At 58.3% G+C, this 57671-nt stretch carries 48 protein-coding genes and 2 tRNA genes (1 of these 50 running past the window's edge); 28 read left to right on the forward strand and 22 right to left on the reverse strand.

The window, feature by feature from the left end:
* Window positions 1-90 precede the first annotated feature (90 nt).
* From CRD20_RS05020 to CRD20_RS05030, 3 genes are read right to left on the reverse strand one after another with little or no spacing between them, the layout of a single operon-like run.
* On the reverse strand, window positions 91-282 hold the full coding sequence (locus tag CRD20_RS05020; protein WP_187404972.1) for a hypothetical protein: 192 nt from the start codon (window positions 280-282) through the stop codon (window positions 91-93).
* The gene (locus tag CRD20_RS05025) at window positions 283-2760 is read right to left on the reverse strand and encodes a transglycosylase domain-containing protein (RefSeq protein WP_016421705.1); all 2478 of its coding nucleotides are present in this window, start codon (window positions 2758-2760) and stop codon (window positions 283-285) included.
* An 11-nt stretch (window positions 2761-2771) separates the two neighbouring features.
* Window positions 2772-3143, reverse strand: coding sequence for a DUF5318 family protein (locus CRD20_RS05030; RefSeq protein ID WP_232250866.1), 372 nt, complete (start codon window positions 3141-3143; stop codon window positions 2772-2774).
* A gap of 271 nt (window positions 3144-3414) precedes the next feature.
* Here CRD20_RS05030 and CRD20_RS05035 point away from each other — a divergent pair, with 271 nt between their 5' ends.
* The 4 genes from CRD20_RS05035 to CRD20_RS05050 all read left to right on the forward strand — a co-directional run bounded on the left by CRD20_RS05035 (window position 3415) and on the right by CRD20_RS05050 (window position 7066).
* Window positions 3415-4500, forward strand: coding sequence for an inositol-3-phosphate synthase (locus CRD20_RS05035; RefSeq protein ID WP_016421706.1), 1086 nt, complete (start codon window positions 3415-3417; stop codon window positions 4498-4500).
* 523 nt (window positions 4501-5023) lie between these two features.
* On the forward strand, window positions 5024-5515 hold the full coding sequence (locus CRD20_RS05040; protein ID WP_016421708.1) for a MarR family winged helix-turn-helix transcriptional regulator: 492 nt from the start codon (window positions 5024-5026) through the stop codon (window positions 5513-5515).
* Between the two features lie 158 nt (window positions 5516-5673).
* Complete coding sequence (locus CRD20_RS05045; protein ID WP_016421709.1) at window positions 5674-6606, forward strand: universal stress protein; 933 nt, start codon at window positions 5674-5676, stop codon at window positions 6604-6606.
* Window positions 6607-6649: 43 nt separating this feature from the next.
* Window positions 6650-7066 carry a hypothetical protein gene (locus CRD20_RS05050; protein WP_048733161.1) on the forward strand — a complete coding sequence of 139 codons (417 nt, stop codon included), beginning with the start codon at window positions 6650-6652 and terminating at the stop codon, window positions 7064-7066.
* A 156-nt stretch (window positions 7067-7222) separates the two neighbouring features.
* Here CRD20_RS05050 and leuS read toward each other — a convergent pair whose 3' ends face one another.
* Window positions 7223-10141 (reverse strand): leucine--tRNA ligase, encoded by a 2919-nt coding sequence (leuS, locus tag CRD20_RS05055; protein ID WP_187404973.1) that lies wholly within the window; start codon window positions 10139-10141, stop codon window positions 7223-7225.
* A 60-nt stretch (window positions 10142-10201) separates the two neighbouring features.
* Between leuS and CRD20_RS05060 the strand changes: the two genes are divergently transcribed.
* From CRD20_RS05060 to CRD20_RS11030, 4 genes are all read left to right on the forward strand, one after another.
* The gene (locus tag CRD20_RS05060) at window positions 10202-10813 is read left to right on the forward strand and encodes an SdpI family protein (RefSeq protein ID WP_070549574.1); all 612 of its coding nucleotides are present in this window, start codon (window positions 10202-10204) and stop codon (window positions 10811-10813) included.
* A gap of 72 nt (window positions 10814-10885) precedes the next feature.
* A complete protein-coding gene (locus tag CRD20_RS05065) occupies window positions 10886-11869 on the forward strand; it encodes a bile acid:sodium symporter family protein (protein ID WP_049170088.1) in 984 nt (327 codons plus the stop codon).
* A 108-nt stretch (window positions 11870-11977) separates the two neighbouring features.
* Complete coding sequence (locus CRD20_RS05070) at window positions 11978-13108, forward strand: DUF695 domain-containing protein (protein WP_187404974.1); 1131 nt, start codon at window positions 11978-11980, stop codon at window positions 13106-13108.
* A 14-nt stretch (window positions 13109-13122) separates the two neighbouring features.
* On the forward strand, window positions 13123-14037 hold the full coding sequence (locus CRD20_RS11030; RefSeq protein WP_370545943.1) for a hypothetical protein: 915 nt from the start codon (window positions 13123-13125) through the stop codon (window positions 14035-14037).
* A gap of 60 nt (window positions 14038-14097) precedes the next feature.
* Here CRD20_RS11030 and CRD20_RS05080 read toward each other — a convergent pair whose 3' ends face one another.
* The 4 genes from CRD20_RS05080 to CRD20_RS05095 form a co-directional block, all read right to left on the reverse strand.
* The gene (locus CRD20_RS05080; RefSeq protein WP_016421723.1) at window positions 14098-14448 is read right to left on the reverse strand and encodes a branched-chain amino acid transporter permease; all 351 of its coding nucleotides are present in this window, start codon (window positions 14446-14448) and stop codon (window positions 14098-14100) included.
* Window positions 14445-15128 (reverse strand): AzlC family ABC transporter permease, encoded by a 684-nt coding sequence (locus CRD20_RS05085; RefSeq protein WP_049193116.1) that lies wholly within the window; start codon window positions 15126-15128, stop codon window positions 14445-14447. Before CRD20_RS05085 ends, CRD20_RS05080 begins: the two co-directional genes overlap by 4 nt.
* A gap of 111 nt (window positions 15129-15239) precedes the next feature.
* On the reverse strand, window positions 15240-15881 hold the full coding sequence (locus tag CRD20_RS05090) for a YqgE/AlgH family protein (protein ID WP_048733149.1): 642 nt from the start codon (window positions 15879-15881) through the stop codon (window positions 15240-15242).
* Window positions 15881-17323, reverse strand: a complete 1443-nt coding sequence (locus CRD20_RS05095) for a CCA tRNA nucleotidyltransferase (protein WP_048733146.1) — start codon at window positions 17321-17323, stop codon at window positions 15881-15883. The genes CRD20_RS05090 and CRD20_RS05095 overlap by 1 nt, the downstream gene beginning before the upstream one ends.
* Window positions 17324-17483: 160 nt before the next feature.
* Here CRD20_RS05095 and CRD20_RS05100 point away from each other — a divergent pair, with 160 nt between their 5' ends.
* From CRD20_RS05100 to CRD20_RS05130, 7 genes are all read left to right on the forward strand, one after another.
* A complete protein-coding gene (locus tag CRD20_RS05100; RefSeq protein ID WP_172620226.1) occupies window positions 17484-18341 on the forward strand; it encodes an NUDIX hydrolase in 858 nt (285 codons plus the stop codon).
* Window positions 18342-18347: 6 nt separating this feature from the next.
* Window positions 18348-20885, forward strand: coding sequence for a hypothetical protein (locus CRD20_RS05105; RefSeq protein WP_187404975.1), 2538 nt, complete (start codon window positions 18348-18350; stop codon window positions 20883-20885).
* A gap of 27 nt (window positions 20886-20912) precedes the next feature.
* Window positions 20913-24509, forward strand: a complete 3597-nt coding sequence (locus CRD20_RS05110) for a murein biosynthesis integral membrane protein MurJ (protein WP_187404976.1) — start codon at window positions 20913-20915, stop codon at window positions 24507-24509.
* 235 nt (window positions 24510-24744) lie between these two features.
* Complete coding sequence (locus CRD20_RS05115; RefSeq protein WP_042389015.1) at window positions 24745-25308, forward strand: sigma-70 family RNA polymerase sigma factor; 564 nt, start codon at window positions 24745-24747, stop codon at window positions 25306-25308.
* Window positions 25309-25472: 164 nt separating this feature from the next.
* A complete protein-coding gene (trxB, locus tag CRD20_RS05120) occupies window positions 25473-26411 on the forward strand; it encodes a thioredoxin-disulfide reductase (RefSeq protein ID WP_005511625.1) in 939 nt (312 codons plus the stop codon).
* 393 nt (window positions 26412-26804) lie between these two features.
* A complete protein-coding gene (trxA, locus tag CRD20_RS05125) occupies window positions 26805-27125 on the forward strand; it encodes a thioredoxin (protein WP_049193104.1) in 321 nt (106 codons plus the stop codon).
* A 410-nt stretch (window positions 27126-27535) separates the two neighbouring features.
* Window positions 27536-28720, forward strand: a complete 1185-nt coding sequence (locus tag CRD20_RS05130) for an N-acetylmuramoyl-L-alanine amidase (RefSeq protein WP_048733139.1) — start codon at window positions 27536-27538, stop codon at window positions 28718-28720.
* Between the two features lie 26 nt (window positions 28721-28746).
* On the opposite strand, the gene CRD20_RS05135 is transcribed toward CRD20_RS05130, so the two are convergent.
* From CRD20_RS05135 to rpmH, 8 genes are all read right to left on the reverse strand, one after another.
* Window positions 28747-29700, reverse strand: a complete 954-nt coding sequence (locus CRD20_RS05135; protein WP_070643179.1) for a hypothetical protein — start codon at window positions 29698-29700, stop codon at window positions 28747-28749.
* An 11-nt stretch (window positions 29701-29711) separates the two neighbouring features.
* On the reverse strand, window positions 29712-30989 hold the full coding sequence (locus tag CRD20_RS05140) for a ParB/RepB/Spo0J family partition protein (RefSeq protein WP_187404977.1): 1278 nt from the start codon (window positions 30987-30989) through the stop codon (window positions 29712-29714).
* Window positions 30990-31010: 21 nt separating this feature from the next.
* Window positions 31011-31967, reverse strand: a complete 957-nt coding sequence (locus CRD20_RS05145; protein WP_187404978.1) for a ParA family protein — start codon at window positions 31965-31967, stop codon at window positions 31011-31013.
* 278 nt (window positions 31968-32245) lie between these two features.
* The gene (gene rsmG, locus CRD20_RS05150; protein ID WP_187404986.1) at window positions 32246-32881 is read right to left on the reverse strand and encodes a 16S rRNA (guanine(527)-N(7))-methyltransferase RsmG; all 636 of its coding nucleotides are present in this window, start codon (window positions 32879-32881) and stop codon (window positions 32246-32248) included.
* Between the two features lie 325 nt (window positions 32882-33206).
* Window positions 33207-34355, reverse strand: a complete 1149-nt coding sequence (gene yidC / locus CRD20_RS05155) for a membrane protein insertase YidC (RefSeq protein ID WP_070604836.1) — start codon at window positions 34353-34355, stop codon at window positions 33207-33209.
* 86 nt (window positions 34356-34441) lie between these two features.
* A complete protein-coding gene (gene yidD / locus CRD20_RS05160; RefSeq protein ID WP_187404979.1) occupies window positions 34442-34774 on the reverse strand; it encodes a membrane protein insertion efficiency factor YidD in 333 nt (110 codons plus the stop codon).
* Entirely contained in the window at window positions 34734-35114 is a 381-nt protein-coding gene (gene rnpA, locus CRD20_RS05165) for a ribonuclease P protein component (protein ID WP_048731381.1), read from the reverse strand. Before rnpA ends, yidD begins: the two co-directional genes overlap by 41 nt.
* Window positions 35115-35134: 20 nt before the next feature.
* Entirely contained in the window at window positions 35135-35272 is a 138-nt protein-coding gene (gene rpmH, locus CRD20_RS05170; protein WP_005511646.1) for a 50S ribosomal protein L34, read from the reverse strand.
* A 694-nt stretch (window positions 35273-35966) separates the two neighbouring features.
* On the opposite strand from rpmH, the gene dnaA reads away from it, so the two are divergent.
* From dnaA to CRD20_RS05205, 7 genes are all read left to right on the forward strand, one after another.
* On the forward strand, window positions 35967-37715 hold the full coding sequence (gene dnaA, locus CRD20_RS05175; protein WP_187404980.1) for a chromosomal replication initiator protein DnaA: 1749 nt from the start codon (window positions 35967-35969) through the stop codon (window positions 37713-37715).
* Window positions 37716-38217: 502 nt separating this feature from the next.
* On the forward strand, window positions 38218-39408 hold the full coding sequence (gene dnaN, locus CRD20_RS05180; RefSeq protein WP_187404981.1) for a DNA polymerase III subunit beta: 1191 nt from the start codon (window positions 38218-38220) through the stop codon (window positions 39406-39408).
* A 9-nt stretch (window positions 39409-39417) separates the two neighbouring features.
* Window positions 39418-40617 carry a DNA replication/repair protein RecF gene (recF, locus tag CRD20_RS05185; RefSeq protein ID WP_048731375.1) on the forward strand — a complete coding sequence of 400 codons (1200 nt, stop codon included), beginning with the start codon at window positions 39418-39420 and terminating at the stop codon, window positions 40615-40617.
* Window positions 40618-40622: 5 nt separating this feature from the next.
* Window positions 40623-41285 carry a DUF721 domain-containing protein gene (locus tag CRD20_RS05190; RefSeq protein ID WP_049170117.1) on the forward strand — a complete coding sequence of 221 codons (663 nt, stop codon included), beginning with the start codon at window positions 40623-40625 and terminating at the stop codon, window positions 41283-41285.
* Between the two features lie 289 nt (window positions 41286-41574).
* Entirely contained in the window at window positions 41575-43614 is a 2040-nt protein-coding gene (gene gyrB, locus CRD20_RS05195; RefSeq protein ID WP_016421743.1) for a DNA topoisomerase (ATP-hydrolyzing) subunit B, read from the forward strand.
* A gap of 95 nt (window positions 43615-43709) precedes the next feature.
* The gene (locus tag CRD20_RS05200; protein WP_187404987.1) at window positions 43710-44597 is read left to right on the forward strand and encodes an alpha/beta fold hydrolase; all 888 of its coding nucleotides are present in this window, start codon (window positions 43710-43712) and stop codon (window positions 44595-44597) included.
* A gap of 47 nt (window positions 44598-44644) precedes the next feature.
* Complete coding sequence (locus CRD20_RS05205) at window positions 44645-46597, forward strand: alkaline phosphatase family protein (protein ID WP_187404982.1); 1953 nt, start codon at window positions 44645-44647, stop codon at window positions 46595-46597.
* Window positions 46598-46610: 13 nt separating this feature from the next.
* Here CRD20_RS05205 and CRD20_RS05210 read toward each other — a convergent pair whose 3' ends face one another.
* Together CRD20_RS05210 and CRD20_RS05215 are read right to left on the reverse strand one after the other, a co-directional pair.
* Window positions 46611-46949 (reverse strand): hypothetical protein, encoded by a 339-nt coding sequence (locus tag CRD20_RS05210; protein WP_049170123.1) that lies wholly within the window; start codon window positions 46947-46949, stop codon window positions 46611-46613.
* Window positions 46946-47173, reverse strand: a complete 228-nt coding sequence (locus tag CRD20_RS05215) for a hypothetical protein (protein ID WP_049170125.1) — start codon at window positions 47171-47173, stop codon at window positions 46946-46948. Before CRD20_RS05215 ends, CRD20_RS05210 begins: the two co-directional genes overlap by 4 nt.
* Before the next feature lie 269 nt (window positions 47174-47442).
* Between CRD20_RS05215 and gyrA the strand changes: the two genes are divergently transcribed.
* From gyrA to CRD20_RS05235, 4 genes are all read left to right on the forward strand, one after another.
* Window positions 47443-49959 carry a DNA gyrase subunit A gene (gyrA, locus tag CRD20_RS05220; protein ID WP_239659997.1) on the forward strand — a complete coding sequence of 839 codons (2517 nt, stop codon included), beginning with the start codon at window positions 47443-47445 and terminating at the stop codon, window positions 49957-49959.
* 4 nt (window positions 49960-49963) lie between these two features.
* Window positions 49964-50296, forward strand: coding sequence for a DUF3566 domain-containing protein (locus CRD20_RS05225; protein WP_187404983.1), 333 nt, complete (start codon window positions 49964-49966; stop codon window positions 50294-50296).
* Window positions 50297-50499: 203 nt separating this feature from the next.
* Window positions 50500-50573: transfer RNA gene (locus tag CRD20_RS05230), tRNA-Ile, on the forward strand.
* Between the two features lie 31 nt (window positions 50574-50604).
* Window positions 50605-50677 (forward strand) — tRNA-Ala (locus CRD20_RS05235).
* 278 nt (window positions 50678-50955) lie between these two features.
* Here CRD20_RS05235 and CRD20_RS05240 read toward each other — a convergent pair.
* Window positions 50956-51849 (reverse strand): hypothetical protein, encoded by an 894-nt coding sequence (locus CRD20_RS05240; protein WP_070602171.1) that lies wholly within the window; start codon window positions 51847-51849, stop codon window positions 50956-50958.
* 304 nt (window positions 51850-52153) lie between these two features.
* Between CRD20_RS05240 and CRD20_RS05245 the strand changes: the two genes are divergently transcribed.
* Window positions 52154-52690: a peptidylprolyl isomerase gene (locus tag CRD20_RS05245; protein WP_369707163.1), complete on the forward strand. Its 537-nt coding sequence runs from the start codon at window positions 52154-52156 to the stop codon at window positions 52688-52690.
* Between the two features lie 695 nt (window positions 52691-53385).
* On the opposite strand, the gene crgA is transcribed toward CRD20_RS05245, so the two are convergent.
* Window positions 53386-53655: a cell division protein CrgA gene (gene crgA / locus CRD20_RS05250; RefSeq protein ID WP_005511903.1), complete on the reverse strand. Its 270-nt coding sequence runs from the start codon at window positions 53653-53655 to the stop codon at window positions 53386-53388.
* Window positions 53656-53790: 135 nt separating this feature from the next.
* On the opposite strand from crgA, the gene CRD20_RS05255 reads away from it, so the two are divergent.
* Entirely contained in the window at window positions 53791-54462 is a 672-nt protein-coding gene (locus tag CRD20_RS05255) for an aminodeoxychorismate/anthranilate synthase component II (RefSeq protein ID WP_048731900.1), read from the forward strand.
* Window positions 54463-54465: 3 nt separating this feature from the next.
* On the opposite strand, the gene pknB is transcribed toward CRD20_RS05255, so the two are convergent.
* Together pknB and CRD20_RS05265 are read right to left on the reverse strand one after the other, a co-directional pair.
* Window positions 54466-56529: a Stk1 family PASTA domain-containing Ser/Thr kinase gene (gene pknB, locus CRD20_RS05260; RefSeq protein ID WP_187404984.1), complete on the reverse strand. Its 2064-nt coding sequence runs from the start codon at window positions 56527-56529 to the stop codon at window positions 54466-54468.
* A gap of 53 nt (window positions 56530-56582) precedes the next feature.
* On the reverse strand, window positions 56583-57671 hold the 3' portion of the coding sequence (locus tag CRD20_RS05265; RefSeq protein WP_187404985.1) for a serine/threonine-protein kinase. It continues 396 nt past the right edge of the window; only the last 1089 of its 1485 coding nucleotides appear in the window; the start codon falls outside the window, past its right edge — the gene reads right to left on this strand; it ends in the stop codon at window positions 56583-56585.

Consider the following 57671-nt stretch of genomic DNA (forward strand, 5'->3'; position numbering starts at 1 on the left):
GAGCTACTGCGTGCGCCTCTTTGAATTGTGAAGTTGTCGCGTGCTTGGTGGGCAGTTAACGCTCTAGCAACTGACTACCTGGCCTGCGTCCTACATTGATGTCGAGGAAGCATGTGCCAACGCAATAATCACCGGAATGACTGTCGCGAATAGGAAAGCTGCCAGGCACAGAGCCCAAATGATTGCCGGTTTCCACTTCTGCATGAAGCCCCAAAAGGCCGTGCCGAACATCAGGAAGCCAATCGCGACGCAGACGATGGTGAAAATCACCCACGCGTCCACTTACTGTCCACCTCCAGGGTTACCGGGGTCTCCGCCGCCTTCATTGCCACCGCCGAAACCACCGCCTCCCGGAATCGGGATGGGCAGTAGGTCAGCGATTCCGCCGCCACCGCCTCCGCCATCGCCACCCGGAACCGGAAGCGGTGCAGGCTGCTCCTCGGAGGACTCAGAGGTCGACTCCTCGGCCGACTCCTCTTCTGTGGTCTCCGGGGCATAGCCCTGGTCATAGCCAGAGTCAGAGGTCGACGGCGCCTGGTACTGCGGCGCACCTGCGACACCACCGATTGGCTCCGGCTTGGTGAAGTACTCAAAGTCCTCGTTAGACAGTGCGTTATCCATGGTGTACTTCCACAGATCGCCCGGGGTTTGCGAGCCGTACATGATGCCACCATAGGAGTTGTAGAGCGCCGAACCATCGACGTTGCCAACCCACACTGCAGTCGACAGCTGCGGTGTCGAACCGATCATCCACGCATCCTTGTTCTGGCCGGTGTCACCCAACTGCGTAGTACCGGTCTTGGCGGCCGACGGGCGACCACCACTCAAGGGCTTGTTGCTGTAACCGGCAATAGGCTCCATGGCCGATATCATATTGGTGGCCACTGCCTTGGAAACTCGACGGTCGCCCTTGTCAGCGTTGGACTCGTAAACAATCTCGCCCTTGGAGTTTTCGACCTTCTCTACGAAGTGAGTCTGCTGATAGACGCCATCGTTAGTCAGGGTAGCCAGACCAACGGCCATATCCAGCGGACGTGAGAGGTACTGACCCAGGGCGATACCGTCCTGCGAGTGACCGTTGTCGTCCATCAGAGTCTTTTCAATACCCGGGATGGACTCAGCCACGCCCAGACGATGAGCCATTTTGGCGGTGTCATCCGGACCATTCTTCAGGTCGCGCTGCAGGCGAATAAACGGGGTGTTCAGCGACTGCTTCAGGGACTCATAAAGCGGAAGCACGCCACCGCCGGCACCGCCGTCGTTGTGCAGAGTGACGTTACCGGACTGCACAGGTGCCGAAGAGTACTGCGCGGTCAGTGGAATGCCCTGATCGAGCGCTGCTGCCAGCGCAAAAATCTTGAAAGTAGAGCCGGTCTGCAGACCGCTGTTCGCGTAGTCCCAACCAGTCGGATCGTCGCCACCGTAGTAAGCGCGGACAGCACCTGTCTTCGGCTCCACCGAAACGATGGCGGCACGCAAACCCGTTGACTGATCGACGTAGTTTTCCATCGCATCCAGGGCAGCCTGCTGCACCGTCGGGTCAATGGTCGTCGTAATGCGTAGACCGCCAGTGTTGACCTCCTGCTCGGAGATACCTTCGCGCTCCAACTCAGCCAGAACCTGATTCTTAATCATGGCAGCCGGGCCGGGCTCCGGAGCCTGCTTCGGCGCCAACGCCGGATCGATGGTCTCCGGGTACTGCATTCCCGCGCGGTCCTGCGGCGAGACGATGTTCATCTCCACCAGGCCATCGAGGACGTAGTTCCAACGCTGCTCAGCCTCCGGGCGGTTAGTCCACGGATCCAGTGCGGATGGACGCTGAATCGAGGCTGCCAGCACGGCACCCTCTTCGGCATTCAGCTCACCGACTTCCTTACCGAAGTAGGCCTTCGACGCTGCCGCGATACCGTATGCGTTACGACCAAAGTAAATCGTGTTGAGGTAGGCCTCAAGGATTTCGTCCTTAGTCCACTCCCGCGCCATCTTCGCCGACATGACCAGTTCCTTGGCCTTACGGGTCAGCGTGCGCTCATTGCCCACCACAGCATTCTTGACGTACTGCTGCGTAATGGTCGAGCCGCCACCGGCACTGGAATTACCAGTCACGACTCCCAGAGCCGCACGGGCATAACCAGTCAAGGAAAAACCCGGGTTGGTATAGAAATCACGATCCTCAGCTGCCAGCACTGCATTGCGTACAGCATCCGGCACCTTGTCGATAGTGATGTTGCTTCGGTTACCGCCCTCGGGGACGATGCGCGTGATTTCCTTTTCACCAGAACGGTCATAAATCACCGCAATCTGGCTATTGGCCAACTCCTCTGGCTCCGGCACGTCCGTTGTCGCATAAGCAACACCGAACACAACTACCGGCAACAGCACGACCAGCGCCACGGCTAGACCGAGCCACGCTAAAATTCGCCGCTTATTATCAGTCGGCTGTTCTTCTTGCGCCATCGAGCTTTCCTCTTCATGGTCATCTGGTTCATGGTCATCTGGGGCGTACTGCCCCTTCTCCGGGTCCGGCTCGCTTGCCGACGTCATCTCTGAATCGGTAGCCAGACCCTCGTCACTGCCACCGACCGAAACAGCATCAATGCTGTCGCTGGAATCGTCGTCAAGCGATGCGTCATCGGAGCGTGCGTGCGTATTGAAGGAATCAGCATCCGGCTGATCCCACCACTCGCCTGATGAATTAGAACCCTGGCCCTCGTGAGGGCTGTTAGGACCGCCTGGGCTATCGGGTCGATCATTGCTCACGGGTGCTCTCCCTAGTTTTCTGACTCTTCTCGAGCTGCCTGAAGTGTCCGGGTCAGGAAACTCCACTTGCAGTCGGGGCACACCTCAACTTCTTTGACGGTGCACGAACCATATTCATTAACTATTGCGGATAATTCGTTTTCAGTACAAGCAGAGCCGGAACGACGGCCCAAGTTTTCTCCGAACACCCAGAATACGAGTCGGAGGTCGAATTTGCGACATACTGGGCACTCTTCCTGGGACTTTCTGCCGTGAAAACGCGCGGCAGCGACCAGCCGAGCATCGGCATCACAGAGTGATCTTCGTGAAATCTCCCCTGCACGCCACTGCTCCAATAACTGCTTCTTGAGCAAGGAGTGATCGATCTCGCCCTGCCATGTCATCACGAAGACAGATTAGCAGGCGCGTGCGGGCTGATTTCACCCCCGCTTTATCGGTACACACATGCCCCCTCACGGTTCGGGCATCGGCAAAAAACGCATAAAGGTATAACGTCACGCTCGTTACCTCAATGCGTGCACCCACTCACGGCCGCACCGCTGGCGTAAGGCCCTGGTGCGGGTTCTGATGCTAGGTTCTGATGCGAGTTCCCGGTGTGAGTTCCCGGCGCGAGGTCAAAGCCTCCGAGCACATAGTTTCAAGGAGAATTACCAAATGAGTTCAATTCGCGTCGCTATCGTCGGCGTCGGCAACTGCGCCTCCTCCCTGGTGCAGGGTGTCGAGTTCTACCGCGATGCAAAGCCCGATGAGACCATTCCTGGCCTCATGCACGTCGTCTTCGGCGACTACCACGTCTCCGATGTCGAGTTCGTCGCAGCTTTCGATGTTGACGACAAGAAGGTCGGCAAGGACCTCTCCGAGGCCATTGTTTCCTCCGAGAACTGCACCATCAAGATTGCCGATGTCCCGACTCTCGGCGTTGAGGTTCAGCGCGGCCCGACCCTGGATGGCGTTGGCAAGTACTACGCGGACACCATCGACGAATCCCCGGCTGAACCGGTCGACGTTGTTCAGGCGCTGAAGGATGCCAAGGTCGATGTCCTGGTCTCCTACCTGCCGGTCGGTTCAGAACAGGCTGACAAGTTCTACGCACAGTGCGCCATTGACGCTGGTGTAGCTTTCGTCAATGCCCTGCCGGTCTTCATCGCTTCCGACCCGGAGTGGGCCAAGAAGTTCGAAGACGCAGGGGTTCCGATTGTCGGCGACGACATCAAGAGCCAGGTCGGCGCAACCATCACCCACCGCGTCATGGCCAAGCTATTTGAGGACCGCGGTGTTCGCCTCGAGCGCACCCTGCAGCTCAACGTCGGCGGCAACATGGACTTCAAGAACATGCTCGAGCGCGACCGCCTCGAGTCCAAGAAGATCTCCAAGACCCAGGCTGTCACCTCCAATCTCACCGGTCCGCTGGCCGGCAAGATCGATGACCGCAACGTCCACATCGGCCCGTCCGACTGGGTGGACTGGCTGGATGACCGCAAGTGGGCCTACGTCCGACTCGAGGGCAAGGCCTTCGGCGAGGTGCCGCTGAACCTTGAGTACAAGCTCGAGGTCTGGGACTCCCCGAACTCCGCTGGCATCATCATCGATGCTGTTCGCGCTGCCAAGATCGCCAAGGATCGCGGTATCGGCGGCCCGGTTTACGCCGCTTCTTCCTACCTGATGAAGTCCCCGCCGAAGCAGCTTGCCGACGATGTTGCGCGAGCACAGCTCGAAGCATTCATCAAGGGCGAAGACTAAAAGGTACAAGCACTCAAAAGTACAAGCGAGCAGCTCCGAGAGCATGTTCCTTGAAAAGCGTCAGCCGGTTACCCATGCGGTAGCCGCTGGCGCTTTTGTGCTTCTCTAGCCTCCCCGCGCCCTCCCACGCTCTTCTCTTCCTCCTCGCCCTACTCGCTGCTGCGCCCATCTCGTCCCCGCCATGGATGCGTGCGCTGCAGTCGTCGTAAAGCAGACAGCAATACACCCGCGAGGATGAATCTGCGAGACATATCACAAGCCAAAAGCATTCTCGAAAGTAGCCGTATGGCTACCTCCAACCCAACGTTCTAAGTACAGAAGAAGTGACACTTTAGGGGGTTTCTGCCAGCACCGAAAAACCTTATACGCAGATAGGTTTAATGTTTTGTACTGGGGTTTTAGATGTTTGGTGGAAAATTCCTGGTGATTTCATCGCCGAAATCACCAGTTGTAGAAAAATAAATAGCACCCCAAATAAATTTCGTATTGGCAACTAGCACTGTTCGCATATAACATCGTCGCTATGACATTATCTTCGGGCTCGATTGGCAATCCTGATGCCGTTACTCCTCTGTCGCTCGCTAAGCGCATTCGCCCTCTCCTGACTCGCGCTGAGCTGCTCTACAGCCGCCGCTCCTCGGAGTCCCAGCTCAGCCGCGCGCAGCTGTCCATCATGATGACCCTGGAGGCACTGGGCGCCTGCCGTATCAGCCAGTTGGCTGAGGCCGAGGCCATCCGCATGCCCACCGCCTCCAACGCCGTGCACCACTTGGAGGTCGCCGGCATGGTGGAGCGCGTCCGCGACAGCAAAGACCGCCGTGGCGTCCGCGTTGAACTGACCGACCGTGGCCGTGAAGAGCTGCACCGCGTTTCTGAAGAGCGCAATCAGCAGATGGCTGAGATGTTCAGCACGCTGACCCAGGAAGAGCTGGAGTTTGGCGCTGGTCTTGAGACGATTCTGTCCAAGATCCTCGAAAACTACCCGGAGCACCCAAAGACAAACCCAAGCGTCTAGTCTCTTTTCCAGCTAGCCCTGCCACCTTTAAGCCCACAGGCAGGATACATAGCTTTTACACTTCCTCGGTGCCGTTTTAAATATGCCCGCCTATCCACGTAGGCTATTACCCAGAAGCACCACTTGGATATTTCTGAGTAATCACAGGAGGATTAGCGATGGCTTCCCGCCCGCTTCGTATCATGATTGCGTGGCGTCCAGGCGAGTACGGCACCGAAACGCTTGCTTACGCCGCTTGGTTAGCTCGCACCACGAAGGTGCAGATTCGCGTTGTCAGCGCACTGTCGCGTGGCTGGCCGCTGACCTCACTGGCTCGGTTGAGCACCAATGACTCCTGGGTTTCCCACGAAACCGAGTCTCTTGAAAAAATCATCAAGGATGAGCTAAAGCTCGCTGGCCTGCGCAAGGGCATGCTTGACGACGATGCCGTACGAATCATCGAATCCTCCAGCGAATCCACAACTATCTGCAACGAAGCCGAAGAATTCGAAGCCGATGTGGTTTTGCTTGGCACCCGCCGAAGCAATACCAAGGACTGGACCGCCAAGAACCGCAGTCGCTTTACTGCGGGATCAACCTCGGATGCGCTGCTGCATTACTCGCCAATCCCGCTGGGATTGGCGATCCCCGGCGCGAAGCTTTCTAAGCACGGTGTGACCCGTGTCAGCATTTGCTACATTGACACCCCGCAGTCCCACCATGCATTGAATAAGGCTGCTGACCTGGCATATCGCTGGGAAGTTCCCCTGCGCCTGGTCTCGTTTACGCCTCGTGGTGCGACCATGTACCCAACGGAGAACGGCTACGGCCCCTCCTCTGACCTGATGATTGAGTGGCGCGAGCAGGCTATGGGGCTGCTCGACCGCGGTATCGACCGCGCACATACCCGTTACCCAGACCTTTCCGTTGATGCGGAAGTGGCGTCCGGCAACGGTTGGGAAGAGGCCATTCAGTCCATCAAGTGGAAAAAGGGAGACTTGCTCGTTTTGGGTTCGTCTACCCTTGGCCCATTCGGACGAATTTTCATCGGCTCGTCGACTAACCACATCGTTCGCCACAGCCCGGTGCCAATGCTGATTACTCCGGCCTAGTATGGCAGGCACATCAGACGGCATTTAGAGGCGAGGGGAGCAGATGGTGGATAATTCACCGAAGCGCAGTACACCAGAGCGCAATGAGGATGAAATCTTCGACGAGCTTGAGCGCAAAATGTATTCCGGCAAGCGTGCCTACATCTACACCGCGGGTGTGATTCTTACGACGCTGCTCGCGGGCCTCATTATCGGCATCGCCGGCGCCATTGTCGGTGGCCCCACCTGTGATGCGGGTAAGTCCAGCTTCCTCTGCTCCCGCACTTGGGAGATCCTTTTCCCCGTTGTCCCGGGCGTAATCTCCCTGGTCGGCTGCCTTTTGGGCTTCTGGCAGACCTACGTGGAGTGGAAAAACTTCCGCAACTGGCGCGCGTGGCTCGCTATGTGCTGGGTGCTCATGCCCTTCACTTTGATGTGGATGCTCTCCACATTCGGTGTCCTGATTCTGGGCGTTAAGTAGGGGTAAGAGGCGGCCAGCCTCGGAGCCACCCTCTTGAGGTTTTTGCGAGAAAGCCTCAAGCGAGAAAGTGTCTGGGTTTATGACAAATTTGAGTCGATTTTAGGCCTCAAACTGTCATAAACCCAGACACTTTCTTGTACGCATTAGCCTCCCTGGTTACTTCTTCACAACCAGGTTGACCATCTTGCCCGGAACGACAATGACCTTCACGATATTGCCACCGGCGTTTTCCACAGCTGCGACAACCTTTTCGTCGGCACGCGCGGCGGCCTCGATGTCCTCGCGGGAAGCATCGGTAGCCACGTCAATGCGAGCGCGAACCTTGCCGTTAATCTGAACTGGCAGCTCAACGGTGTCGTCGACCAGCCACTTCTCGTCAACTGCCGGCCAGGGGCCGTGTGCCAGGGACTCGGTGTGGCCGAGACGGCTCCACAGTTCCTCCGCAATATGCGGTGCCACCGGACCAAGCATGAGAGCCAGCGGCTCCACGGCGGCGCGCGGTGCACCGGCCGAACCGTAGGTCTTAGTCAGGTAGTTGACGTACTCAATGAGCTTTGCGACGGCCGTGTTGTCACGCAGCTCTGCGTAATCGGAGGTAACCCCTTCCACGGTGCGGTTGAGGGCCTTGAGGTCGTCGTCGGAAAGCGCTGCGTCCGTGACGGCGAGCTCACCGGAGTCCTCATTGACCACCAGGCGCCAAGCGCGCTGGAGGAAGCGCTGCGAGCCGACCAGATCCTTCGTCGCCCACGGGCGGGAGGTGTCCAGCGGACCCATGGCCATCTCGTAGACGCGCAGGGTGTCAGCGCCGTAGTTGTCGCAGACCTCGTCGGGGGAGACGGCGTTCTTCAGGGACTTGCCCATCTTGCCGTACTCCTGGAAAACTTCCAGGTCAGAGCCGTCTTCGGCGCCGCCTGGGATGAGGAACTTACCATCGCGCTCAACAACCTGATCCGCCGGCTGGTAGACACCACGGGCATCGGTGTAGGCGTAGGCCTGGATGTAGCCCTGGTTGAACAGACGGCGGTACGGCTCCTTGGAGGTCACGTAGCCGAGGTCGAAGAGGACCTTGTGCCAGAAGCGGGAGTAGAGCAGGTGCAGCACTGCGTGCTCGACGCCACCGACGTAGAGGTCGACGCCGCCTGGATCGTCCTTACCGTGAGTCTCTGGGCGGGGGCCGGTCCAGTAGCGCTCGTTTTCCAGGTCAACGAACTCCTCAGCGTTATTCGGGTCGATGTAGCGCAGCTGGTACCAGGAGGAACCTGCCCAGTTCGGCATGACGTTGGTGTCACGGCGGTACTTCTTCTTGCCATCGCCGAGATCGAGCTCGACATTGACCCAGTCAGTGGCCTTGTCCAGTGGAGCCTTTGGCTCGGTGTCGGCATCGTCCGGGTCGAAGGTGACCGGCTTGTAGTCCTCGACCTCTGGCAGCTCGACCGGAAGCATGGACTCGGGCAGCGCGTGGGCGTGACCGTCCTCGTCGTAGACGATGGGGAAGGGCTCGCCCCAGTAGCGCTGGCGGGCGAATAGCCAGTCGCGCAGCTTGTACTGGACCTTCTCGTGACCAGCACCTTCCTTCTCCAACCACTCAATGACGGTGGCGATGGCGGTGTCCTTGTCCAGGCCATTGATGTCCAGGCCGGAATCATTGGCGGAGTTCACGCACGTACCGTTACCGACGTACGCCTCCTTTGCAATGTCACCACCTGCGACGACCTCGCGGATTGGCAGACCGAAGGCAGTGGCGAACTCGTAGTCGCGCTCATCGTGGGCCGGGACAGCCATGATGGCACCGGTGCCGTAGCCAATCAGGACGTAGTCGGAAATGAATACCGGCACCTGCTCACCGCTCACCGGGTTGGTGGCGTAAGCGCCCAGGAAGACACCGGTCTTTTCCTTGTTCTCCTGGCGTTCCAGGTCGGACTTGGAGGCAATTGCGGCGCGGTAAGCGGCGACGGCCTCGGCTGGGGTTTCCTTGCCGAAGGTCCAGCGCTCATCCACGCCCTCGTAGGAACCGCTGCCGGCTTCAACCAGCTGATCCACCAGCTCGTGCTCAGGAGCGAGCACCATGTAAGAGGCTCCGAAGAGAGTGTCCGGACGAGTGGTGAAGACCCTGATCTTGGTGGAGACCTTCGGGCCGACCTCGGCTGTGAAGTCGACCTCGGCACCGCGGGAGCGGCCGATCCAGTTGCGCTGCATGGACTTGACCTTGTCCGGCCAGTCCAGCAGCTCCAGGTCGTCGACCAGGCGGTCAGCGTATGCGGTGATGCGCATCATCCACTGGCCCAGCCGCTTGCGGAACACCGGGAAGTTACCGCGCTCCGAACGGCCCTCGGCGGTCACTTCTTCGTTGGACAGCACAGTGCCGAGGCCCGGACACCAGTTGACCATCGAATTCGACTGGTAAACCAGACGGAATTCGTCGACTGCTTCGCGCTGCTCGGTCTCGCTGAGCTCAGCGTAGACGCGACCGTCCTTGGTAGCCATCTCGCCCGACTCCAACAGTGGAATCAGCTCATCGATGCGACGGGCCTTCTTCTGATCCTCATCGAACCAGGCGTTGTAAATCTGCAGGAAAATCCACTGCGTCCACTTGTAGTAGTCCTGGTCAGTGGTCGCGAAAACACGGCGGCGGTCATGGCCAAGTCCCAGGCGGCCCAGCTGTCGCTCCATGTTGGCGATATTCGTTTCCGTCGTCACGCGCGGGTGCGTACCGGTCTGGATTGCGAACTGCTCCGCCGGCAGACCGAAGGCGTCGTAGCCCAGGGTGTGCAGCACGTTTGCGCCCTGCATGCGGTGGAAGCGCGCGAAGACGTCGGTGGCGATGTATCCCAGCGGGTGGCCTACGTGCAGACCGACACCGGACGGGTACGGGAACATGTCCTGGACGAAAAGCTTGTCCTTCGGCGGAGTCGAGCCGTCGGCAGCTGCCAAATCGCCCACCGGGTTGGGGGCGTAGAAGGTGCCGTTATCTTTCCAATACGCCTGCCACTTTCCCTCTAGCTGAGTCGCCAGCTCGGGGGAGTAGCGGTAGTCGGTGGCTTCTGCCGAGGACGAGGACTTTTCGCTGTTGGTCATGGTCTCACAGTCTAATAGGTGCGTTTGGCACGTGCTCAACCACCTATATAAATTGGAAGCATGATTGTCATCCCTGTAATTACCCTGGTTCTGGCTGTTTGCATAGCCGTTGTCGCTGGTTTGGCATGGTCGGCGAAGCTACCGGGTAATAACTGGATCGGAATTCGTGCGCCTGAGGCTCGAAAGTCCCAGGAAAACTGGGATATTACGCACCGCGTTGCCGGCCCACCGTGGGCTGTGTCCGCTGTCGCTTTCCTCGGCGCCGCCATGCTCGGCTTCCTCGCCATACGCCCGGAGGCCTCTGGTTGGATGTGGCTGTGGTACGCCGTCGCTCTGCTCGCCGGTATCGCCATGCTCGGCATTGGTGCGGCTATCGGCTCGCACACCATCGCGCTTTACGACGCCAAGGTCTCCGCCGAGTCCGGCTCCGGTTGTGGGTGCGGTGACGGTGACAGCGGCTGTGGCTGTGACTCCGCCGCCACTGATGCCGCCGACACTGCGACTGATGATGCCTGCTGCTCCGACAACCCGGCAGCAGACTGCGGTGTCTCCGGTGGCTGCAGCTCCTGTGGTCTGGAAGGGTTGTGCACGGACAAGGGCTCATCCGCGAATGTCACTTTCAAGCCTGTGGACAAGGATGCGCTGCGCAAGGCAGCTGAGCAGAAGAAGTAAAAAAATTATTGCAGAGAAAAGCTTCTGCAAAACAGTAAGACAACATCTGGTTGCCCACTAAACTGTTTGTCCATGTGGCAACGAATTGTGAATTGGCGTCCAGATCCCCTCATCGTCGGTATCGTTGCTGCAGCGATACTGGCGATTATTTTTCCTGCAAGCGGCACTACCGCTGAGGTTTTCAGCTGGGCCACAAAGATCGCCATTGGCTTCTTGTTCTTCCTCTATGGCGCGCGCCTGAGCCCGCAGGATGCGTTGGCCGGTGTTAAGCATTGGCGGCTGCACATAACCATTCTGGCTTTCACATTCGTGCTGTTCCCAATCCTCGGCCTGCTCATGAAACCCCTGGATTGGATTCTCTCGCCTGGCCTCTACCTGGGCATTTTGTACATGACACTGGCACCGTCGACGGTGCAGTCGAGTGTGAACTTCACCTCCATCGCCAAGGGCAATGTCGCCGGCGCAATCGTCAGTGCCTCGGCATCTAACCTGCTGGGCATTGTGGTCACACCGGTGCTGGTGATGCTGTTGATGGCCACCGGTGGCGGCGTTCATGTGGATTCGTCGGTGTTCTTGGATATTTCGCTGCAGTTGCTGCTGCCATTCGCAATCGGCCAGCTCACTCGCCGTTGGACCCTGAAGTTTGCCGCCGCGAAGACGACTAAGAACGTTGACCGCCTATCTATCGCAATGGTCGTTTACGCAGCCTTCTCCCAGGGCATGGTGCAGGGCATCTGGTCGAAGGTGCCGGCAGGGGACATTGTCATCCTGTGTGTGCTTTCGGTCGTGCTGGTGGAATTCGTTTTGCGGTTGTCCGGATTCATCGCAAATAAGATGGGCTTCGACCGCAAGGACCGCATTGCGATTCAGTTCTGCGGTTCGAAGAAGTCCCTGGCCACCGGTCTGCCCATGGCTGCCGTTATCTTCGGTGCCGATGCCAGCCTCTACATTTTGCCGCTGATGATTTTCCACCAGATTCAGCTGATGATCTGTGCGGTCTACGCCGCTCGCTGGGGCAAGGAAGCAGAAGCTGAGCCGGAGCCACAACCCGCTTAACGCGGTCTAGCGCATGGACCCGAGGGGCGAATCCGGCTTGGCACATATACTGGGGCGCACAACATATGGTTCGGTTTTAAACGAGCAAACGAAAGTGTGAGATTCAGCATGGCTAACGAGAATCCGGCTCCGTTCTCCCCGGAACAGCGCGCCGCAGAAGAGACCGCAATCAACGAGTTCTGGTCGTGGTGGAACTCTTTTGGCGCCGATGCGCTCGACTCGATGTTTAGTGTCCAGCTCGGTATCGATGGTGCTCCGAACGCCGCCGATGTGGACATTATTGATGTCCAGAAGGAGGTCGGCGGCCGCATCGCCGCTATTAATGACCGGCTCATCTGGGGGTTTGAGGCTGGCGCTCCGTATTCTCGCCACCTTCTGACTGTTAGCGCTGCGGGTGACCCTGAGCTGCGTCCGGTCGCTCGCCGTTGGCTGGAGGCCGCGCCTGACGACGGCGCGGTGTGGTCTTTCACCGACCTCCGTCAGGCGGATCCGGCGATGAAGCTGTCGCTGGGGGATGTCGCGGCCACGTTGGTTGCACAGGGTGCTCTCGAGGCCGATGCTCCGGCCGAGGTCGATCCGGCAGACGCACGCGTGGCTGTTAGCAGTGGTCATGGGGCAGTGGACGTTCGCCTATTCCACCCGCTGTTCCCGGCAATTGCTCAGTTGGAGGACGGTGAGCGCTTGGTAGCTCAGCTCGGTTTCACGCTGCTGCAGCTGGCGCTGGGGGAGGAGGACTTCGGCCTATGGCTACGCGGCTTTGCCTTCGCTGGCGAGGAACCGGAAGGTGCTATCCCGCTACCGGAGCTGGGCGATGTCGTCGAGAAGCTCGCGGAAGAGTGCCCCGAGTGGCTCACCATTGATGCCGAAGCCAACGGCCAGCCACTCGTCGTCGCTACTCGTGCGCCGATTACGCAGCTGGTGAGCCCGACTATGACGCAGCATGTGCTGATTCAGCTCATGCTCGGCAATATTGACGACAAGGGCTTGCCGACGGACGAATCGAAGGAATCCCTCTCCGAGTTCAATACCGCTGCCGCTGAAGCCATCGCTGAGGACAAGGGTATTTTTGTCGCAACTGAGCAATCCGATGACATGGCTCTGATGCACTTCTTTATTGACCCGGCATCTGATGCGGAGGCGGGTCTGCGAGCTGTTGCGGAGACGTGGGCCGAGGGAGAGCATGTCGTCGATACCGGTTACGATCCAGCTTGGCAGCGCGTCGGTCACCTGCGCGTGTAGATTGGTTTTTTGTTATGAACGCTCGTCATCGTCTTACTCCACGGCCTTCCCGCGCGATTCGCATGGGTCTTACCGGTGTCATCGCTGTCACCAGCCTTCCGCTGGCAGCTGGAAACGTCGCTGCGGCTCCGCAGCCAAAACTGACTCCGCAGGGCACTATTGATGCTCCGGGGCGAACCCAGATCAGCTTTACCCACACCCCAAGTGGCACGCACTACGGTACGGCGAACGAGAATGAAGCTCGTCCGGGGCTTTCGATTGTCAAGCTCTACATTGCGGACTACGTCTTCAAACATGGCACAGAAGCGGACAAGGCGAAGGCCACAGAGATGATTCGCTACTCCGATGACAATATCGCCAGTGAGCTCTATGGCCGTTACCCGGATTCCATCAACGCCACTGCGCGTGAATACGGCCTCAGCAACACCCACGATGCAGGTCACTGGGGAAATTCAACTACGTCCAGCGCGGACACTGTGAAGTTCCTGGAGGCCAAGAAGCGCGAGAACCCCTCTGACCCGGTGCTGGTTGCTATGAGCACCGCGTCACCTGTGGCAGCGGATGGCTACCGTCAGGATTACGGCACCGCCACGCTGCCGGGTGTGATTGGCACAAAGTGGGGTTGGTCCGATGACCGCCAGAGCGTTCACGCCTCGGCATCCATTGGACCTGACTTCAGCGTCGCTGCTAACACCTACGGCACGAAGGAAACTCACACCAGCGATGTTCAGAATGCCTTCGACGGCACGCTGGGCACTCCATCGCTGCCTGGCCTGCCCGACAGCCCGAGCCTGCCGGGCATCCCAAGCGTCCCGAACCTGCCCGAGAGCCCGAATCTCGGCGAACTACTGAATCTGCCGGAAACTCCGCAGCTGCCCCAGATTCCGGGACTACCGGACTTCACTGGTCAGGTACCGTCGCAGTTCTAGCCACTGCCGCTAGTCGCTGGTCTGCTGGCACCGTCCCACCCAGCGCCCACACAGCGCACCTCACGCGACAAGGTTCACGAGGACCATATACAGCGCCGTGCCTACAAAAATCGAAATCACGGTGTTACGCCGCCACCAGTGCAGGCCAATGGTGACCACCAGTGCTACGGGCACGGCCCAGGCAGCGCCGGGGTCGCCACTCTCACCGCTGAGTCCTAGCCGCCCGAAGACGGTGTAGGCAACCAACGCCACCATGACTCCAACCGGCATGGTCGTGCCGAGGAACTCGAACAGGGGAGACCCCTTCAGAGTGCGCACGAACGCAAACGGCAGCGCACGCAGCGCAACTGTCACCGCTCCCATCGCAAAGAGCGCGGCAAGCACATAGCCGGAATCGGGCAACGCAGTCATGCTCGCTCTCCCTCCGTCGTACGCGGCTTGCTTGCCGACGTCATGCGCATCACCCGATCCACCCGCGGTGACCACACGCGCAACAGCAGCAGGCCGAAGTACATCAGCAGTCCGATAACCAGCATCTGGTTCGGGTTAATCAGCCAGCCCACCAGCGTGCAGACGATAGCGGACAGGGGCAGTGACCAATCCTTGGAAGTCTCAAACGCGTCCATGGCCAGCACCGTAAAGAGCGCCACCAGTGCGAACTCGGCACCGCGGATACCCTCGGGCAGTGCTGCGCCGGTTAGAGCCCCGACAATACCGGAGCCCACCCACAATAACTGGCAGAGAATCTGAATCGTCAGCAGTCGGTGGCCCGACATCTTTTCGTCCGCATTTGCCGCAGAGACGATGGCATACGACTCGTCGGTAAGCGCGTATGTGGAGTATGCGCGACCGAGACGAGACTGTATCCGGTCGCGTGGGAACGTCAGCCCATAGAAGACGTGGCGGAAGTTGACCATAAAGGACGTCACGGCACAGCCGAGCAGACCCGTATGCGCCATAACCAGGCCGACAGCGAGGAATTCCATCGACCCCGCGTAGACCACGAAGGAGAAGATGGGGGCCCACCACCAGCTAAAGCCAGTCTGTGCGATGAGCAGGCCGAATGCGAGCCCCAGCGGAATGAGTCCCATGCCCACGGGCAGTGTCTGCCGGATGCCGGCAGCTATGTCGCTGCGGTCGCTGTTTCCTGTGGCGCTACTTCCTTCAGCCCTGTTTCCTTCGGTATTGATGTGCTCACTCATCTAGTTGTCACGTACATCTACGGGGTAGGTGCCATACAGTGGCAGCGGCCATGGCTGACGGCGCATGCAATCACCCCAGATGTCCGCGGCAGCAGGCGCGAGTACATCTGAGGGCAGGGCAGGGGCGACGTACCAGTCACCGCGGTCGAGCTCGTCTTCCAGCTGTCCCGGGTCCCAGCCTGCGTAACCGGCGAAGATGCGTGCGCCATCTATGCGGTCGCGTACGTCCTCCGGCTCCGCACCGAGGTTGACCAGCGCAAACCTGTGGGCGATGCGTTCCATCAGCGGGGTACCGGTAATACTGTCGGTCTCCTCTGGGAGGGTGGCGCCGTTTCGCACCACACCAATGCAGATTGGCTGTGTCTGGTTGACCGGACCCCCGACGTAGAGCACCGGCGGCTTGGCCATCAGCGGCGCCCAAGGCTCGAGCACATTGTGCACCGGCGTCTGCGAACGCTGCGTGAGATCGACACCAAGGGTGCCGTGTTCATCGTGCTCAATGAGGAAAATCACCGAGCGGGAAAACTCCGGCGAGAGCATGCCGGGTGCTGCGAGCAGCAGCATACCGGCAGCCGGGTCGTTGCGCTCAAGGCTGGTAAAAAGCCGGTCGCCGTAGAGATTTTCCGGATTAATCGATGCCATTAGCTCTCACTTTCGCTTTCAGCCTGCTCACCGGACTGCTCGTACCACCATTTCTTCAGCGCCAAGATAGCATCTTCACGCTCCAGCGGACCGGACTCCAATCGCAGCTCTTTCAGGTAATTCCAGGCCTGTCCGACTTCTTTGCCGGGCTTCAGGTCCAGAATTTCCATGATTTCGTTGCCATCCAGGTCGGGGCGGACGCGTGCGAGGTCCTCCTGCTCGGCGAGCTCCTTGATTCGCGCTTCCAGGCTGTCGCAGGCTCGTGCGAGGCGTGCTGCTTTACGACGGTTTCTCGTCGTACAGTCGGCCCGCACGATTTTGTTGAGTCGTTCCAACAGATCTCCGGCGTCGTTGACATAACGTCGCACCGCCGAGTCCGTCCACTTGCCTTCGCCGTAGCCGTGGAAGCGCATGTGCAGGTAGACCAACTGCGAGATTTCGTGGTTGGTCTTCTTCGGGAACTTCAGTTTCCGAAGGCGGCGTCGCACCAGCTTCGCGCCGACAACTTCGTGCTGGTAAAAGGTGACGTTTCCCTGCTCGTTGTAGGCACGGGTAGCGGGTTTGCCGCAGTCGTGCAGCAGTGCCGCCCAGCGCAGTACGAGGTCCGGTTCACCGGGTTCTTCCTGGTCAATAGCTTGCCGCATGACCTGCAGAGAGTGTTGGTAGACATCCTTGTGCTGGCGGTGTTCATCCTGCGTCATGCGCATGTCGGAGATCTCCGGCAGCACGCGGTCGGCCAACCCCGATTCCACCATCAGGTCGATACCTCGGCTTGGGTCCGCACCCAGGATGAGCTTGTTCAGCTCGGTGGAAATGCGCTCGACCGTGATGCGGTCAATTTCGCTGGACATTTCCTTCAACGCCTTGAGCACACGCGGTGCCACGTCGAACCCGAGCTGGGATGCGAAGCGGCAGGCACGCAGCATCCGCAGGGGGTCGTCGCCGAAGCTGATCTCCGGCGCCCCCGGTGTGTCCAACACACCCGCGACAAGATCCTCGAAACCTCCGAGCGGGTCAAGGAAGGTGCGGGTGCCGTCACCGTGGAGCTCCACGGCGATGGCGTTACAGCGGAAGTCACGGCGGATTAGGTCGCCCTCCAGCGTGTCACCGAAAGTGACCTCCGGATTGCGGCTGACCTGGTCATACGTATCCGCACGGAAGGTGGTGATCTCCACCTGACGGCCATGCCGTTCCGCGGAGAGTGTGCCGAATTCAATGCCGGTATCCCAGACAATGTCCGCCCAGTCATCGAGGATCGCGCGTGTCACCTCCGGGCGCGCGTCGGTGGTGAAATCGAGATCCACGCCCAGTCGCCCTAAGAGAGCATCGCGCACAGAACCGCCCACGAGGTACAGGCGATGGCCAGCTGCACTAAACGCAGCTGCCAGCGAATCCAGGATCTCCGACTCCTTGGCGATTGCCTGATCCGCCACTGCCAGCATTGCCGTCCTGCGCACCTGTGGGTCTGCGTCAGCAGTCGCCGGAGTAGCACCGTGAGGTGTAGTCCCCCCGGGCTGGTCACCATTTGTCGTTGAAGGAGTCGATTGTGTCACGACCGACACAATACCCGCTTATACCTATAAACCCGGTAGTCTAAGTGGAATGAACAACGTGGTACGCAATGACAACTCGGCGGCGAAGAGCCGTCGACGTCGTCGGCGACCGCGCAGAAGGGGTGGCGTTTCCTCGTCCACCAACACTAGCAACGCTACTACCAGCGGAAATTCTGCGAAACGTAGTGGCTCCGGTGCCAATGGCCCCCAAAAGGCCAAGCCAAACTCCGGTGGCGCCAAGAAATCTTCCAAATCACCGAAGTCGGCACGACCCTCGAAGCAGTCGAACAACCGCGGTGGCCGTAAGAACGGTCAGGATAGGAACAATCGCCGTCGTCACGCACAGACGAAGCGCACAAACAATCGCCGTGCGCACTCGTCGCGCGCGCAAAATGCAGCGCCGATGCAGACCTCGATTGAGACTTCGGCGGGCGGACTGGTCGTCTCGGGGCTTGCCGAGGCGGTCGGAGATGGCGGCAAGGTCAACCTGTCACGGATTTATGTCGCGCTGATTGGTCGGCACGATCGTCGCGGGCGCCTGCTGTGGTCGATGCCTAAGGGCCATGTCGAACCCGGCGAAGCTTTCGATTCCACCGCCGAACGTGAGGTGTGGGAAGAAACGGGCATTCGCGGCGAGGTCATCGAAGAGCTCGGTGTGATTGACTACTGGTTTGTCTCCGATGGCACGCGGATTCACAAGACCGTGCACCATCACCTTCTGCGCTACGTCGATGGCGATCTGAACGACGAAGACCCCGAGGTCACCCAGGTCATGTGGGTTCCTGTGGATACCCTGGTGGAACGATTGGCCTACGCTGACGAACGCAAACTGGCCCGGCGCGCGCACAATCTGCTGCCCGATCTCGCCCGCGCGGAAAAGCGAGCAGGCCGGCAGACGCCGAGGTGATTGCGCATGTTCAGGTTGCAGTTGCCAAGGAATGTTGTTCGTAAAGTCACGGCCGCCACCGCAGCGCTCGTACTGTGCTTGCCGACGACCGTTGCGCCCCCAGCTTTTGCGCAAGATGAGCAGTTGTGGGGCAGTGGCACCAATCGTGTCGGTGAACAGGGCCCCCTTCGGCTTTCGATAACCAGCTTCACTCCGCATGTCGCGGCTCTACATTCGACGCTGACCATCAAGGTGCAGGTGCACAACACCTCCGATACGGATATCAGCAATGTTGCGCTGCGCCCACAGCGGGCCGGCGCACTGGCTTCCTCTGCAGATGCGCGGACGATTCTCGCTGAGCCTGAATCGGTGTTTGATGTGGCTGGGACCTTCAGTGCCCCCATCGAGCTGAAAGCGGGGGAGAAGCGTGAGGTTACGCTAAGTGTTCCTATCTCCGCACCGGCTCCAGAAGGACTCGACATCACGGAAGCCGGCACGTTTCCGCTGCTCATCAATGCTAACGGGCAACCGGCAGATGACATCGACCGCTTGCTGGCGGAAACACGCGCACTGCTTCCGGTGACGGATCCGCAAGCCGCAGGTGATGAGCCGGAACCGCCTGCCGGTGATGAGAACGACAACGATGAGACCGACAATTCCGATGCGCCCACCCGCCGCGACCCAGTGCCGTTTTCGCTGATTTGGCCCATCAGCCAGCCAGTGCCACTGGTCGGCGGTGAGACCGGTGACGCACCCTCGTCGCCGAATCTCATCCTCACCGACAATTCTTTGGCCGAGTCTCTCGAACGCGGTGGCCGCCTCGACGGTTTGCTCACCTCGTTGGAAAAGGGCTTTGCCGGCCCGGATGGGCAGAGGTTGCGGGAATCAACCTGCATCGCCATCGACCCGGAGACCCTCGACGCAATCTCCAGGATGACCCGCGAATATTGGATTGGCACCAGCCGCCCAAGTCCTGTGGAGTCATCTCCGCGACTGCGGGATTCCTGGGGAAACGCGGATGACACCAATCTCACGCATATGCCCGCCAGTGACAATGCCGCCGCCTGGCTCAATCGGCTGCACGATCTCACACAGGACACCTGCACACTGTCACTGCCGTGGGGCGGCACCGATGCCAGCGCCGTGGCTCGCGTGGGGGATCACGAGCTTTCGATGGAGGCACTCGCCGCTGGTCGGCAGACTATCGCCAAACATTTGGACGTTCAGGCACTGCCGGGCCTCTATTTGCCGGCCGAGGGATACGTGACGTCGGAAAGCGCCCCGCTGTACTCGGCGGCGACGGCCCTGAACGGGACCGCCCCGGAGCGCGCATTCGAAAACCGCGTCGATACCGGCGAGGCGATGCCACCGTCGCCCACTCCACCCGAAGCCGCGCACGACACCACCGTGTTAGTCGCAGACAACACCGCCGTCACCGCCGATGGTCAGACACTGCGCCCCGGCCATAGTGGCGTGCTTGCCGACGGTAGCCGCGCCTTCGCCCTCCCTGGGGCACTGACAACCTCTCTGTCTGCAACAGGGCGGTCTCCCCAGACTGTGGCGTATTCGAATCTGCTCGGACGCTACGATTTCCGAATCGACTCCGAGGCTGCACGGATGCAGACAGCGATTGGCACTCTGTTCCAATCATTGACTGATTCGGATGACCCTCGCGCGGCTGTGGTGGCAGCACCACCGTCCGGTTGGAATCCACGCGCTAGCGACGCTGAAGATTTCATGTCCGCGGTCCGGAAAGCCGTGGACGATAACCTGGCTGAGCTGACTCCGCTGATGGACTCCATAACCGCTTCAGCTCACGACCTGGATGCGGGCTCGGTTACTCCAATTGACGAGCTTGCCGATCCCGCGCCAGTGAGTGAGACGCTCGTGGAGAAGGCTCAACTGGCCTCCCGCGAAATCACGGACCTGACCACAATCATGTCCAACGATCCCAATGTCGCACTGACGCGGTATGAATTCACCCGCCCCCTGCGGCACGACTTGCTGCGCTCGTTTACAACTCTCGGCCGGCGAAATCAGCTGCAGTCACCTGACGTGCAGCGGCGGAGCGAAGAACTCAGCGACCAGGCACTGATTATGACTCGACGCCTGCGCAATTCAGTGACGTTGGTAGCTCCCGGCGGTGTCTACACCCGCGCAACGCAGCTGTCGCCGATTGCGGTGCTGGCTCGCAATGGCCTGCCGCTGCCGGTTCCCGCGTTCGTGCGCGTCGGCGCTGGAGATTCGGTGATGGAGGAGAAGTATGAGGCCGCCATCCCCGCCAAGGGGTCGGTGACTGTTCAGTTCACTCCGAAGTCGGGTGATGATGCAGAATCCACTCCGGCGACCAATGCTCCAGAGGGAGACCGGCCACGGGATAGTGGAGACAACTCCCACAACCTGTTGCTGTGGCTCGAATCACCTGGCGGCACGCCGATTTCTCGATCAGTGAGTATTTCCGTGCAATCGGGCGCTTCGGTTGGGGTTTTGGCTATCGTGACCCTCGTCATCGTCACTGTTGGTGGGTTTTTTGCCGCAAAACGGTCTCAGTACTTTCGGAAATAGACCCCCTTTTAAGCAACAATAGGACATGTGACTGACTCAGACGCGCATAAATCTGGACTTCGAGGCCGCATTCGTCGCCCCGCGCCACCGGCCCCAGTTCCGGCGGCGCGGCCAACGGCTGAATCTCAGCCGGCCGAAGCGGCCCCGGACCTAACTCGCGTATCCGGCCATAAGGCAAATGCCGATACCGCCGCTGACGCGATGACGGAATCGGCATCACCATCGCCAGCAAAGGCGGCAACTGCGACAGCAACCGCTTCCAGCGATTCCTCCGCAGGCTCGACGGCGGACGCAAATCAGGGACAGTCGAACTCGGACATCGTCGCCTCCACGGGCTCGATGGCAATCGCTACCCTGATTTCGCGCATTACAGGTTTTTTGCGAAATCTGCTCATCGGCGCGACGCTGGGTCCGGCTGTGGCTTCAGCCTTCAACGTCGCCAACACACTGCCGAACCTGATTACGGAAATCGTCCTCGGCGCGGTGCTGACTTCTCTGGTGGTGCCGGTGTTGGTGCGCGCGGAGAAGGAGGATCCAGATCACGGTGCCGCCTTCATTAGACGTCTCTTGACTGTCTCTATGACGCTGCTGGCAGTGGTGACGGTGCTGGCAGTGATAGGTGCGCCACTGTTGACCAGATTGAGCCTTAACGAGGCCGGTAAGGTCAACGTTCCGCTGGCAACGTCCTTTGCGTTCTTATTATTGCCGCAAATCATCTTCTACGGCATATTTGCGCTGCTCATGGCGGTGCTAAACACCAAGGGAATCTTTAAACCCGGTGCGTGGGCACCTGTCGCTAACAACGTCGTGGCCATTGCCACGCTCTTGCTATATCTGTTCCTGCCCGGCCAATTGAGTCCGGATTCGGACGGTTCACTCTCCGATCCGCACATCCTGCTTTTGGGTCTTGGTACCACCCTGGGTGTCGTCATTCAGGCCGCCATCATGATTCCCTACCTCAAGCGCGCGGGCATTGATTTGCGTCCGCTGTGGGGTATCGACGACCGCATCAAACAGTTCACCGGCATGGGTGTCGCGATTATCACCTACGTGGCAATTTCCCAGGCTGGTTACTTCATCACCACCAATATTGCCTCGACTGCCTCCAAGGCAGCGCCGACGATTTACCAGCAGGCGTGGCTGCTGTTGCAGGTGCCCTACGGCATCATCGGCGTTACCTTGCTGACCGCCATCATGCCGCGACTGTCCCGCAATGCAGCCGATGGCAACGATGGGGCAGTGGTCCGCGATCTGTCCATCGGTACGCGCCTGACCATGATTGCGCTGGTGCCGATCGTCGCATTCTTCACCGCATTCGGCCGCCCCATCGCCGTCGGTCTTTTCGCGTATCTGGAGTTCCCCCGCGAAACCGCAGAGATTCTCGGCTGGACGCTGTCCTTCTCGGCGTTCTCGCTTATTCCATACGCCATTGTGCTTTTGCACTTGCGTGTTTTCTACGCCCGTGAAGAGGCCTGGACCCCGACTTTCATCATCCTCGGCATTACCACCGTCAAGGTGATTCTGTCGTTCTTCGCTCCTCGTCTGGCTTCTGACGATGAGACCGTCGTCGTGTTGCTCGGTGCCGCCAACGGTTTCGGTTTCGTCGCCGGCGCGGTAATTGGCTTCTTGCTCTTGCGCCGCACTCTCGGACACTTGGACAGTAAGGCGACCGTCCACACCGTGCTGTGGGCACTGGGGGCGTCGCTCGTCGGTGTCGCCGTCGCCTGGGGCGCATTCGCATTGACCGAACTTGTGCTGTTCGATTTCTTCGGTTCCTTCGGCGTGCTGCTGCAGACCATCGTCACCGGCGTGGTCTTCCTCATCGGTACCGGCCTGGTGCTCGCTCAGGCTCCGTTGGAAGAGGTCCGCGTTCTGGGCGGCTTCCTCGGCCGCATCCCGGGTCTACGCCGCTTTGCTCCGCAGCCTCATGCAGCCGACAATGCCGTCGCCGACCGTGAGGATATGGAGCGCGAACGTGGCTTCGCCGCTGATGCTTTCTCGATTGCCCCGTCGAACCTGATCGGCGAGGCCACGGGTCTGGCAAACGAGGGCTTCACCGCTTCGCCGCTGCTGCCGCCGATGCCGACGCAGGGTTCTCGCCCAACCCGCTATGTACCCGGCGAAATGGTCTCAGGTGGTCGTTTCCGTCTGCGTTCTGAAGTCGCGACCTACCCAGGTCTGCGCCTGTGGCGCGCCATGGATATGGGCGATCCCAACAACTCAGATGTCGCACTCGTCTTCGTCGACACGATTGCACTGCCGTACTACGACACTTCGCCATCGGTTGCCGCCCAGAAGATTGCCACGACGACCAATGAGCTGCGTGACCTGGCTGGCACCGGGATGTCCCGCATTCATAGTGTGGCGAAGACACGCACCGAGGTGCTCATCGTCGCCGACTGGACCAGCAGTATCGGTATTGAGCGGTTCGATCAGGCCGCCCACCCGGATGCCCTGGCACTCGCAATAGCATCACTTGCCGAGACAATCGCCGACGCCCACGAATCTGGGCGCTGCCTTGGCCTGACAAACAAGCCTGGACAATTGCGCATCAGCAGCGACGGCCACATCTACGACGCTTTCCCCGTCGTTTTGCCCGATAGCTCGCAACGTTCGGACTACAACGCGTTGCTTTCTGTCATCGACGAGCTGTTCTACAACGTGCCAAATATCCCCTCCGATATTTCTGCTGCCATCGACCGCGCGAAGCAGGTTCGCCCGGAGAACTTCAACCAACAGGAGTCGCCAGCTCGCACACTCGCGGAGGATTTGCGCACTGCAGCGCTCGGCCCCGACTCTTCGGAGTTTCTCGCAATCGACCCCGACACCGGTGCGCGCGAATCCGTCGATGCCGACGGTGTAGCCCAATCAAACGCTCGCCACACCAAGAATCGCACCCGCGCATTCAGCACCGGCGCAGTCGTTGTCGGTGTAGTCATTGTCGGTGCACTTGTCGCCGCGGGCATCTTTGGTCTGGTTAACCGTTCCTCGGACGCACCGATTAACTCCGAGTCCGTACGACGCGGCCCGGCTCCGATCACGACGCTTTCGCTTGCCGACGCTAACGAGTGGCAAGCCGACAGCGACAACCCGGCAGCCGGTCCAGACAATCCGGACATGGCTGAGCTGACCATCGATAGTGACGAGGAAAGCTTCTGGGTAACTTCGACTTACCTCAGCCAGTTCGGCAATCGTCCAGAGGACTTCAAACCTGGTGTGGGTATTCGGGTCACTCTGGATGAACCGGCAACCATTCGAGAGCTTAAGGTCGCGGCGACCCCGGGCGCACACATTGAAGTTCGCGGCCTACGAGATGCTGACTCGACGAACTTGGATGACACAACGGTTCTCGGAAGCGCTACTGCCGCCTCAGGTACGACGACCATCGAAATCGATAGCCGCGACACTGAGTGGAAGAACCTTGTTGTCTGGATCTCCGGCTTGCCGACGGCTGCGGAAGCGGTAGCCGACAGCGACTCAGACACTGACGCTGATACAGATGCTGAGTCGCAGAATTCCGATGCGGACAACCCACTTGTCGGCGACCGCAATCTGGCTGAGCAATCCCCGGATTCGTTGCTGCCAGTTGCTATTGGCGACATTCAGGTGCGTGGTACGGAATAACGCTCTGAGCTTGCCGTAGGCGGCAACAGTTCAAGTTGTCCCAAGTTATCCACAGCTACTGGGACGTTTTGAAATTCATCCACAGCCCGCGGTCTCCACGGCAGTTTTGCCAAGCGGAGAGCGCGGGTTTCGTGTTTGCATAGGAGCCATGAACTTTGGGGGAAGAAATCGAATTGGGGACAGTCACCGTAAGGCCCGCATGGGTCGGCGACTGGGGGATTGTGGCGTCGTCGGTATGCAAAAGCATGCATCTGCGGACGAGGTCGATCGTGAATTATTGAAGGCGCACCTGGCGGGGGATCGTCGCGCGTTCGCGGTGTTGGCACGGCGTTATTATCCGCAGTTGGTAGCAATGGCGCGGCGCTATCGTCGGGATGATTTCGATCCCTTGGATGGGGTACAGGAGGGGCTGGCGCGGGCAATTGCGGGGGCGGCGAGCTTTCGCGGGCGTTCAACGGTGGCGACGTGGCTGACGTGCATCGTGAAGAATGCGTGTATTGACCACAACCGCGGTCGTTTCGGGGAGATCCCTCTCTGCGATAAGGAGGAGGATTTTGAGACGTTTATGAGTTCACAGCCGATTCCCTGCCCGGATGTTCCGCTACGTGTGACTATGGCCGCCGCATTGGAGCAGCTGCCAACGGATCAACGGGATGCCCTGCTGTACTTGGACATCTTTGGATATTCGCTGCAGGAGACCTCTCGCAGTATTGGGCAGCCGAGCGGGACGTTGAAGTCTCGGCGGGCGCGGGCGCGTCGTACGCTTCGGCGACAATTGGAAGAAGTGCAGGTGGCCTAACAACTGCGGAGCAGGGGAGAGGCTGGGGGAATAGAGATGGCTAACCTCACGTTGGTTGAGGTGGCTGGTTCCGGTAATTTCTTTCCCGGAGCTGAAAAATTTGCTTACTACTGAGCATCACTGTGCGCCATGTGATGTGAGAGATAAAAATTATAGGAGTCTTCATGAGCGATATCGTTCACGACCTGATCATCGTCGGTTCCGGTCCCGCCGGTTACACGGCTGCCACCTACGCAGCCCGTGCCGACCTGAAGCCTGTGGTGTTCGAGGGCATCGAGTTTGGCGGCCTGCTTATGACGACTACCGATGTGGAGAACTACCCAGGTTTCTCCGAGGGCATCATGGGCCCAGAGCTGATGGATCAGATGCGCGCACAGGCAGAGCGCTTCGGCGCTGACCTGCGCATGGAGATTGTCGATCGCATGGATCTCACCGGCGATATCAAGTCTGTCTGGGTTGGCGAAGAAGAGCACAAGGCTCACGCTGTCATCCTGGCAACCGGTGCCGCTCCGCGTTATGTCGGTGCTCCGGGTGAGCAGGCGCTGCTTGGTCATGGTGTCAGCGCCTGTGCCACCTGTGATGGTTTCTTCTTCCGCGACCACGATATCGCCGTCATCGGCGGCGGTGACTCCGCAATGGAAGAGGCAACCTTCCTTACCAAGTTCGCCCGCTCGGTGACGATTGTCCATCGCCGCGATGAGTTCCGTGCGTCGAAGATCATGGTCGAGCGCGCGCAGAACAATGACAAGATTCGCTTTGCGACGAACAAGGTTGTGTCCCAGGTTCTTGGTGAGGACAAGGGTTCAGTTACCGGTCTCGAGCTGGAAGACACCGTCACTGGTGAGAAGTCCGTCCTGGATGTGACTGCCATGTTCGTAGCAATTGGCCACGAGCCACGTTCGCAGATGGTTCGCAATCAGCTGGATTGCGATGAGAATGGCTACATTCAGGTAGCCGCTCCGAGCACCCAGACCTCTCTCAAGGGCGTCTTTGCGGCGGGCGATGTTGTTGACTCGCATTACCAGCAGGCAATTACCGCCGCTGGTTCTGGCTGCAAGGCTGCGCTGGATGCTGAGCACTACTTGGAAACTGTTGCTCGGTAGCTGACAGCAGGGCAGTCGCACTAGCTGGATAAACACCTAATAGTTGGGGTATCGCAATTGTTGGATAAGCCCTACGATTGCAGATATCCAACTATGGGGAATATCCGATAGTCGGTAAGACCAATTGTTGTTTGCTGTAGCTCAATCAGGGCGCAGCGGGACGTGTTATAGCCCGGTACGCCCCGTACTCATCGAGCACTTGCAGCGTTCTCAAGAACACCATTAATTAACAATTTAGTACTTCACTCGCACCACCGGAAGCCCTAATTTTTGACGCCTTGAGCGCCAAATCCGTACGCGAGGCTGAAGAAGCTAGGTTGAAAAATTAGAATCAAGACCACAAAACAAAACCACTAAGAACTCAAACGAGCTCATTCTAAGGAGAAGAATTTCATGACTCCGGTAACCGTCACCGCCAACACCTTTAAGTCCGATGTCCTCGAATCCGATAAGCCGGTGCTTGTTGATTTCTGGGCAGAGTGGTGTGGCCCGTGTAAAAAGATTGCTCCCGTTTTGGACGAGGTTGCGACCGAGCTCGATGGCAAGGCCGTCATCGCCAAGGTCAACGTCGATGAGGAGCGTGCACTGGCTGGCATGTTCCAGATCATGTCCATCCCAAGCCTGCTCCTATTCAAGGACGGCAAGAAGGTCGAAGAGATTCGCGGAGTCCGCCCGAAGGGCGAAATCACGTCCCTCATCGAAAAGCACCTTTAAAAGAACTTGGGGTTGCTCCTTATCCGATACGAGGTTACGACTGCCCACCCGTCACTTCGCTACTGCCACCTTCGTTGGACACACCCCATTATGATGTGACTGAAGTTGTGGTTGTGATTTAGAGTTAGTCCTGGGGTTCTGCCGTCGGGCTAGCCGACGCGCCCTCGTAACAATCAATTCGCGCCTGCGACCTGGTAATCTTGCTGGAAATGGCGGTTTACGTCTTCCTTAATACCGTGAAGGAACCAGGTTGCCGCCAACTTGAGAGGTATTGCTGACCATATCCTCTGAGAGTACGCGGGATTTCCTAACTGAAGTTTCGTTTAGCTCACTGGCCAGTAATACTGATTAAGTGTTGTGAGGACCCACAACGGCCTAAACATAATTGTGGAGTTCGGAAGGGAGTTTTCGTGCCAGAGTTTCTGAAGGTGGGCGATAGGTCACCTCGTGTAGCCGAGGTACGTTCTACCCTGGCTCGTCTTGGGCTTCTGCCCAATTGGGAGGGCTCAGCCGCGGAGGAGAACTCGCCTCAGTGGTCTGGTGACGATGACCTCTTTGATGAGGATATGCGCAACGCTCTCCTGGCGTTCCAACAGTCCCGCGGTGTCTATGCCGACGGGATCATCCGCGACAGCACCCTGCGCCTACTGCGAGAAGCCTCGTACACTCTGGGCACCCGCGTACTGTCCTATGATCCACTGTCTCAAATGACCGGTGAGGACGTAGGCGTTCTCCAAGCTACCTTGCAGGAACTCGGCTTCCACGATGCCCGAGTAGACGGCCACTTTGGCCCGAAGACCGATGCCTCTGTACGTGAATACCAGCTCAATTACGGGCTGGAGCCCGACGGTATCTGTGGTCCCGTTACTCTCCGGGCGCTCAGCTACTTGGGCAGGAGGGTTACTGGTGGTTCTGTAAACGCCTTCCACGAGAAGGAAATACTGCGCACGATGGGGCCGAAGCTCTCTGGAAAGCGCATTGTCATTGATCCAGGTCTTGGGGCAGGGGAGCCCGGCATTGTGGTCGACGGCCCTTACGGTCAGATTTCTGAAGAAGAGATTCTTTGGGATTTGGCCTCTCGCATCGAGGGTCGCCTTGTCGCGGCAGGTGCAGAGACTATTCTGTCTCGTCCTCGTACCGACAATCCGTCCATCGAGGATCGCGCTGAGATGGCCAACGCATTTGGCGCTGACGTCTTCATCTCCCTGCAGGCTGACCACTATCACAACAACCGCGCCAGCGGTATTGCGACTTTTTACTTTGGCTCGATGAAGGGCTCCAACTCCATTCTGGGCGAACAGCTCTCTGGCCTTATCCAGCGAGAGATTGTTGCCCGTACGAGCCTGGTAGACTGCCGCTCGCACGCCCGTACCTGGGATCTCCTCCGTCTGACCAGGATGCCCACGGTGGAAGTCGCCGTTGGTTACCTGACCAACGAGGATGACGTCGCAATTCTTTCTTCCCCAGATCAGCGGGACGTAATTGCCGAATCTATCGTTGTCGCTGTAAAGCGTCTGTACCTGGGCGATGAAGAGCAGCAGCCAATGACCGGCGCTTACAGCTTTGCGCAGCTGATTGAAGAGGAAAAAGCCTAAACACGGCTGATCAATCAAACCCGGCGCTAAAGACTGAACAGCTTTGAGCGCATAAAGGGTTCTTTCGCACTTAGATCCAACGCATGGCCGATTTCTTCGTCCCAATCCAATTCCGCATCCAACTCGATACGGAGTTTCGGATGAATCGGATGTGGAGTGACCACCCGAAACCCGGAGTCAAGAAGGGTTCGCGTACGAATCAAATCACCGGCGTTATGGTTAATCGCCGCCAACGAATCTGAAATACACGGCTTAGGATTCAGCTTTTCTTCGAGTTGCGCTTCGAAATCAGCGATTAGATTCTCCGTACCGTCGTCAGGCGTTGGCGACGACGGCGTGGATGCCGACATAGAATCCGCCGTGCCACTGCAACCAAACGCTTCTACCGCTGAAATCCCGCGTAGCGCGAGCTTGTGCAGAGCGGTCACAATGAGCACGCGGAGCATGTCATCGTCAACCTCTAAAGCGTTGTAATGCAGACTCGTCAGCGCAATCGCATCCGGCGATATTGGTCCGGAAGGCATGGAAAATGTCGTCGGGCAGAAGCGTGGCGGAGCAAAGAGCAGCGTGCCGACGGTCTCAGGTTTCCCATCGATAAGTGATGCCGGTGGCTTTCGTCGTAGCGAATATCCGCACGGTCCCCAGGAAAGGTAGACGGTATTGAGCCATGCTTCCTTCTCCAAGCGCACCTGGGCGGCTAAATCAGGACTTAAATCGCCATTTAAGAGGCTTTCACTAGCTCCGCCTGGCCGAGTAGGGGGTTGGCCGTCCGAATGCTTTAAATCACCGTTGAGCGCTTCATCCTCTTCTGGCGTGCTGGGGTCCAAATTAGGTTCGCGCGGCTCAGTCGAGAACTGGGGTAGGGCAGTTGCTGTACGGATATGCTCCATGCCCTGTTCCCAAAACAGGCTTAACATCGTCTCTGGATAGATTCCTTCGATGTCGGCCAGCGAAATTTTCTCGATGAATACTTCAGTCACAGTAACCGGGTTTACTCTTCGTCGAGATGCATCAGTGACATGATGCGATCAAAGTCCTCGAGGTTGCCGAATTCGATAACGATTTTGCCCTTACGCTTGCCCATCTGGGCAGTCACCTTCGTATCAAAAGAATTGGACAGGCGGTCAGCCCAATTGTGAAGGACCTCCGGCTGCGGAGTGGGCTCACGGTGCTGCTTTTTCGGTCGCTCGCCGGCATTGAGTAATGTCACAGCTTCTTCGGTCGCACGGACGGATAGTCCTTCAGCAACAATACGCTCGGCGAGGCGCTGCTGTTCTTCCTTACCTGCCTTAACTCCAAGCAAGGCACGTGCGTGACCAGCCGATAGAACACCGACCGCTACTCGTCGCTGTACCTCCACCGGCAACTGCAAGAGCCGAATCATGTTGGTAATAACGGGCCGCGAGCGACCGATTCGATCCGCCAGCTCTGCCTGAGTTACACCAAACTCTTCGAGTAGCTGCTGGTACGCAGCGGCCTCTTCGAGTGGGTTCAGCTGAACGCGATGGATGTTTTCTAGTAGGGCATCGCGAAGCATGTCCTGGTTTGGAGTATCGCGAACGATGGCGGGAATCGTGTCGACCCCAGCTCGCTGAGAAGCACGCCAGCGACGTTCACCCATGATGATTTCAAACTCGGGTTGCGGCGCGTTCGGCTCTTCCTTGCGCGCTGCCTCGAGTGCGGCCGCACGACTATCCTCAGAGATTGGTCGTACGATAATCGGCTGCAATAGACCGAACTCACGAATAGAGTGAGCGAGCTCATTTAGGGGCTCCTCATCGAAGACCTCTCGTGGCTGCTTCGGGTTCGGCGTGATCAGCTTCAAGTCGATCTCGCGATAGGTCGCGCCAAACTCGTTTGCGGCCGAAGCGTCAACATCGGTCGGCTCGGCGCCGCTATGGTCCGCTACTCCCGACGTCGTCGAGGGCAATGTTTCACGTGAAACATCACTGGACTTACCAATAGTCTTATTGTCACTGTGACGTTTCTTAGCCTCATCGGCATGAGGCTTGCCCTGCCCGGATTTTGCAGATTTTCCGGCGTTTTGCCCCTCAGTCAATGAGGTGCCGGATCCGGTCGCGGCTGCCCCCAGTACGTCGGCAACTCCGCTACTTCCAGGCTGCTTTGTCCCCTGGGTACGGCGGGGACCGAAGATAATATCCGCGGCACTGTCACCTACCGAGGGGTTAGCCGCCGGAGCAGTTGGAATCAGCGCGGCGATACCGCGACCGAGCCCTCCCTTGCGGTTCTCCTTTTTTTGATTCGACATCGATTACTACTCCTAGTGGCTTTAATTTGTCTCAGTGGAATTGGACGGGGTAGGGGAGGAAGCAGGTTCTTGCCCAATCGCACCTCCACCCGGAACTGCTGAATAGTCGCCACGCGTTGCCAATTCCTTCGCGGCGTCAAGATAAGCAACTGCGCCCCGAGACCCTGGATCGTAGGAAATTACGGTCTGCGAATATCCCGGCGCCTCCGATACCTTCACGGATCGAGGGATGAGATTACGTAGCACAACCTCACCGAAGTAGTTACGAACCTCATTGGCAACTTCTTCCGAAAGCTTGGTGCGGCCATCGAACATAGTGAGCAGCACAGCAGAAATATGTAGCTCCGGGTTGAGATGCTGACGAATCATCTGCACGTTATTCATCAGCTGAGTCACACCCTCCAAGGCGTAAAACTCACACTGAATCGGAATCAAAACCTCGTTGGCGGCAGTCATCGAATTCAGAGTCAACAGACCGAGCGAAGGAGGGCAGTCAATAATGAGAAAGTCAAAGCCGTTGTCAATCAGGTACTGATCTGACACCGCATCGAGAAGTCGGCGCTCACGGTTCAGGAGCGAGACCAGCTCAATCTCGGAGCCCGCCAAGTCCAACGTCGCTGGCACACAAAAGAGATTCTCAGATTCAGGGGAACGCTGGATGACATCGTCAATCTGTAGTTCGCCAATTAGAAGCTCATACGTCGACGGAGTCCCGGAAACATGCTCAATCCCCAGGGCCGTAGAAGCATTTCCCTGCGGGTCATTATCGATGACTAGGACCTTGAGGCCATGCCGCGCGAGCGCCGACGCGATGTTGACTGCCGAAGTGGTCTTGCCCACGCCACCCTTCTGGTTGGCGATAGTAATACGGCGCGGGCGTTCGGGGCGTGGAAGCGATAAACGGTTCGGGGCCTTAACTTGCGCCGCCCGTTGAGCTGCCGCAGCGATGGGTGTGTCTTGCCAGGACTTCCGGCTCATTAACTATTCCCCTTACAAGCACAGCAATCACCAATCATGGCCACTGGAGTGCGAATAAAAACTTAGTAACTATCTGCAAAAGCGTAATCATCAAGCCCCAACAAGCGTTAGACGCCGACGATTGTGGAAATGTTTCACGTGAAACATCCACCTTGGCCGGTAGGACTTTGCCATACCGCGATACTTATCCCACTCTAGCCCGACGGCACTACGCGCCTCAATGTCGAAACCAAAACACAAGCGAACCGGCAGTGGAGTAGGGGAGGGGGACTTACAACCTACTTCTTCTGAATAATCACGGCGTACGTCGAAGTTCCCAACACGGAACCGCCAACCTCTACAACGCGGGGATTAGTTCCCTTCGCCTTGGCAATAAGCTTTGCGTCCCGATCAATCTCCTCTTGCGCAGTTCCACCCTTCAGTGCAACCATCGCGCCTCCGGATTTAACTAAAGGAAGCGACCAGCCCGCCAATTTCCCAAGAGGGGCAACAGCGCGAGAAGTGACGACATCTACTTGGCCAACCTCAGCGCGAACCATTTTCTCCTCAGCGCGGCCGCGAACCACGGTCACATTGTCCAGCTCGAGATCTTCCACAACCTCGTTCAAGAAAGTCGTACGGCGCAGCAATGGTTCCACAAGAACCACCTTCAAATCTGGTCGTGCAAGAGCAAGCGGAATCCCGGGCAAGCCTGCCCCCGAACCAATGTCCGCAACTACAAGCCCTTTGCCTATAGCTTCTCCAACTACCGCAGAATTGATAATGTGCCGATCCCACAGCTTTGGAGTTTCACGTGGCCCAATCAAACCTCGGACTGTAGCCTCCTCAGCCAACCAGGAATGGTAGCGGTATGCTCGATCGGCATTCTCTCCAAACACGGTATCTATCACCGAACGCAAATCAGCATCGACCAAACCGGCGGAGGCTTCTTGCTTATCGACGTCCTTCTCGGGGTTACTCAACAGTTCCACTAACCTTTCTTGCACAATGGGGCAGCTGTGCCGTCACCCGTCGAGCTTTTCACTACCCCTAGTGTACGACAGTGCAACAACGATGTTTCACGTGAAACATTGATCAAAGTTGGATGCCAAACTCCCGGCCCCGGAGAAAATTACATGCCTGTAATAACAGTGACGTTGTTTGCTCGATAGAGCACCAAGGCAAGCAAAAACGCCCCGCATCAACTGCGGGGCGTTTCGATTAATTAACTTATGTAGACGAAGGGCGATTCCACTTCAGCTATTTCTTTTTCCGCTTCCGGTTCTTCCGATTTGCGGGTTTCTGTCCTGGCGCTGGCTTCGAGGCTGGGCCCTGCTGTCCCTTCCCCGAATTACCATCCGGAAGATGGCTAGAAGCCTTGTTCGCTGCAGAGGCCTGACCGGACTGCGCCTGCTGCGCATTCTGCGCTGCCTGACGCTTGCCACCCTTCTTCGGATTGATTGGCTTCTGGCCAACCTTCGGAGCGAGCTTCTCCTGTGCCTCGCGCTTGGCAGCCTTCTTAGCTGCGACAGCTTCCTTCTCTTCCTCATCCAGCTTGCCGAAGATGTAGCGCTGCTGGAAGTAGGTCCAGACGTTGTTAGTCACCATGTAGACAAGAAGACCGATGTGCCAGAAAGCACCGGTAACAAGAATCATGATCGGGAAGAACCAAAGCATCATCTTGTTCATCATGTCCATCTGCTGCCCCATAACGCCTTCCTGGCGCTTCACCAGACCGGCTTCCTGGCGGGCACGCGTGCGGTCAACAGACATGCGAGCGTTGAAGTGCGTTGCCAGTGCCGCGATAACGATCAGCGGAATGGCAACGATCATGATGTCCATGCGGGTGAAGTCCGCAGGCGTACCAGGCACGGTAAAGGCTGCGTATTGATCCTCACCCATACCAACCGAACTGGACAGTGGAGCATTGAGCACACGAGCCAGCAGGAAAGACCGCACCTCATCTACACCGAAGATGTAGTTAGGCGTATTCCAGTTCTGCTCCACCGACATGCCGAGCGCATTGCCCGACGTACCCGTTCGGTTAAACGAACGCAGCACGTGGAAAAGACCAATGAACACAGGCATCTGAACCAGAATCGGCAGACAGCCGCCGAGCGGGTTGACACCCATTTCCTTCTGCAGCTGGCGCATAGCAAGAGCCTGCGCCTGCTGATCGTTCTTGTACTTCTCCTTGATCGCCTGCATCTCAGGAGCGAGTTGCTGCATCTTGATGGCAGAACGCTGCTGGTTCAGCATCGGCTTAAACAGGAGGATACGGATGGTGACCACAAGCAAAACAATGGCCAGCACCCATGAGATACCCGAGGAGGGATCGAATAGGAAACCTGAGGCCTTATGCCAGAACCACAGGATGGCCGAAATCGGCCAATACACGAAATTGAGCACGGTCTAAGATCACTCCGTTCTTTAGGGGACAGCGCACTCGCGCCTTCGTCTACAAAGCCCGGTCAAAGGCTAAGCATTACTAGAGGTTACCTGTGCATTCGCTTCAACCACGAACCCAGGCCGGGGAATGTGACGGGAACTGGATCCCAGCCGCCCGGATGCCAGGGTGCGCAACGGAAGATACGCAGGAGAGTCAGCCACAGGCCACGAATAGCTCCAAAGCGGCGCACGGCCTCAAGACCATATGCGGAGCAGGTCGGTTCAAAACGACATGTGCTCGTTGGCTTCAGATTAGAGATACGACGGCGGTAGAAGAGAATCGCCCTCTCAGCCACACGTGCAACGGGGGCCTGGGCGAGGGGGCCGTCGTCAAGCGAATTAACGCCGACGTTCGTATGTGGCGAGTGCCGATTGCACATCGTGGGACAGCTCCTGGCTGGTGGCTGTGGCAGATGCAGGCAGCGCGCGAACGACAATGTCCATGGTGGACGGAAGATTCTGCGCGGCCGCGGCCATAACATGGCGGAGCTTGCGGGATACAGCGTGACGAGTCACGGCGTTGCCCACAGCTTTAGATACGACAAGACCGACACGCGGACCACCAAACCTGGCAATCTGCGTATCGGTCTTATCTTCACCGCCAGAAGCGGCGGTGTCACGAATATGCAAGACCAAGGTCTTGCGTCCGATTCGGCGTCCACGTCGTACGGTGACCGTGAAGTCACGCGAAGAACGCAGCTTATTGCTCTGAGGGAGCACCGAAATCGGCGTCCTCTTGCTTAAGCGGACAGGCGGGCACGGCCCTTGCTGCGGCGTGCTGCCACAACGGCGCGACCGGAACGGGTACGCATACGGGTACGGAAGCCGTGCACGCGTGCACGACGGCGGTTATTCGGCTGGAACGTCCGCTTCGACACGGTTGACACTCCTTGAAACTCAAACGACCACGAGTCCACGCTGAACACACCGCAGTAAACTCCTCGCTTCGAGTGCGAGGCAGCGATGCGTCTGACGCATTCCCGTGATGCACGGAAAAATTACTTACCGACAGATTGAAAGCTACATGCGTTCTGTCGGGTCCAAGCACAAGCTCGGACTCATATCTCAATGGATATGAAACACCCAGATAGGTTACGTCGAATCGAGCGAGAAATTCAAATCAACACGCCGGATTTACCTGGAGAATCATTTTCCAAGTTTTCCGACGGTACCGATGTTGACCTGTGGAAATACTGACCTATGCACTGCAATCCACAGGGCGTTTATCCCATCAGCTGTGGATAACTTCCACACCATGAATCACAGCGAGCAGGGGAAATAACGTGTTTACCTAGGTAAACGCAGACTAGGGGGCTATTTTTCATTGTGGGCAAACTGTGGATAAACTGTTAGTCAATTAGCGACAAGGTTTATCCACAGGTGTGGACAAACATGTGGAAGTCCTGCTCGGGGCGTATAGCACCTTGTGTAGAAACACCCCACAGGGCGAATTACAAGAAATAGCCCCCAAATGGGCAGATATGGCGCTCTCGCCATGCCAAAAACGCTCCACAAAAACAGGTCGCCTCGATAAATTTGATGAACGTAAACATGTAAAAGGACATTCACACAGTGAGCGAACAACCAGAATTGCCAGGTGGACTCTGGGAGCAGGTCGTTTCTATCCTGACTTCACCAGAAGGTGCGCCGGAGTTGGGCATTGCACCACTACGCCCGCCACACAAGGCACTGCTGCGGTCAGTGACGCACACTGGTGACTTTCCAGGTTTTCTCCTGCTCAGCACTCAATCGCCAGTGGTGCAGGCGCTGGTAAAAGAAGAGCTCAAGGGCATTATCGAGGCCGTCTTAGCCTCGCTGACCGGCGAGGAGTTGGAAACGGTCATCACCGTTGCCGATCCTGCTGACGACGCTGAAGATAGCCAGGCAGCAGAGACCGCTCAACCATCTGCACAGCACTCGGGGCAGATGCCATCTGCAGCTTCGCGTCCGCAGCAGGCTCAGCGTCAACAGCCAAACCAGCAGCACCAGCAGCAATCTGGCCGCAACTACCCGTTCCCCAGTGCAGATACGAACGACTTCAATCTCCACGAGCAGCACCAGGGATCGACGCAGACGCCACAGGTGTCGCAGACGCACCAGCCGAATGTCCATAATCAGCAGAGTGCCCAGTCACAACGCCGATCGATGGACGCCGTAGATTCGATGGCCCAGGGGCTTTCGCACTCATCTGCCGAGAATCCGATGACTATTGCTGATCAGCGCCAGGTCACAAGTCCTTTCCGTTCCGAGAGCCACGGCACTCCAACCGAGATGAGCATGCCTTTCGAGGAGCCCACCCTCAACCCGAACTACACCTTCGAGACCTTCGTTATTGGTCCGCAGAACAAATTCGCCGCCGCAGCCGCCGTCGCTGTTGCAGAGTCTCCGGGGCGCACCTACAACCCGCTGTTTATCTCCGGCGGTTCGGGTCTTGGCAAGACGCACCTGCTCCACGGCATTGGTCACTACGCCAAGCATTTGTACCCTAACCTGCGGGTTCGTTACGTTTCCTCGGAAGAGTTCACCAACGACTTCATTAATTCCGTGCGTGACGACGCCCAGGAATCCTTCAAGCGTCGCTACCGCGATTTGGACATGCTCATCATCGATGACATCCAGTTCTTGGAGGGCAAGGAAGGTACACAGGAAGAGTTCTTCCATACGTTCAATGCCCTGCACCAGTCCAATCACCAAATTGTGCTGTCGTCGGACCGCCCACCACGCGAGCTTAAGACCCTGGAGGATCGCCTTCGTACCCGCTTCCAGTGGGGGCTCAATCCGGATCTGCAATACCCGGACTTGGAGACGCGAATCGCAATTCTGTCGAAGAAGGCACAGCTGTCTGATTTGGTCGTTCCGCATGATGTACTCCAGTACATCGCGGAGAACACCTCGTCTTCTATTCGTGAGCTCGAGGGGCGTCTCCTGCAGATTAGTGCTCACGCATCCATGATTCATGAGCCTGTGACCTTGAAGTTTGCGCAGGAGATCCTCGGTGCCGACGAAATCGAGGTGCAGATTACCCCGGAGATCATCATCTCCACCACGGCTGAGTACTTCGACCTAACGGTTGCGGATTTGGTGGGCCCGGGTAAGACTCGCCCGGTCGCTCATGCTCGCCAGATCGCGATGTACTTGACGAGGTCCTTCACTGAGCTTTCGTTGCCGTCGATTGGCCGGGAGTTCGGAAATCGTGACCATTCGACGGTTTTGCACGCTGAACGCAAGATTGTTAAGGAAATTCAGGAGAAGAAGCCCTCAAAGGACCAGGTCAACGACCTGACTACACGCATTCGAGACCGAGCTCGCGGCACGGCTTAAAAACCTTGGATTCGGCATGCGGAATTCTTGTTATTAACTGCGGTTTTTCCGTGCACAGAGCTGTGGACAACTCCTAAATTTTGTGGATGAAAGATGAAGCCCGAACACTATCCACAGACACCCCAAGTTATCCACAGTTAGACGCACTGGTTATCCACAGAGCGAAACCAGTGAAGACCAGCGGGAATCATGTAATTTCACAATGTGCACACCCCCTATTACTACTCCCGACTTTAAAAATCTCTAGAAACTTCTAGATAAAAGGGGGCCTGCGCACAACCTCTGGCAAGCAACCTCTCGCGCACAACTTCATAAATGCCAAGAACGAGCAAGAACTAGGATTAAGCACTAGACGGACTACAAGAATCCCAGTGAGGTCTTTGGCAGTCTGCAGTAGAGTTGTACGATGGAATCTTTGTAACTCCAGTCATGTGCGCTGACATAGCGTGCTGACAACACAAAAGACGGCTAATAACAGACATCCAATACCGGTGGAGGAACGATGGAGCAGACCGAAGTCCGTATTCGCGCGGCTAAGGACGATCTCGCGGGTGCGGTGAGCTGGGTTGCTCGTAACCTGCCTGCACGCCCGACTCAGCCGATTCTGCGTGGCATGATTTTTCTCGCGGATGACAATGGTCTGCAGCTCGCTGGCTATGACTACGAGGTCTCGACTCAGATTCGTATTAGCGCAGAGGTCGATGAGCCCGGTCGCTTCGCCGTCAATGGCAAGTTGGTTTCTGACATTGTCTCTAAGCTGCCGAATAAGCAGGTAGAGATGCACTTTGATGGCACGAAGGTCATCGTTCGCTGTGGTTCTTCCCGCTTCGAGCTGCCAAGTCTGACCTTGGAGGATTACCCGCAGCTACCAGAAGCTCCGGCTGCTACCGGTACTGTCGATGCTGCTCTGCTGGCTGAGGCTATTGGTCAGGTCGCTATCGCTGCCGGCAAGGATGAGTCGCTGCCGATGCTGACCGGCATCCGGATGGAAACCGAAGGTAACGAGGTCACTCTCGCTGCCACCGACCGTTTCCGCCTGGCGGTTCGCAGTTTCGAGTGGGAGCAGATCCCTGAGGGGGAGACCAAGCTGCTCATCCCGGCAAAGACATTCGCGGAGACTGCCCGCACTCTCGATACCACTTCCAGCGAGCCAGTGACCTTGGCATTCGGCGACGGATCTGATGATCGTGAGGTCGGCGCCGAAGGTCTGCTGGCTATCCTCGCCGATCCTCGTCGCACTACCACGCGATTGCTGGACGCCGAGTTCCCGAAGTTCCGTCCGCTGCTGCCGAAGCAGCATTCCTCCATGGCTGTTGCTCGTGTTGACCAGCTGCAGGATGCCATCCGTCGTGTGTCTCTGATGGCGGATCACGGTGCGCAGATTCGCATGGACTTCTCCGATGGCCAGGTTGTCCTTTCCGCTCATGGCGACGAGGTCGGTCACGCAGAAGAGACTGTGGCCTGCAACTTCTATGGGGAACCACTTCTGATCGCCTTCAACCCGCAGTACCTGCTCGAGGGGCTCAGCGCTGTTCGCTCCCACCGCGTTCTGCTGGGCTTTACGCAGCCGTCGCGTCCCGCGATTCTCATTCCAGAGCCGGAAGCTATCCCGGAGCTCGGTGAGGACGGCTTCTACCCAACGCCGGAGACCGACTTCACTTACCTGCTGATGCCTGTGCGCCTGCCGGGCTAGTTTGCGGCTATGCACATTCGGTATTTGTCCTTGCGGGACTTCCGCTCCTGGCCGGAGTTGGAAGTCGAGTTCACGCCTGGAATTACCGTATTTACCGGGCAAAATGGCTACGGCAAGACCAATATCGTCGAGGCCGTTGGGTATCTCTCCACGCTCGGTTCGCATCGAGTGTCTACGGATGCTCCGCTGGTTCGTTCGGGGACCCCGTCGGCACGCATTTCGGCGACGGCGGTCAATGATGGCCGAGAGCTGACGGCGCATCTGCTCATCAATCCGCATCGCGCGAATCAGGCGCAGATTAATCGCACGCGGCTGAAGTCTCCGCGGGAGCTGCTGGGAATCGTTAAGTCGGTCTTTTTCTCGCCCGAGGATCTCACGCTGGTCAAGGGCGAGCCCGCGTCCCGTCGCCGCTACATCGATGATTTGCTCGCTTTACGACGGCCACTGTCCGCAGGTATCCGCATTCAATATGACAAGATTTTGCGTCAGAAGAATGCGCTGCTGAAGTCGGCGGGCTCGACGCTGCGCCGTGGCTATTCTTCCTCGGAGGGGCAGGCCGCACTGAGCACGCTGGATACCTGGGATGCGCAATTGGCGCAGGTGGGAGCGGCTTTAATGGCTGCGCGCATGGATTTGATTGCCGAACTGTCGGAACACGTCAGCGAGGCCTATGCCACGCTTGCCCCGCACTCGCGCCCAGCCACGATTGCCTATGCGCCGAAGGTCGACAGCCTGGATGGCGGGCCATTGCCCAGCGAACCGGAGCTGCTCGAGGCACTGCTGCTGACGAAGATGGCGGAGCGCCGCACCGCGGAGATTGAGCGCGGTTCCTGTCTCGTTGGTCCGCATCGCGATGATCTCAACCTCATTCTCGGCAATGACCCAGCCAAGGGCTTCGCTAGCCACGGCGAGACCTGGTCTTTTGCACTCGCACTGCGTCTCGGCGCGTACTTTTTGCTCCGTGCCGATGGGCCCGACCCGATCTTGGTGCTTGACGACGTGTTTGCCGAGCTCGACCGGCATCGTCGGGAAGCTCTCATGGAAATCGCGCAGCAGGCTGAGCAGGTGTTGATCACCTCGGCGGTGGGGGAGGAGTTGCCTCAGGCACTGGTCGAGGATTCTTCTGTCACTCATCACACGGTGACGGTGGCGCAGACTGAGCAGGGGCGAATCTCACTGCTGGATGAAAACCCAGTCGCGGAAGAGTGACGGGTATGGTCGAGAACATGGAGCCGGATAACTCACCGGAAGAAGAAAAGGACCTGATCAGCGACGCTTTCTTCCGCATGCGCGATGCCGCTAAGGAGGGCGGTCACAAGTTACCGAATCTCCAGCGGCCACCGAAGAAGAAGGGCTCGTGGTCTGGCCTCGATAGCCGTGTGCCTGTGAAGGCCGCGGAGGGGATTGTTGCGGACGTCGATAAGCAGCGGGCAGCGCAAGCAGTGGTGCGAGATCGTGCCGGTACGGTGATTTCGCCGAGCCTATTGAAGGAGGCGGGGATTCGGCTGTACCGGAAATATGACCGTCGACCTGCGCCGATTGGTGCGGTGCTGAATAAGGCAGTAGTTGATCGCGGCTGGCAGATCCACATTGCCCACGGTGTGATTATGACGGAGTGGGATTCGATGGTCGGCAAGGTTGTTGCGGAACACTCCCAGGTGAAGGAGTTCAAGGACGGCACTTTGGTGGTCGAGTGCCAATCGACAGCATGGGCAACACAGCTGCGGCTAGCGCAGCGACAGGTTTTGAAGTCGATTGCGGAACGCGTCGGCGATGGGGTGGTTGAGGAAATTAAGGTGCTGGGGCCAAAAGCGCCGAATTGGCGCAAGGGCAAATTGCACATCGAGGGCCGAGGACCGCGTGATACTTACGGGTAAAGGTCGGTAAACGGTCTACGATTAGCCGTCGGTATGCGTAAAACTGCGAAATTTGGTCCTTTGAGCGCATCGGCTATATCCACAGTAGGGGACTACGTTGGGGTAAGATGGGCAGGAGAATACCGGCAGGCGGTTCTTGAGACGTTATCGACTTCCAAACTAGCCAGACCTATCTAGTAGTCCTAGGTGGTTCTGGCTGGCGCTGATAGCGCTTGACCGCCGGCCTATTTTTCGCGCGCTGACGAATGTTGCGCGGGGAGAGAACCAAGAATAGGAGACGCGCCGAACCGTGGCTGCTACCGAACATCAATATGACGCCTCATCGATTACCATCCTCGAGGGCCTCGAGGCCGTGCGTAAGCGGCCGGGTATGTACATTGGCTCGACTGGTGAGCGTGGTTTGCACCACCTGGTGTGGGAGGTTGTAGACAACTCCGTCGACGAGGCGATGGCGGGTTACGCCACCGATGTTGAGGTCACTCTGCTGGAAGACGGCGGCGTTCAGGTCCGCGATAACGGCCGTGGTATTCCTGTCGAAATGCACCCGTCGGGTATGCCGACGGTGCAGGTGGTTATGACTCAGCTGCACGCCGGCGGCAAGTTTGACTCCGAGTCCTACGCTGTCTCCGGTGGTCTGCACGGTGTGGGTATTTCGGTGGTTAACGCGCTGTCGACGCGCATGGAAACCGAGGTCATCCGCGATGGCTACACCTGGTACCAGAACTTCGACCAGGCTGTTCCGGAAGAAATTATCCGAGGTAAGAAGACTCGCGGTTCGGGTACCACGCAGCGTTTCTGGCCGGACCCGGAGATTTTTGAGACCACCGATTTCAAGTTCGACACCATTTCTCGCCGCCTGCGCGAGATGGCGTTTTTGAACAAGGGCCTGACCATCACGTTGGTGGACAAGCGTGTCTCCGAGGAGGAGCTCGAGGCCGAGGCTCTGGCGGAGCAGGCGGAGACCGAATCCGCTGAGATCGCCAAGGATGCGGTTGAGGAGCAGAAGGAGAAGGCAGAGAAGACCACCAAGCCGAAGGAGCGCCGCAAGGTCTTCCACTACCCGAATGGTCTGCGGGACTATGTCGAGACTCTGAACAAGTCGAAGAACATCATCCACCCGACCATCATTTCCTTCGATGCTGCAGGTGACGGCCACGAGGTCGAGATTGCAATGCAGTGGAACTCGGGTTACTCCGAGTCGGTGCACACCTTCGCCAACACCATTAACACCATTGAGGGTGGCACGCACGAAGAGGGCTTCCGTTCTGCGTTGACATCGCTGATGAACCGCTATGCGCGTGAGCACCGCCTGTTGAAAGAGAAGGAAAACAACCTCTCCGGCGAGGACTGCCGTGAAGGTCTCGCTGCCGTGATTTCGGTGAAGGTCGCCGATCCGCAGTTCGAGGGCCAGACGAAGACGAAGCTCGGTAACACCGAGGTGCGTTCCTTCGTCCAGCGCATGACTAATGAACACATCGGTCACTGGCTGGAGGCCAATCCGGCTGAGGCCAAGGCCATTGTTAACAAGGCCATTGCTTCGGCACATGCCCGTCAGGCGGCTCGTAAGGCCCGTGACCTGGTGCGTCGTAAGTCCGCAACCGATCTTGGCGGTCTTCCGGGTAAGTTGGCGGACTGCCGTTCGAAGGATCCGAAGCAGTCCGAGCTGTTCATCGTGGAGGGTGACTCCGCAGGTGGTTCTGCAAAGGCAGGCCGAAACTCGCTGTTCCAGGCCATTTTGCCGCTGCGCGGTAAGATTTTGAACGTCGAGAAGGCGCGCCTGGATAAGACGCTGAAGAATAACGAGGTCCAGGCCATTATTACGGCGCTGGGCACCGGTATTCACGACGAGTTCGACATCGAGAAGCTGCGTTACCACAAGATTGTGCTGATGGCCGACGCCGATGTCGATGGTCAGCACATTGCCACGCTGCTACTGACGCTGCTGTTCCGCCTGATGCGTCCGCTGATTGATGAAGGGCACGTCTACCTCGCCCAGCCGCCGCTGTACAAGCTCAAGTGGGCCAAGGGTGAGCCGGGCTACGCCTACTCAGATGCTGAGCGCGATCAGCTGCTGGAAGAGGGGCTGGCTGCCAACCGCAAGATCAACAAGGACGATGGTGTTCAGCGTTACAAGGGTCTCGGTGAGATGAACGCTGCTGAGCTGTGGGATACCACCATGGATCCGGATCACCGCGTGCTGCGTAAGGTCGCCCTCGAGGACGCGCAGAAGGCGGACGAACTGTTCACCATTCTGATGGGCGATGACGTCGCTTCACGACGTTCGTTCATTACCCGTAATGCGAAGGACGTTCGCTTCCTCGACGTCTAAGCCGATACCAAGTCTGGTTATCGGCTTGTCGGTTCCCCTGACAAAACCTCCGTTCAGCCATTAATGTTTATGAAATGGAAGATACTCGGGGAAGCATGGTCAACGGGGAACCGCCAGTCGAGCCACGTATTGTGCAGGAGACATTGCCAGATGGCTCCGTGACCCCGATGGCGCTTCGGTTTCCCGAAGGTTCGCCTCGGGGCATTGCCGTTATTTGGCCGGGCTTTGGCATGGGTGCTCGCTACTACCGGCCGATTGCCCAAGAGTTACAGCGTCGAGGTTTTTGCGTCCTGACCTCGGAGTTACGCGGCCAGGGTAACCAGACTGCGGTGGCCACCCGCCGTCACAATTGGGGCTACCAGGATTTAGCGTCGGTGGATTATCCCTTGGCGGTGGCTCGTGCTCGGAAGGAGTTTGACCACCTCGCGGCAGGGGAGAGCACAGGGGAGAAGCTTCCCGTTTATTTGCTGTGTCATTCCATGGGCGGCCAGATTGCTTCTCTGTATTTGGCCCGACCGGAAGCGGATGTGGCCGGCGTGGTGATGGTCGGTTCCGGCACCCCGCACTATAGGTGTTTTACTGGCAACGAGTACAAGCGGCTTCGTTACGGTGCACCATTTATGCAGGTGGTATCCCAGATTTTGGGTTATTGGCCGGCAGGCAGGTTCGATGTGGCCGGTTACGGTCGGCAGGCTCGCAATCATGTGGTGGAGTGGGCGCGCTTCTCGCGCACGGGCTTGCTGCGACCACGGGGTGCAGACATCGACTATGCCGCTGAGATGCCGAAAGTAACTACCCCAGCGTTATTGCTGAACTGTGGCGGTGACCGTGATTGCCCAGCGGAATCTGCGCAAGCGCTAGCTCGGATGTTGCCTAAGTCTGCGAAGTACGAGTTCATTGAGCAGCGCCTTGGCCATAATCGGTGGGCGCGTGAGCCACAGGCTGTGGTTGACCGTTTCGAGCGATTTATCGAGGAGAATTAAGCGGCAGTTCGCCGGCTGGTAATCTGCGCTTCTTAACGTAGATGCCTATGGCAACTTCACCTAAAAATATATCTGAGTTTTCCCGTCGACATTTCCTGCAGACTGCCGCAGGAGTCGGTGCCGTCACCGCTGCGAGCACGCTGCTGCCGCCATCATTGCGCCATGCACTCGCGCAGCCCCGACCGGCTGGCTCCCTCGACCAGGTCGAGCACGTTGTCGTGTTGATGCAGGAAAACCGCTCTTTTGATCACTACTTCGGCACTCTCCGAGGTGTGCGGGGGTACAACGACAATTCCGCTTTGCCGGGTGTTTTTAACCAGAGTGGAATTAGCCCGTACCTAATTCGAAACGCTGCGAATCGCGGTGATCTTTCGGTGGAGTACATTGCAAGTCTTCCGCACGGTTGGGAGGACGGGCAGATTGCACTAAACGGTGGACGCTGCAACGGCTGGATTGAGGCTAAGGGCAAAGGCACGATGGCCTGCTATGACCGTCAGGACATCGCGTTCCAATTCGCACTCGCAGAGACATTCACTATCTGTGATGGCTACTTTTCTTCAATGCCTACGTCGACAAGCCCGAACCGCAACTACCTGTTTTCGGGTGATACCCGAAAGGAACCGTGGGGGACTGGAGCGGTTGGCAATGCGGCGTACGAGCCGACGCACCCGGGGTACAGGTGGCGCACGTATGCCGAGGATCTCTCGGCGGCTGGGGTGCCATGGCGCGTCTACCAGGAGTGGGATAACTACACGGACAACAACCTGGATTTCTTCGCCGCGTTTCGAAATATTGGCCGCAAGGTCATTCGTGAGGCCGGGCTGCCTGGTCTCGACATGACGGGCTTCCACGAGGAGCTGCTGGAACTGGGCGATGGGATGCCGCCAACTGCAGAGCAGCAGGAGATGGTCGACCGCCTGAATGCCGCTGTGGAGAAGCTGCCTGAGGCGGAACGGAATCTCTACGATCGTGCACTTTACCGTCGCCAGCCGGGCACGCTCGCTGATGCTTTCCGACGGGACGTTGAATCCGGACAGCTGCCAAAGGTGTCCTGGATTGTGCCGTCGGCCGCGGAAAGCGAGCACCCGGGAGCGTCCTCGCCGATTCAGTCGGCGAATATCACTTACCGCCTGTTGGATGCGTTGGCCTCCAACCCGGAGGTGTGGGCCAAGACCGTCTTCCTGATTAACTTTGACGAGTTTGATGGTTACTTCGACCATGTGGTGCCGCCGCTGCCGCCGAAGAATGAGCCGGGGGAGTGGTACCTGGGCAAGCCGAAGGGGCTCGGTTTCCGCGTCCCGATGACTGTCATTTCACCGTGGTCGGTGGGTGGTTTGGTGTCCTCAGAGGTCTTCGATCACACTTCGGTGATCCGTTTCCTGGAGCAAGTCACCGGCGTGAGCTGCGGAAATATCACTGATTGGCGTCGTCGGGTATGTGGTGATTTGGTATCCACACTGGACTTCTCGGCGTCTACGGGAATGCAGCTTCCAGAGCAGCCGGGACCAGCGCCGGAGTTTGTGAAGCGCTGGGAGGCGGAGCCGGCCGGTGACTATCCTGTGCAGGAGTCCGAGCAGGCGACCGCGCTGCCGACACCGTACCGGCTGCACGCCTACCTCAAAGGCGGCAATCTTGTGCTGGTCAATGACGGTTCCCGTGAGGCTGTTTTTGCTGTTTACAGTGGCAATAAGGTGGAGCATCACACGGTGCTCGGTACGTTAGAGCTGCGAATTGGACTCCTGGAGCGCGAACTTACCGTGTGCGGCCCGGACCGCTTCCTGCGTGTATTCAGCAAGACGGCGAAAGAGTTGCCGGAGGTCACTTTGGAGCACGCGGCGGGACGTGTTCTAGTTGGCGGGCAGGACCGGACGGCTGATTATGTCCGTGATGGTTGGTACGAGGTTGAGCTGGCTGAAGGTGAGGCCACGGCGTATTACACGGGCCGGCTGGAGTCCGGCAATCGCATTCCGACCAGCCCGTTTACCCGAAAGAGTGACTAGGCCCTGTCCCCGGCTAAGTGCCGCCTTTGACCAGATCCCACGTCTCTGCGAATGACAGCTCTTCGCCGTTGGTGGTGAGGAGTATGTGTGCAAGTAGTGCGCCCAGTGCGGTGTTGCCAAAACTTAGTGGTTTCACGTGAAACGTTGCGTAAGCGACCGCCTGCGCTGCCGCAGAAATCGCGGGAAAGCTACGGTGACCAGCAATGACTCCTGAGCTGGCGGCGACAATAGCGCTGATTGTCCACGGCCTCGCAAGTGTAGCGTCGGCCAATTCCGGCACTGTGGCCACCAGTTCATCGGTAGCCGCCAGGATAGCGGCCTCGCTGAGAGGCTGAATCTGGGGCGCGCTCATTCTTGTACTCCGCGGGGCCTTGGGGAGCTCAACTTTCGCAGCAGCGCCATGTCGGTATCAATTACGCTTGCCGTAATTTCCCGGGCCTGACCTTGTTGAAGGGCTCTCGTGGCGGCGGATTCGATGGCGCGAATGACGGCCTCGTGTTTAGACACGCCCTCCATGTGCGCCAGCAGAGCCAAGGCGGTGTCCTGTTCTTTCGTGAGCCTCAAGGTCATCGCCATCGCATTTGCTCCCTGCTATCTAACTGCGCTTCTTAACTGCGCTAGTTTGTTTCTCGCTATCAGGCCTAAAACCCCAGATTTGATACCACAATGGTATCGAAAAGTTGCACACGGCGTCGTAAAGCGGGCTCTAAAGCCCTGTAGAATGGATGCGAACCTCTTTTAAGTAAAGGAAGCAGTCATTGAGCGACGATAACAACAACGACGGCTCATCTTTCGGAAGTGGAGTATTGGGCCACCAGGTTCGCCCGATCGACATCAATGAAGAGATGCAGTCGAGCTATATCGACTACGCCATGAGCGTGATTGTTGGCCGTGCGCTGCCGGAGATCCGTGATGGTCTAAAGCCGGTGCACCGCCGCATTCTCTACGCCATGTTCGACAACGGCTACCGCCCGGAGCGCGGCTATGTGAAGTCCGCAAAGCCGGTTTCGGACACGATGGGTAACTACCACCCGCACGGCGACCGCGCTATTTACGACACCATGGTGCGCATGGCGCAGCCGTGGTCCATGCGCTATCCGCTTGTCGACGGTCAGGGTAACTTCGGCTCCCGCGGTGACGACGGCCCCGCAGCTATGCGTTACACCGAGGCCCGTCTGACGCCGTTGGCCATGGAAATGGTGCGCGACATTCGCGAAAACACCGTCGATTTCCAGCCGAACTACGACGGTCGTACGACAGAGCCGGTTATTCTGCCGTCGCGTGTCCCGCAGCTGTTGATGAACGGCTCTGGCGGTATTGCCGTCGGTATGGCCACCAATATCCCACCGCACAACCTGCGTGAGGTCGCGGATGCCATCAACTGGTGCCTGGACAACCCGGAAGCGGATGAAAAGACCACGCTGGATGCGGTCATGGAGCGCATCAAGGGCCCGGATTTCCCAACTGCCGCCCAAATTGTCGGCGACAAGGGCATCAAGGAGGCCTACACCACCGGCCGTGGTTCGATTCGCATGCGCGGTGTGACCTCGATTGAGCAGGAGGGCACCCGTCAGTCGATTGTCATCACTGAGCTGCCGTACCAGGTCAACCCGGACCGCATGATTGCCAACATCGCGGATCAGGTCAAGGATGGTCGTCTGCAGGGCATTGCCTCGATTGATGATGAATCCGACCTGAAGTGGGGCATGCGTATCGTCGTCAAGCTCAAGCGCGACGCCGTACCGCGTGTGGTGCTGAACAACCTGTACAAGCACTCCCAGCTGCAGACCAGCTTCGGTGCGAACATGCTCGCCATCGTCGACGGTGTGCCGCGTACGCTGCGCATTGACCAGATGGTGACGCTGTATGTCGCCCACCAGATTGAGGTCATTGTTCGACGGACCCAGTTCCGCCTGGACGAGAAGGAAAAGCGCGCCCATATCCTGCGCGGCCTGGTCAAGGCTCTGGATATGTTGGACGAGGTCATCGCCCTGATTCGCCGGTCCGCCACGGTTGATACCGCGCGCACGGGCCTGATGGGTCTGCTCGAAATCGACGAGATTCAGGCTGACGCCATTTTGGCGATGCAGTTGCGTCGCCTGGCTGCTCTGGAGCGCCAGAAGATCATTGACGAGTTGGCTGAGATTGAGCTCGAGATCGCCGACCTGAAGGACATCCTGGCCAAGCCGGAGCGTCAGCGCGCCATCGTTAAGGAAGAGCTGGGCGAGGTCGTGGAGAAGTACGGCGATGACCGTCGTACCCAGATTGTGGCCGCTGAGGGCGACGTCACCGAAGAGGACCTCATCGCCCGCGAAAACGTGGTTGTGACCATTACTTCCACGGGCTACGCCAAGCGCACCAAGGTCGATGCCTACAAGGCCCAGCGCCGTGGTGGCAAGGGCGTGCGCGGTGCGGACCTGAAGCAGGACGACATTGTCCGCCACTTCTTCGTCTGCTCCACGCACGACTGGATTTTGTTCTTCACCAACAAGGGTCGCGTCTACCGTCTCAAGGCCTACGAACTGCCGGAGGCCACTCGCGCCGCCCGCGGCCAGCATGTCGCCAATCTGCTGGAGTTCCAGCCGGAGGAGCGCATCGCCGAGGTGCTGCAGATTCAGAGCTACCAGGACAGCCCGTACCTGGTGCTGGCCACCAGCGAGGGCAAGGTCAAGAAGTCTCGCCTGGAGGACTACGAGTCCGCTCGTTCCGCTGGCCTGATTGCCATCAACCTGCGCGAAGGCGACTCCCTCATCGGTGCCCGTCTGTGCTCTGCTGACGATGACCTGCTACTCGTCTCCGAGCGCGGCCAGGCTATCCGTTTCACCGCCTCCGACGACGCGCTGCGCCCGATGGGCCGCGCCACTGCCGGTGTCCAGGGTATGCGCTTCAAGGGCGACGACAAGCTGCTCAGCATGGTCGTGGTCGAGGAAGAGCACAACCTGCTGGTTGCAACGACCGGCGGCTTCGGCAAGAAGACCAAGCTCAGCGAGTACACCCCGCAGAACCGCGGCGGTATGGGCGTGTTGACGCTCAAGTACGACCCGAAGCGTGGTCCGCTGATGGGTGCCCTGGTGGTCGACAACGACGACGAAATCTTCGCTGTCACCTCCGCCGGCGACATCATCCGCACCAACGTCAACGAGATTCGCGCCACCTCGCGTGCCACTAAGGGCGTGCGCCTGGTCAACCTCGCTGACGGCGTGGAACTGCTGGCTATCGACCGCAACGTCGAGGATGAGGGCGAGGAGACCGCTTCCAAGGTCTCTGAGGCCGGAACACTGGACGTAGTCCCGAAGCGCACCGGCGCCACCAAGAGCACCGGTGCTGCCGAGTCCGGTGACTCGGAGGCGGAGAAGGAGTAAGCGCATGGCCGAAACTAACTTGGTAGTCGACAAGGTGAGCCCCTGGTCCACCATGCGCATTACGGCGGCCACTGGCTTCATTGGCTTCCTCGTCTGGCTTGCCGCGGTTGGCCTGCTCTACCTCTTGCTCTCCGGGATGGGATTGCTCGCTCCGATTAGTGAAATGGTCGGCGGGGAGGATTCCATCAGCGCGGGTCTCGTCCTTGGCCTGGCGGCCGCTGTAGGAGCGCTGTGGTGGGTGCTGTCGATTGGGCTCATGGCCCTCGGCGCGGTTATCTACAACGCTTGCGGCGGTCTCGTCGGAGGTCTCAAGATTTCGCTTGCCGACGACGACTAGGCTGCCTAGCCTCCCGCTGGCCCCGGTGTCACCCCCGTTCGGTGGCCCCGGGGCCGCGTTGGTTCAGAGGTGTTTTCAGTGATCTGGTTATGGAGTAGCCGTAATGACTACTTAATGACTGCTTTTTAACTCAATATTTAGGCCGCTGACCAGGCGATTTGTGAAGTGTCATGGTTACGGGTTAAGTTATATCTCGTTCCACGGGGCCTATAGCTCAGGCGGTTAGAGCACTTCGCTGATAACGAAGGGGTCGGAGGTTCAAGTCCTCCTAGGCCCACTGCCGAACAAGGTATAATTGCTCGGTGTACGGGGCTTTAGCTCAATTGGTAGAGCACCTGCTTTGCAAGCAGGAGGTCAGGGGTTCGATTCCCCTAAGCTCCACAAGGAACAAAATCCCCCGGTCGTAAGGCCGGGGGATTTTTGCGTTTTGGGGATGTAGAAGGGGAGGGGGCAAGAACGCCGAGTTACTGACTGCGTTTATGACAAAAATGGCGTGAAAAATGGCTTGAAACTGTCATAAACTTGCACAGTTTCACATTTGCAGCCCGTCTTTCTGAAGTTGTCAGGTTTGCTGCTTAACCAAAAACGCCCGACCGCCTGCGCATCTACTGCACAGAAGGATCGGGCGTGAAAAGGCTTTTGGCTATCTAGCCGCCTATTTACTTCTTGCGAGCCTGACCCGGCTTCGGAGCCGGCTTGGACGGCTTGGAAGAGATCTTCTTAGCGTCGTCAGCGTTCTTCTTCTCGGTCTTGACCTCGTCGACCTTGATTTGAGCCTGCTTGGAAGCCTCTGCGGCCTTCTCCTCAGTGGTCTCCTTGGCCTCAGCAGCCTTGTCCTTGGCCTCGTCGGCCTTGTCGGCTGCCTTGCCCTTTACCTCTTCAGCCTTTTCCTTAGCCTCAGAAGCCTTCTCTTCAACGGTCTCCTTGACCTCGGCGGCCTTCTCTTCGACCTTGTGCTTAACTTCCTGGGCCTTCTGCTGGTATGGAGCTGGGTCAACCGGGAGCTTGTCGTCCTTGCGCAGCTTCCAAACGATGACACCGACGATTGCTGCAACAACAGCGAAGACCAGGGAAGCGGTTGCGATGCGACCGTTCTTGGCGCGCTGCTCTTCCTTACCGGTTACCTTGTCGATAGCCTTCTGGGTGCGCACCTCGAGGTCCTTGCGAGCCTTCTTGGCCTTCTTTTCGGCCTTCTTAGCCTCGCAGCGAGCCTTGCAACGGGTCTTCTTGCCCTTGCGCTTAGCGTCCTTCTCGGCCTGCTTCGCAGCCTTCTTAGCCTGCTTCTTGGTCTCCTTGGACTTCTTCTCAACCTTGCCGGTCAGTTCTTCGGCCTGCTCAGCGAGCTGATCGCGGGCGTCGGAAACCTTTTCCTTAACGTCTTCCGCCCAATTGGTTGCTGCGTCCTTTGCTGCCTCGTTCTGTGCAGCTGCCACCTTCTTAGCCTCCTGCATCGTGTCGTAGAGCTCTGCAGCCTTCTTGTCCCGGTAATCCGAGTAGCTGTCGTAAGCGGACTTCAGTCCCTTGACAGCCAGCGAGATTGCGTTGGGGTTCATGACTCTCCTTTATTAGTGCGTCGCCAACAGGCATCGCCTTTAATTCTCAATCAATGATTAATACTGCTGCGGCGCCAGTGCCTCTGAGACCAAGATGCTTCTAAGTCCAAGAGCTAGGGCCCAGATAGGCCTAGCGCCGAAATATTTGCAGCAGGCTCACATTCCAGCTTAGGCACTATTTGGCCTCCATGGGGGTCAACGAAGAACTCTTTTCCTTATCTTGAGAAACGTTTTCGCTGGTTTCTGCCACGGAGAAACTCACCAGTAGGAGCAATTGGCCACCAAGGTCGGTATCCTAAGGAACGTGACTATTAAGACTGCTACTGCAACTGTGCACACCAACCATGGCGATATCGTGATTGACCTGTTCGGCAACCACGCGCCGAATACCGTCGACAACTTCATCGGCCTGGCAGAAGGCACCAAGGAGTACAAGGGGCAGAACGCCTCTGGCACCGAGTCCGGCCCGTTCTACGATGAGGCCATCTTCCACCGCATCATCGCTGGATTCATGATTCAGGGTGGTGACCCGCTGGGCACCGGCACCGGCGGCCCGGGCTACATGTTCGACGATGAGATCCACCCGGAGCTCCAGTTCGATCGTCCGTACCTGCTCGCTATGGCAAACGCCGGCAAGCGCGGCGGTCGTGGCACCAACGGTTCCCAGTTCTTCATCACCGTTGTTCCGACCCCGCACCTCAATGGCGCTCACACCATCTTCGGTGAGGTCGCTGATGACGCCTCGAAGAAGGTTGTCGACGAGATCGCTCGTGTGGCTACGGATCACTGGGATCGCCCGCTGGAGCCGGTCGTGATTACCTCCATCGACATCGAGAAGTAATCTGCTAGCTTCTACGCTCTTTAACCCGTCCGGTTGTTCCGGGCGGGTTTTTTCATGCCCATTTTCGCTTTACGACGGCCCGTAACTTCAATGTTGTGTTTAGGGGTAGTGGGGGTAGTAGCACATCGTGTTAATTCTCCACATGTCCACAGCCCTGTGGACAAAATACTCCACTGTTCACCTAGGTGAACACGGGCCAAGAAGCACGTTACGGGTCCCAATTTTCACAAATTACAACAATTCACAGTTGTCCACAGACTTGTGCACATGTGTGGATAATTCCATTCTTGTAATTTACGAACCAGCGTTCGAAAGTGGTCGAACTCCGCAGAATATTGGAGTTACGCATAACTTGACTTGCAACTATGTTACTTGTTCACAGAGTTATCCACAGGCTGTGGATACTGTGGACACAGGGGATAGAACCAAAGTTGTCATGCTTTACGGTTTCTGTCACGTAACCCGTGAGAAATTTGGGACGAAATCTCTCCACAGTTATCCACAAATTACATGATTGTTACACAGGTTTCTGTGGATAACTTTTTTGCGTGATCAGTAGGAGGGAAATCCTCATTCGCCGAAAAACGTGTGGGAAACGGGGGTATTGACGGGGGTGAATTGACCTGGGTTTTTAGGCATGAAAAAGGCGCATCCAAAAGTGGATGCGCCTGAGGAGTGCGGTGTATTAGAGCTGACTAACGCCAACCCATAGTCATCAGCAGACCAACAATGAAAAGACCAAAGCCGATGACGTAGTTCCATGCGTTCAAAGTCACCATGAACGGAATATGCGGACCCGCGATGTAGTTGACCAGCAGCCAGCCCAAACCAATCAGCATGAACCCGAACATCAGCACCTTGTACCACACCGGTGTCTGAGTGCTATTGATTTTGACCGGGGTACGGCTGACAGAGGAGCCACCGGATTGTGGTGAATTAGTGCTTTCAATCTTTGCCTTAGGCATAGCGCTTTAAACTCCTTAGGTTGTGGTCAGCAGGTTGCGATCAGCGCGGTATCTACACTCCCGCGGTATATGCATAATTGTAAACTTTGCATCCGAACTTACCAGTGAAGTTCGCAGGCAGTAGAATTCCCAGTTATGCAGATTCTCGTCGTCGATAACTATGACAGCTTCGTATTCAATCTGGTCCAGTACATAGGCCAGCTCGGCGAAACGGTTACTGTCTGGCGCAATGATGATGCGCGTCTCCGCGATGTTGACGACGTCGTAAAGCAATTTGATGCAATCCTACTGTCGCCCGGTCCCGGTGAGCCGTCTAATGCGGGGTGGACAGAGGACATTATTCGCGCGGTGAGCAGGCAGGACGAGCCGACGCCAGTGTTGGGTGTGTGCTTGGGTCACCAGGCGATTGGTGAGGTCTTTGGTGCGCAGGTCGTGCGTGCCGACGAGCTGTTGCACGGCAAGACCTCCCCGGTCACCCATGACGGCACGGGTGTTCTGGCCGATGTACCCAGTCCTTTTATTGCCACGCGCTACCACTCGTTGACGGTGGATCCGAAGACGTTGCCGGAGGAACTCATTGCCACGGCATTCACCGATTCGGGCATGCTGATGGCGATGCGCCACCGCGACCTGCCGATTCACGGCGTGCAGTACCACCCGGAGTCGGTACTCACCCAGTACGGGCACCGCATGCTGGTCAATTGGCTGCGACTGGCCGGTGGCGAGTACACCGAGGAACTCCTGGCGGAGTTGGAAGAGCAGCAGGCCGTGTACCAGCGGGCCTTCTCAGACGTGCTGGCACACTAGCCGCTAGTTAGGCAGCAAATCCGGCAGCCTTATGGGAGGTTCCGGAGCAGGCCGTTCCTCTGAAGAGCTCTCCGGGGCAACCCCCAGCCGGTAGACACGCAGGGTGACCTCGCCGTCCTTGTTGACCTTGGAGCCGGCTGACGGGTTGGCCTTCTCCACGTGGTCGACCTTGGACAGATCCAGCGTGGTGACTTCCTCGGTGCGGATAGTTCCCTCGAAGCCGGCATCGGTGAGTGCCTTCTCCGCATCGCGGAGAGTCTGGCCCTCAACTCGTGGCATCTTAATTTGGTTGCCGCGCGAAACGTGCAGCTCGACAGTCGTTCCGACGGTGAGCTCCGTGCCCTTCTGGGGAACCTCAACAACGGTTCCCTGTTCCTCAGTGGAGTCAACCTCCACCACCTCGACAACGAAACCAGCGGACTCGAGGGTCGTGCGGGCGGAATCCAACCTCTGACCAGTGACATCCGGAACAGTCTTGGTCTCGATACCGGAGGAGACAGTCAAAGTTACGCGGGTTCCCTTCGACACCTGAGAACCGGCAGCTGGAGACTGCTCGATGACATTGCCACGCGGAACGTCCTCACTCGGTTCCTCTTGCAGTTTCGGATTGACGACAAGCCCCGCCTCCTCGAGCAGGCGGCGAGCTTCCTCGGCCTGTTTGTCGCGCACATCCGGCACATTGGTCAACTCCGGGCCCGAAGATACGCGCAGCTTGATACGAGATCCCTGCGGCAACCCCGATCCGACACCCGGTTCGGTGGCAATCACCGTGTCTCGGGGCACATCTGGGTTCGGCTCGTCGACTCGGTTGACCACGAAACCAGCCTGCTCGAGAACCTGCGTTGCCTCATTGACATTTAGGCCCTCGACCTGCGGAATGGCAACGGTCTCGACCTCGGTGGACGAGTTGAAAAGCTGGTAGGCACCGTAGCCGACACCGCCGAGAGCGACCAGCGCAGCAGCCGCCAGTGCGACAGTCTTTCCTGCGCCACCCTTCTTTTTCTCAGGCTCGTCAGTGTTAGCGATCTGAGCAGGGGCTTCCGGCTGGGCAGCCGCTCTCACCGGTTCCGGAGCCGGAGCCGGAGCAGGGACAGCGGCCGGAGTTGCCTGCTGCGCAGGGGTCACCCGGGTCTCAGCATCCGACGGAGCTGCCGGAAGGAATTCGGTGGTCTTCGCGTCGTCGTCATGCGCGCCGTGGTGCGCCAGCGCCAACGGATCCTCGCCGCGTGCAAGACGACGCAAATCCTGGGCGAAGTCCTCTGCGGAGTCATAGCGCTCCATTGGGTCCTTGGCCATCGCGGTCAACAACACCGCGTCGAGGGCCTGAGCCGTGTTCGGGTCGGTGTTGAGCTTCCCCGAAGGTCGCGGCGGCTGGTCCTGAACGTGCTGGTAAGCGACAGAAAGAGGGGTTTCACCGGTGAATGGCGGGGCGCCCGTGACGGCCTCGAAAAGTACGCAGCCGACAGCGTAAATATCGGAACGGGCATCGGCGGTCTTACCGCGCGCCTGCTCCGGCGAGAGGTATTGCGCGGTACCCAGCACCGCCGCAGTCTGCGTCATCGTGGTGGAATCACCGAGCGCGCGAGCGATGCCGAAGTCCATCACCTTCACCTTGCCGGTGTTGGTCAGCATGATGTTCGCCGGCTTGATGTCACGGTGAATAATGCCCGCATGGTGCGATGCCGTCAGCGCATCACACACCGATGCCATGATCGATGCGGCTTTCTTCGGGTCGAGCCGCCCCTCACGACGAACAAGATCACGCAGGGTCTCGCCCTGAATCAGCTCCATGACAATGAAAGGCACGCGCCCCATCGGGCTATCCGTCTCGCCGGTGTCGTACACCGACACGATCGACGGGTGATTCAGCAGCGCTGAGTTTTTCGCTTCACGACGGAACCTTGCGAGGAAGTTCTCATCCCTGGCAAGGTCGGCCCTCATCATCTTGACCGCGACAGAGCGACCGAGAACAGTATCTTCAGCGCGGTAGACATCGGACATGCCGCCAACGCCAATGAGCTCGCCGAGCCGATAACGGCCGGAGAGGAGATCGTCATTGCCAGACATTGTTCGTCAGTCCCTTCGGAAGGATTTCCACCAAAACATCTTGTACCTGAATATTACTGTGCATCTGGAGTCCCCAAGGTATTACCGGAGTCATTTCCCAGGGGCAACTGAATACCGGGCAGACCACCGCCGCTGGAGTCGTCTCCACTGTTGTCTCCACTGTCGTTGCCCGAATCCTGGGTCGGTTCGGACGTATCCGGGGCGGTCTCGCTGGTGTCCTGCTCAGTGGAGCTGTCAGAGGCACCGTCATTGTTGCCGCCGTAGTTTTCACCAGAGTTGCCGCCGTCGTTATTTCCCCAGTTACCGGAATTGTCGCCCGACCAACCGTAACCAGAACCGTCGTTGGGGTCGGTGTTTTCCTCTGTGGTTTGCTGCTGTGACTGGTTCGGAATGTACTGCTCCAAGTTCGGAATGGTTGGCAGTGAACCGGTAGTCGACAACGAGTAGACGACCGCGATAGCACCGGCCAGCAACACTAGCAGCACCAACAGCACAATGCTGCCGCAGCCACAACCGCAGCCAGTGCGCTTCTTTGCCGGCTTTCGCTGTCGGGCGGGCTGCTGCTGTGGTCGCTGCGGTTGCTGCGGTGGCTGCGACACCGGCATGGGCGGTCGCGTCATGGCACCGAGTTCGGTGGTCGCCGGGTTGGCAGCGTTGGATTGACGGTGCACCGTTGGGGTCACACCACGCGGCTGCGGTGGGCGGTGCCCCGCGCGCACTCGCAAAACAGCCTGTGCCAGCTCACGGCCATCGGCATAGCGACGCTGCGGATCCTTGCGCAGCATAATGCCGATAAGTTCGCGGATATGTGGATTGACCGTCGGCGCCAACGCAGGTGGTGCCTCGTTGATGTGTGCCACGGCAACCGCAACGGTGGAGTCGCCCTGGAAGGGCCGGGCGCCGGCCACCATTTCGTAGGCGACACAGCCAAGCGAGTAGATGTCAGTCGCCGGACTCACCTGTTTGCCCTGCGCCTGCTCCGGTGAGACATACTGCGCGGTACCGACGACCATGCCGGTACGCGTCAGAGGCACCGCTTCAGCGGCTTTGGCAATGCCAAAGTCGGTAATCTTCACGGTGCCCTCCGGCGTCACCAGGAGGTTGCCTGGCTTAATGTCGCGGTGGACAAGGTTCGCAGCGTG

Source organism: Corynebacterium sp. LK33 (assembly GCF_014334955.1).
GTDB classification, from domain to species: domain Bacteria; phylum Actinomycetota; class Actinomycetes; order Mycobacteriales; family Mycobacteriaceae; genus Corynebacterium; species Corynebacterium jeikeium_D.

Bases quoted from the DNA above. Each gene is read 5' to 3' on its own strand.
- CRD20_RS05255 (WP_048731900.1), top strand. From the start codon at position 53,791: ATGCAGATTCTCGTCGTCGATAACTATGACAGCTTCGTATTCAATCTG.
- recF (WP_048731375.1), top strand. From the start codon at position 39,418: ATGCACATTCGGTATTTGTCCTTGCGGGACTTCCGCTCCTGGCCGGAG.
- CRD20_RS05215 (WP_049170125.1), bottom strand. From the start codon at position 47,173: ATGGCGATGACCTTGAGGCTCACGAAAGAACAGGACACCGCCTTGGCT.
- CRD20_RS05210 (WP_049170123.1), bottom strand. From the start codon at position 46,949: ATGAGCGCGCCCCAGATTCAGCCTCTCAGCGAGGCCGCTATCCTGGCG.
- CRD20_RS05080 (WP_016421723.1), bottom strand. From the start codon at position 14,448: ATGACTGCGTTGCCCGATTCCGGCTATGTGCTTGCCGCGCTCTTTGCG.
- CRD20_RS05045 (WP_016421709.1), top strand. From the start codon at position 5,674: ATGGCTTCCCGCCCGCTTCGTATCATGATTGCGTGGCGTCCAGGCGAG.
- trxA (WP_049193104.1), top strand. From the start codon at position 26,805: ATGACTCCGGTAACCGTCACCGCCAACACCTTTAAGTCCGATGTCCTC.
- CRD20_RS05095 (WP_048733146.1), bottom strand. From the start codon at position 17,323: ATGCTGGCAGTGGCGGATCAGGCAATCGCCAAGGAGTCGGAGATCCTG.
- dnaN (WP_187404981.1), top strand. From the start codon at position 38,218: ATGGAGCAGACCGAAGTCCGTATTCGCGCGGCTAAGGACGATCTCGCG.
- CRD20_RS05100 (WP_172620226.1), top strand. From the start codon at position 17,484: ATGAACAACGTGGTACGCAATGACAACTCGGCGGCGAAGAGCCGTCGA.
- CRD20_RS05050 (WP_048733161.1), top strand. From the start codon at position 6,650: ATGGTGGATAATTCACCGAAGCGCAGTACACCAGAGCGCAATGAGGAT.
- CRD20_RS05065 (WP_049170088.1), top strand. From the start codon at position 10,886: ATGTGGCAACGAATTGTGAATTGGCGTCCAGATCCCCTCATCGTCGGT.
- crgA (WP_005511903.1), bottom strand. From the start codon at position 53,655: ATGCCTAAGGCAAAGATTGAAAGCACTAATTCACCACAATCCGGTGGC.
- CRD20_RS11030 (WP_370545943.1), top strand. From the start codon at position 13,123: ATGAACGCTCGTCATCGTCTTACTCCACGGCCTTCCCGCGCGATTCGC.
- CRD20_RS05205 (WP_187404982.1), top strand. From the start codon at position 44,645: ATGGCAACTTCACCTAAAAATATATCTGAGTTTTCCCGTCGACATTTC.
- CRD20_RS05140 (WP_187404977.1), bottom strand. From the start codon at position 30,989: ATGTCGAATCAAAAAAAGGAGAACCGCAAGGGAGGGCTCGGTCGCGGT.
- CRD20_RS05145 (WP_187404978.1), bottom strand. From the start codon at position 31,967: ATGAGCCGGAAGTCCTGGCAAGACACACCCATCGCTGCGGCAGCTCAA.
- CRD20_RS05070 (WP_187404974.1), top strand. From the start codon at position 11,978: ATGGCTAACGAGAATCCGGCTCCGTTCTCCCCGGAACAGCGCGCCGCA.
- gyrA (WP_239659997.1), top strand. From the start codon at position 47,443: ATGCAGTCGAGCTATATCGACTACGCCATGAGCGTGATTGTTGGCCGT.
- CRD20_RS05225 (WP_187404983.1), top strand. From the start codon at position 49,964: ATGGCCGAAACTAACTTGGTAGTCGACAAGGTGAGCCCCTGGTCCACC.
- CRD20_RS05115 (WP_042389015.1), top strand. From the start codon at position 24,745: ATGCAAAAGCATGCATCTGCGGACGAGGTCGATCGTGAATTATTGAAG.
- CRD20_RS05035 (WP_016421706.1), top strand. From the start codon at position 3,415: ATGAGTTCAATTCGCGTCGCTATCGTCGGCGTCGGCAACTGCGCCTCC.
- pknB (WP_187404984.1), bottom strand. From the start codon at position 56,529: ATGTCTGGCAATGACGATCTCCTCTCCGGCCGTTATCGGCTCGGCGAG.
- CRD20_RS05190 (WP_049170117.1), top strand. From the start codon at position 40,623: ATGGTCGAGAACATGGAGCCGGATAACTCACCGGAAGAAGAAAAGGAC.
- CRD20_RS05090 (WP_048733149.1), bottom strand. From the start codon at position 15,881: ATGGCATCGATTAATCCGGAAAATCTCTACGGCGACCGGCTTTTTACC.
- CRD20_RS05060 (WP_070549574.1), top strand. From the start codon at position 10,202: ATGATTGTCATCCCTGTAATTACCCTGGTTCTGGCTGTTTGCATAGCC.
- trxB (WP_005511625.1), top strand. From the start codon at position 25,473: ATGAGCGATATCGTTCACGACCTGATCATCGTCGGTTCCGGTCCCGCC.
- CRD20_RS05200 (WP_187404987.1), top strand. From the start codon at position 43,710: ATGGTCAACGGGGAACCGCCAGTCGAGCCACGTATTGTGCAGGAGACA.
- CRD20_RS05030 (WP_232250866.1), bottom strand. From the start codon at position 3,143: ATGACATGGCAGGGCGAGATCGATCACTCCTTGCTCAAGAAGCAGTTA.
- CRD20_RS05105 (WP_187404975.1), top strand. From the start codon at position 18,348: ATGTTCAGGTTGCAGTTGCCAAGGAATGTTGTTCGTAAAGTCACGGCC.
- leuS (WP_187404973.1), bottom strand. From the start codon at position 10,141: ATGACCAACAGCGAAAAGTCCTCGTCCTCGGCAGAAGCCACCGACTAC.
- CRD20_RS05040 (WP_016421708.1), top strand. From the start codon at position 5,024: ATGACATTATCTTCGGGCTCGATTGGCAATCCTGATGCCGTTACTCCT.
- CRD20_RS05085 (WP_049193116.1), bottom strand. From the start codon at position 15,128: ATGGGACTCATTCCGCTGGGGCTCGCATTCGGCCTGCTCATCGCACAG.
- yidD (WP_187404979.1), bottom strand. From the start codon at position 34,774: ATGTGCAATCGGCACTCGCCACATACGAACGTCGGCGTTAATTCGCTT.
- CRD20_RS05240 (WP_070602171.1), bottom strand. From the start codon at position 51,849: ATGAACCCCAACGCAATCTCGCTGGCTGTCAAGGGACTGAAGTCCGCT.